This window comes from Polynucleobacter sp. AP-Titi-500A-B4 (assembly GCF_018688095.1).
Taxonomy (GTDB): domain Bacteria; phylum Pseudomonadota; class Gammaproteobacteria; order Burkholderiales; family Burkholderiaceae; genus Polynucleobacter.
Genome location: NZ_CP061311.1, coordinates 2,012,730 through 2,066,101, shown reverse-complemented (window position 1 = coordinate 2,066,101; position 53,372 = coordinate 2,012,730). Strand labels below are relative to the sequence as shown.

Here is a 53,372-nt window from a genome sequence, read left to right as displayed (position 1 = left end):
TTCGCGAACAAATGCGTCCTGATCTTGTGCTGCTAGATATTTGGATGCCAGATACTGACGGCATTACTTTATTAAAAGAGTGGTCAAAGACTGGGCAGTTAACAATGCCAGTGGTCATGATGTCGGGCCATGCCACTATTGATACTGCTGTTGAAGCTACGCGCATTGGCGCCCTGAACTTCTTAGAAAAGCCGATTGCTCTACAAAAGCTTCTCAAGACTGTTAGTAAAGCTTTAGAGAGTTCCCCAAAATATGTTGAGCCAGCTGAAGAGAAAGCAGTACAGTCTGGTGTGCCTGCTGGTGCAGTTCCAAAACCCCTTAATACTGAGGTTGCTCCGACGCCGGCAGAAGGAGCGTACATCAGCGGTATTGCAAAAACTTATTTTGATTTACCACTAAGAGAAGCCAGAGATCTTTTTGAGAAGGCTTACTTTGAGCATCAAATGCAAATCATGGGTGGCAGTATGACCAAGATTTCAGAGTACACCGGTCTAGAGAGAACGCATCTATATCGCAAGCTTAAAGCCCTGGGTATTGATACATCACGCAATAAGGGCGAGCAATAGACCCTCAAGTTATTTGTCAAATTCTTGGGCAAATAATTTTCATGGGCATTGTTTGAAACGATTACGGTGTTCATCTCAGCGATACATCTAATTCGGAATTATTCCTATGGAAATTAAGGTCAACTTTCTCGATAAGCTTCGTCTTGAAGCTAAGTTCGATGACTTCACTGTGATTGCTGACCAGCCTATTCGCTATAAGGGTGATGGCTCAGCGCCGGGCCCTTTTGATTATTTTTTAGCTTCCTCTGCCTTGTGTGCAGCCTACTTTGTAAAGTTGTATTGCGAGACTCGCAATATCTCCACAGAAAATATTCGCCTTTCACAAAATAATATTGTTGATCCAGAAAATCGCTACCAACAGATTTTTAAGATTCAGGTTGAGTTGCCAGAAGAGATCTCCGCTACAGATCGCCAGGGAATTTTGCGCTCTATCGAGCGTTGTAGCGTTAAGAAAGTCGTTCAGGCGGGGCCGGAGTTTGTCATTGAAGAGGTCAAGAGCTTAGATGCCGATGCACAAACCCTATTGACCTTAAAGCCAGATGCTGATACCAGCACGTATATTGCTGGCAAAGATCTGCCGCTAGAGCAAACCATTGCGAATATGTCCGGTGTGTTGGCAAACCTCGGGATCAAGATAGAGATTGCCTCCTGGCGGAACCTCATCCCAAATGTGTGGTCCTTACATATCCGCGATGCACACTCACCAATGTGTTTTACCAATGGCAAAGGATCTACGAAGGAAAGCGCCCTTGCTTCAGCGTTGGGCGAATATATTGAACGACTGAGCAACAACCATTTCTACGCAGGAACATACTGGGGCGAAGATATCGCCAATAAAGAATTTGTGCATTATCCAAATGAGCGTTGGTTTAAGCCAAGCAGTAAGAATTCGCTACCAACGGAAATTCTCGATGAATATTGCCTCAAGATTTTTAATCCCGATGGCGAGTTACGTGGCTCACATTTGATTGATACGAATTCTGGGAATGTGGAGCGTGGTATTTGTTCTTTGCCGTATGTACGTCAATCCGATGGCAAGACGGTTTATTTTCCATCTAACCTCATTGAAAATTTATACGTCAGCAATGGCATGAGTGCCGGCAATACCCTTGCCGAAGCTCAAGTGCAGTGTCTCTCGGAGATTTTTGAGAGGGCGGTCAAGCGAGAAATTCTGGAGGGTGAAATTGCTCTGCCTGATGTGCCGCAAGAGGTGCTTGAGAAGTATCCAAGCATTTTGGCGGGCATTCGGGGGTTAGAAGAGCAAGGCTTTCCAGTTTTAGTAAAAGATGCCTCACTTGGCGGGGTATATCCAGTGATGTGCGTTACTTTAATGAACCCACGAACTGGCGGCGTCTTCGCTTCTTTTGGCGCTCATCCAAGCCTAGAGGTCGCACTTGAGCGCAGCTTAACGGAATTGCTTCAAGGCCGCAGCCTAGAGGGCCTTAATGATTTGCCTCCGCCTACCTTTGCAAGTGAGGCGGTGACTGAGCCCAATAACTTTGTTGAACACTTCATTGATTCCAGCGGTATTGTGTCATGGCGTTTCTTTAGCGCTAAGGCTGATTACGAATTTGTTGAATGGGATTTTTCAGGTGAGGGTGAGAACTCAAATGCGCAAGAGGCCGAAACTTTATTTGGCATTCTCAAAGATTTGGGTAAAGAAGTTTACGTTGCAGTCTATGACCAGTTGGGTGCTACCGCTTGCCGAATTCTAGTGCCAGGCTACTCTGAAATATATCCAGTAGAAGATCTCGTCTGGGACAACACTAACAAAGCTTTGCTATTCCGACATGACATTTTGAATTTACATACATTAGGCGATGCAAAACTTAGCGCCTTGCTTAATCGTTTGGAGAATAACGAGCTTGATGAGTATGGCGACATTGCTACATTGATTGGTGTAGAGTTTGATGAGAATACGCCTTGGGGCCAGCTAACAGTATTGGAGTTGAAGTTGCTGATTCATCTTGCGTTAAAGCAATTTGATGAGGCAAATGAACTAGTGGGCGCTTTCCTGCAATATAACGACAACACTGTCGAGCGTAAATTGTTTTATCAAGCGCTAAGTGCTGTTCTTGAGATTTTGTTAGATGATGATTTGAAGATTGACGACTACATATCCAATTTGCATCGAATGTTTGGTAATGAGCGCATGGACGCGGTAATGGGCTCAGTAGAGGGAACACTGAGTTTTTACGGCCTGACCCCAACAAGCTCAAAACTAGAGGGCCTAGACCGGCATCACCGTTTGATTGATAGCTATAGAAAATTGCATGCGGCTCGCTCAAAAGCTTGAACTACAGGCAGTTAGAGACAGGCAGCCCATTTTCTAGGCTAAAACACAGTTTCATTTATAATTCGATGTCTTGGCCTGGTAGCTCAGTCGGTAGAGCAGAGGATTGAAAATCCTTGTGTCGGTGGTTCGATTCCGCCCCGGGCCACCAAGAATCTGAATAGCCCACTTGTTGGGCTATTTTCTTTTATGGCTTAGCAGGGCTTGCTTCTTCTAATTAATGTATGTACAATGTACATATGAATTCATTGCGATTTCAGTGGGAGCCCCGAAAAGCTTCAGCTAATCTGAAGAAACACGGCATTTCTTTTGAAGAAGCTAAATCAGTGTTTTATGATGAAAGTGCTAAGTTAATTTCCGACCCCGATCATTCGGAGGATGAAGACAGATTTATCTTGCTGGGAGTAAGCCATTCTCTTCGTGTAATTTTGGTTTGCCATTGTTATCGAAGCGAGGGTAATGTTGTTCGTATTATTTCGGCTCGTAAGGCAACCCCTAAAGAGTCAAAAGCTTATTAAAGGTGATGAAGATGCGTAAAGAATATGATTTCTCAAAAGCTCGTAAAAATCCATATGCTTCTATGCTCAAGAAACCTATAACCATTAGATTGGATGAGGATTCAGTGAGCTACTTCAAATCTGTATCAGAAGAGGTAGGCATTCCTTATCAAAGCCTCATTAATCTCTATTTAAGAGATTGCGCCGCTACGCATAAGAAATTGAACCTTAGCTGGAAATAGTCTAGAGGTAGGATGAGAGTATCCTGAGACCCTGGTCGATTCCGCCCCGGGCCACCAAGAACTCAAACAGTCGCCTTTCGGCGGCTGTTTTTGTTTTCTAAGTATCAATCAACCCAGTTATCTGTTTCGAAGGTGGTTGATGGCTCATTCATCTTGCGCCAACGTTGCTTGTCTGAGTCTAGAGCTTAAAATCTAAAGGCGCTGAAAATTGTGAATGGCTCAAAACAGCCAAAATCATTCATCTGGAGCCGGCTCCTTCGCCCACTTCTAAGCATGCCACATTAATATCCCAGGGGGAGTATATTGGTACAAGAAACTAGAAGTTAAATTAAAAGTAACGGCACACTAAGTACCTTTTTAAAAATGACTGCGACCCTCATCTACTCGATATTCCTTTTTTTTGGAATGTTTTCACTTGCAGGCGCCGGTTTGCTATTCATTCAGTTTAAAAATCAAAAAAGACCCTATATATCAAGCTGGATTATAGGTACGCTCTTGATGGGCATCGCAACATCCTTAATTGCCATTAGAGACTTAGTGCCAGAATTTGTTTCATACAAACTTGGCAATAGTTTAAGTATTGCATCGTATATCTACTTTTATTACTCCGGCATTAGTTTATTAGGTAAGAAGATTCATTTCGATAGGATTGCACTCAAAGCCTTTTTGGCTGCAATCAGTTTTGTTATCGCCTTGATGCTGATTGGCAATAACTTTGGCGCTGGATATCAACCAGCCCTCGTTGCTCTGTGTGGCACGGTATTGAACTTGCTCACTGCATCATTGATTTTCAAGTTTTATAAGCAAAGACAGAATAGCTTGGCTTTTGTGCTAGCAGCCATCTTGTTTCTAACTAGCATAGTATGGGGCGTTCGTTGCTTAATGATTCTTTATGGCGATCTTGGATTTGCGTTTCAGGGTGGACAAGCTAACGTTATATCTTTTGTGCTCCTATTGATTTTTGGCTTGGCAAAATACCTGTCTTTGGCTGGCTTAGTAGTTTCAATGGAGTGGGATGAGAGGGAGCGGCTTCTTTCCCAAATTCACTCAATGAATATAGATATTGCCAATAAAGATGCCGAACTCGCTAATAAAAAAGTCGAGCAAACGGAGACGCAATTATTAAACTCCCTAAATGCGCTTGCTATGGCTCGTGACAACGAGACAGGAAACCACATTATTCGCACGCAAAACTATGTAAAAGCACTCGCTCTGCGCCTGAAGAATGATGGGCATTACACCGAAAGCCTCTCGGATCAATCTATTGAGCTCCTGTTTAAGGCGGCCCCACTGCATGACATTGGAAAAATTGGCATACCCGATCATATTTTGCTCAAGAAGGGTGCTTTGACAGATCAAGAGTGGGAAATTATGAAAACCCATACGCTGATTGGCGAATCTGTATTAAAGGCTCCTAATATTGATATGGAATCCGATCAAGATATAGTTGTTCATGCGATCAAAATTGCAGGCGGTCATCATGAAAAATGGGATGGTACTGGCTACCCCCGTGGATTAGCTGGACAGGAAATACCGTTATCTGCTCGAATTATGGCATTAGCGGATATGTATGATGCCTTGGTGAGTGAGCGTGTTTATAAGAAGGCATGGACAACCGATCAGGCAACCGAAGAGATTATTTCTAAGCGGGGAAGTCACTTCGACCCATTAATAGTTGATGCATTTATTGCAGAGCAGAGTAGCTTTAATGAAATTGCTCAAAAGTATCGAGATAACTAGAAGCCTGTCTTGGGGCATTGGCGGAATTTCACAAAAAAATGAAGCGTCCTTTTAAAAGACGCTTCATGCTCAGGTTGTCCAACTAAAAGTCTGAAAATAAAATAGCTGTATGACAACAGCAATCCACCCAAAAAGTGACTAAGGTAATCAAAGTACCTGAAAGCCACCTAGAAGTAATCCCCTCACCCCAGCAAGAATCCCAACCCACAGCCCTAAGCCAGCTCAAATACGCCGAACCCACAGAGCTTTATCTGCGTGATGGCGAAGTCGTTATCCACCGCAGACCCGGAAGTCCACTTTGGCATTGCCGCTTTAGACTGCAAGATGGCTCATGGCATCGTCAGACTACCCGCCAAGCCAGTATTGAGCACGCAGTACGAATGGCATGCGATCTTTACGATGAAACCAGATTTCGCCAAAGACTGGGGCTTGCACAAAAGTCACCCACGTTTGAAGAAATTGCACACGCCACTCTCTACTCAATGCGGCAGGACTTGGATGTGGGTATAGGTAAGAGTGTGTACGGTAGCTACATCACTTGTATTGAGAAGTATTTCTTGCCTTACTTTGGTGACAAAAGACTAGAAGAAATAACTTATACAGACGTGCATGAGTTTGAAGTTTGGCGAAATCGGCAAATGAATCGGATGCCTAGAGCCAGCACCTTAATGAACTTTGCCAGTGCTTGGACTAAGTTACAGCTCGTAGCCATAAGCAAAGGTTGGATCAGTGAGCGAGTGGCTATTCCAAAACTCACAGCTAGAGGGCGGAAAGGTAAAACCCGCCCAGCATTCACAAGAGAAGAGATTGATCGCTTATTGGAGTTTATGGAGCCATGGATCAAGCAAGGCAGACTAGAGATTGAGCATGAGACACGCCCCTTATTGCGCGACTATGTAGAGATGCTTTTATACACAGGCATGCGGCATGGCACTGAGGCACTGAATATCTGCTGGAACAATATTGAGTGGCATACGCAGGGTGATAAGAAGTATCTACGTATATGGGTAAGTGGCAAAACAGGCGGACGTTGGCTGATTGCTAAACATAAGGCGGTAGATGTGCTCAAGCGATTACATAATAGGCAAAAGGCAGTCTATGACATTCCTTTTGATCGCCTATTTGAAACTCGTTCGCCAGAACGTATCTTCGTATTTGCTAATGGTCATCAACCTATGCGGATTGATGGGGCTTTCAAGCGTTTGATGCGAGATAGTGGTTTGGGGTTAAGTCACGACGGACAGATGCGCACCCTTTACTCACTGCGTCATACCTACGCTACCCTAGAGCTACTGGAGAACAAGACTGATATTCACACGCTATCCAAGCAGATGGGAAATAGTGCCGCCATGATTGATCGTCATTACAGCAAGTTGACGGCAACGATGGCGGCAGATAGGTTAGCTTGAACATGATGTGTCCTTTAAAAGGACAAATAAAAAAGCCCACTCGAAAGTGGGCTTGAAACTAATACTCTTCAAGAGTACAGTTTTTGACTTCTGTGATTAAAAACTTCTGAACCATGCCTACTTGAGTGAGGCGCTCTTCGGAGTGTTGTTTGGCTAGAGCAGATAAAGCATCCCTTACATCATCAGCTTCAATGTCAATGCTATCTTCAATGACAACCTTATACTTTATATTAAAATTTGCCATATATATCTCCTTAGTAAATTACATTTGGCGGCGGCTGTTGACCTTTGCGTCTAGCCAAGCGCCCCACGTTATGAAACAAGTTTCTAAACGATCCATTGGCAGCTTTAATTGTCGGCATGAGCTCATCATCAGATAGAGTCGCATTACTGGCTTTGACAATAGCTCTTGCCGTCTCTAAGTAAGCAGTGGGCTCTGCGGCATTCATTTCCACCAAGACGCACCGATCTAGCAGCCCTTTATCAAGCTCCGAGACATTATTGGTTGTCAGTACAAAAAGTCCTCGCGGCGTATTGAGTGCTGACTTCAAACTCTGCTGTGCTAGTTTAGTAAGGTTGTCCACCTCATCCAAAATGATATATTGCAAGCCACTTACATTCAGTGAGTTTTTTGAAAGAATGGCATCAATTTTTCCCATCACTTGTGGACCATTAAGCCCTTGCTGACACGGAATAAACTCCTCAGGAAAAATCAATTCCTCTTTAGTTTTTCCATATTCAATGTGGTTAGGTAGCATTTTTGCGAGTGTGGTTTTGCCTGTGCCAAAGACTCCGTAAAGAAGGATGGCTGATTTGCCGCAGTCAGGTAATGCTTCGGCACCCGAGACAATATCGTCAATGCGCAATTTGCTCTCGGGATTACCGAAAATGATGTCGTCAATAGTTTGAGGTGCATGGTTGGTTCCTTTGCTATTCATGTGATTTCCTTATTAAGTTGAGTTGGGGGCGCTCATAACACCCCCGATTGATTAATTACGCTTGCTTAGGAATGGCGCCGTCAGCGTCATTCTGTGCGTTTACTTCCTTTTGTATGCGTACAGTAGCTTCACGTTGCATCGCATACAAATTGGCATAGGCAGCATTAACAAGCCCTTGTTGACGCAATACTGCGAATACCCCAAAGCTCCCGTCGGGCTGTTGCTCGGCTAATAACACACATGCTTCCCCCATAAAATCAGCATCAGCGTGCATCGACAGCAAATCGGATTTGGCAAACCCAATCGGTGTTTTGCCCTGCATAACTTGCTTAGCTGCCCCTGCTTTAGCAGACGGACTCATGTAACTAGCACTACGAGCAAGCGTGATTTCTTGTATGCCGCCGCGTTCTTCGATCCAAGTGGCAAGACTGCTATAGGCAATGCCCTCTTTTTGCGCTTGACGTAGTACAAGTGCGTACGTGCTGACACGGCGGCGGTTGACATCGCCAAATACAGCACGTACTACGCGATTGGCTAATGGCAGTTCTTTTTTGTACTTATAGCCCCGTTCTTTATAAAAGGCTTCTAAGGCAGAACTGCGCTGTTTAGCTTCGGCGATGGTAAGTTCACCGCAAAATGCCAAGCACTGCCCGAGAACGGCATACAAAGACTGATTGCTGGTGCGATAAGCCCCCTGTTCCCAGCTAATACGATTTGCTTCCATATTAGTAAGTGACAGCGTGGCGCCAACCACGATATTGCTTGTTTCGGCAGCGTCTTTTAAAAAGACAGTGTCGGCTACGGGGGTTGGATTTACTGCTACTGGATTTAATAACATATTTGACTCACTTTCTTTATTAAGTAATGGATGCTTGCTAAGAAATTTAACCGCTCGTCCATGCTTAAAATATAAGGCGAAATCAATTCTTCTCTGATACTATTAGAATATCCTGCAATTTACTTGCCAAGAAAATGCCAAGACGATTCCTTGCCCCGTACCCCATTTTTGGAACAAAAAATAAGCGCCTTCCACTGGGCTATCAAAAACGTAGCCCGTACTACTGGTGGTGGCAGTTTTTGAGGCGAAACGCTGAATATCTAGAGTGTTGTGAGCGTGGCGGCAAAGGCAAGCATGCGGCGCTGTATAACGATTTTGGTGATGTGAGGGATGATGACTTTCACAAGTGGTGGACAAAAGATCAGCGTGGACCGAATTTGTTTGCCGAAAACTATGGCGCAATGAAATTAACAGAGCTTGAGGAAAAGTCACAGTGGCAAGATGATTGGAGTAGCGATGAGGTAATGATTCTTGCTGTGCCACTCAGCTCAAGTAAGCGGTATTTGCAGAGTAGGTTTGCACGCTTGCTAAAAGAACGGCATACATCTTCTAGGGGTAGACCCACGAAGGGATCAATCAAAAGTAATGCAAAGTACAAAATTGCGAGAAATTACACCATTCAGAATTTAGAAAAAACTCTCGATGTATATGATGAATATATGAAGCACAAGGGGAATAAACCAAAAGTGCCCTTATGGCAAATTGGAGAAAATTTGACATTAATACCCAAAGCTATGACATCGCCTAAAAACTTTCCAGCAATGAATGCCGCAAAGCGAAATACGATGGGCTCTTGCGTTAAGCGATACCTAAATAGTGCCGATAAGATAATTGCGGGTGTTTTGAAAGGTTCTTTCCCAGCCATTTAATGTCTTTTTAAAAGACAGTTGTAATACTTATTGGTATCCTTATAACAACTTATAAGCAACTATGAGGGGTTATATGGATTTCTATCTAAAAGCACCAGTCTGGGAAAGAAAGAATCAGTGCCCCAACTCCACCAAACTAGCAATGCCTACAGAACCTCAGTCGGTTAAAAAAGCTAGAGTAATCACACTTAAGAACGCCAAGTTTAGAGGGTCCGTTTTTAGCGGCACCTTCTTATTGGGTAATCAGATGCTCATTCTTGACGGCAAAAATAGATCAACACGTGTAGAAGTCCTATGTAGGTGGTTTGATCACAGACTAAAAACACGCGGACTTGCCTTCACAGTGAACCTTAAGACTGCCACAGTTAATGACAACTATACTGGCACCGTGTTTACCAACTTCGCCAAAAGCTAAATCAGCTCTACTGCCGCTTTAAGTTGATCTGGACTGCTATAGAGATATGCGGCAGTGGTGCTGATGTTGCGATGCCCTGCGAGCGACTTGAGTATGTGAATTGCTGTGCCTTTATTAGCAAGTCCCGTTAAGAATGAGCGTCTACCACTATGGCTGCTGGCGCCTTCTAGTCCCACAGCACGATATAGATAAAAGAAGTATTGGGTAAGTGAGTTAGCTGAGAACCCTGCTTGCTTCTGTGTATAAAACAGAGGATTACTGATATCTTTAATTTTGAGTACTTTAAGATACTGAGCTAATTCCTTTTGCATCCGTTCATTTAGGTAAACAGTGCGGGCATGTTTGCCCTTAGTTTGCTCGGGCATCAAGCGTACTTCGCCCTTAATAGTGCTGTCGCCGTTTAAAACGTCGTTTATGCGTAGGGCAGCTACTTCAGCTACTCGCATACCTGCGTAGTGCGTTAACAGCAACATAGCGCGATTACGTGCTGAATGCCTGCGTGTAGCAACGTGATCTAAAACTCGGCGTAATTCTTGTGGGTTTAAAACTCTAGCTTGTGACATACGTTCTCCCTTAAATGTATTAAATACAGGGTTACAGTATGTTTTCTTAGATTCGGTTTGGGCAACCGAAATCAGCCAATAAAGATCTTTCCAAAAATCAATGGGTTACGTAAAAACATAAGAGTTCTCTAGTTCTCTTATATTTATCGTGGCGCAAATGCCACGATATTTTGATGACTGTTTAAAACGACCTACAAGCGTTTAAAGTTTCGGATCAGCCACCCAATTCAGCAAAGTAAAGCATTCGCGTTATATAAGAAAGATTTAACTTAATATAGAAAACTTCAGTAATATGGATGTAAAAACATGGAGTAGAAAATGGCTAACTTTGTTAAGTGTAAGTTTACTTTTATTGGCAACAAATTAATTGACGATTTGGTAATTGAAATGAACAAACGCATAACTGACGATATACAAATTCACAGTGATTATGCTGATACCTCAAGAGTGGGGCGTATTTTTTATGGTCTAACTGGTCAGGATGCCATCTTAGGCTTTGATGAATTAGGGTCAAAGTGGATACACGATGATCAAGATTATGTTGGGCTAGGGTTTGTTGGGGGATGGGATCCAGTAAGGGGGTTTCAGGATCATCTGTTGAGGCATGCATCAAAGCTAGATCCAAAGCTTATTATTCTTATGGAGTATGAGGATGAATCCCCGAATTTTGTTGGCGCAAGATATGTCTTGATGAAAAACGGGGAAATTGCAGAGTATGAATATGAATTAGATATGACTGATACCTTGGTCGCATACGATAGCGATTATGATGAGGCGACATCCAATAATAATGAAACGAAGGAATATAGAGAAGTAATTCTCTGGGAAGATGTATCTGATAAAATAGCAGTCTGCAAAGAAATTGCCTTCAGAGAAATTAAGGAAGATAACCCCTGGATTCCTAAGAAGTACTTAGAGAGAAATCCAAATGAGCATTGTTTTTTCTGAATATAAAAGCCAACTACGTTAGCTTGTGATTTCGCTTATCGCTCATCACATTTTTCTTTTCTTTTATGATTTTCGCTAGATTCAACCTACACTGAGCCTTAAGCAACAGGCTCAGTAGTAGAAAAGGACTTTCGCTGAGTTCTTTACTAAACCACTTATAGGCACAACCAGTTTGGGAAGGGCGGTTTCGCTGTCTCCTTTTACGTGCGGCTTAAAACGCAACAATGACAAAAGCAATAAGTGGCTACCTTCGTCTTGTTTGAAAGTTACTGTGTAAGCAGGGCTTTCTCGTGATCCATAGAACTACGCTCTATAATCTTTGTGCTAATTCATATACTTGATTCATATTAGTCAGCAAGGCTAATGGCGTCCTGTAAAGGATAGTGAATAAAGTCTCTGCTACCGCCCAGAATTTCCATGACTGCGACTCTAAGTCCAGCTTTAGGGTGACATAACGACTGAGTGTCACTGCTCTTGTTTCGGTAGTAATCAATGGCATCACAGAACTTTTATTTACTCTGCTGTCATAGTTATTTAGTGAAACCTAATAAAAGGAGAGCAGATCTGGGTCAAATCATTAGATCTCTGTGGCTTTTGGCAAAAAGAGGTTGTCCAACCAAAAACTCTGACAATAAATTAAGTGTGCCCATTAACTTATAGGAGAAAAAGATGAGCACATTAAACAGTTTGAAAATGGTTAATTCAAAAAAGCCAACAGCAATCCCACCAGTACTGCATCGCCGTAATAAATTAGCCAACAAAGTCTGGGAGCAGATCCAGTTAGCCAAAGCTAGCAAAGAAGGCGGCACGTTTACTGTTAAGAAATTCAAAACAGTGAAAGACATCACTGGTGCACGCAAAACCATTGAGCATGAAAAGCGCATTCGTCAGTGGTGGTTTGTAGCTATGGATGGAAAGGTTTGCTTGAATATTCGTTACGGCGCAAAGATCATTGAGTTTGCTAAAGGCAAGACTGCTGTAGAAGTTAACTCCGCAGATGAGCTGATTAAAGCCCTAGAGATTATTAAGGTCGCTGTAGAAGCCGGTGAACTTGACGCTCAAATAGAAGCGGCAAGCGGCGCAGTACGTGCGGGGTTCGGTAAATGAGTAAGTTCATTCTATGGGTTCGCATAAGTCAAACTCAAACAGCAAACACCGTAGTATTTGCCGATAGTCAAATACAAGCAAAGTTAATTGGTGAATTACAGTTTGGGCTAGGCAATGTTCTAGGCTATACAGAAGTATGGGAGTAATACTTTAGTAGGGCGAAAGTTAGGCTTAAATACTTGATGCGCTTTTATGAAATCAAAACCATCAAACCAATTAAGCCCCTTTCACCTGCGCAGGCAAGAGTAGCTTCTCTTAAGCGAAATGTGGATTCTGCCAAACAACAACTAAAGCTGGAAAAGGATCGCCAGCATTATCAACAGGCTATCAAGCCGATCAGTAGTAAGCCCTAAAAATTTACCGCGCAATTTTCAAAGTCAGCGGAGATCTCGGCCCCTGGTGATTTAAATCTAACCCTACCTCGTATTCGTAATAATTCTTATTCTGAAAATCAGACGATTTGAACCAAATTCAGGGGCTTTTTGGCGGTTTTTGTTTAAAAAAGAAAACTCTTATTGGTGGGGATGAGAGGTATAGCGAGTGCAACTTAAAATTTATTCACCCCTTGAAGGGGCATCCTTTGGATGCTTCGGCAACGAATTAACTAATTAATACCATTATTGATCAGTGATCCATGTTAAATTATTTTGAAAATTAGAATTAAATCTTAAAACGCACAATAACATTTGCTAATCAGTTTTAAAGGAAAAACAATGAAAATCTTAATCCAAAAATTTGTCGCCATTGTCTTTATGGCCAATGCATCAATAGGGTTTTGCCAAACTAGTGGAATGTCTCAAATGGATAAGCTAAAAGAGTTTGCCAACCAAACTTGTAAATCAGGCACTAAAAATATGTCTGATAATTCTACAAACCCAACTGTCGCAATGTGGCGAACGAAGTCTTGGGGTAAGGGCTATTCTTATTGCACAGGTTTTGATTTTTCGCGCGCTGTTTTATCTAAAGAAATGGATGTAGATTTAAATACACAGATGAAATATCTAACCGTTTTTGCTGCTTGTGATGGTATACAGTATGGCTCTTCACAAGAGGCATTTAAAGCCGGATGGATGCGATTACTTGAAATTAATAGGGCGAATAATTCCAAGGAATTTACAGAAGTTATGGAATTATGTCGTCCACTATCCCCTGATTTAAATAAGATGCTGACTTACGAACAAAAGTATCTTGTAAATAAGTAACTTTTTTAAAATTGACTATTAATCGGGATTAATTATTATGGCGCTGCATTTAACTAGGCTCACAATTGCTTTTCTTGTAGTTCTTTTAGGCTTATCTGCATGCGGAAAGTCTGAACCAAGCCAAAAAGCCCAAGAAAATATACCAGACGCTCCGGCTAAAGCCCCGCCTTTGCCTGAAAATCCTTCGGCTTCTTCACAAGACGCAGTTCCCGAAATTAAGTTTGCACTAGTTTGTCTTCCTGGCAATGGGAAGGGAAATCGCTACTATATGGTCTCTATGGGTAGAGCCGCCAGCTTGCTTACAAGCTCGCCAAGTGATCGACCAGAGATGTATACAGAATATGCCTTAATTCTTGAGCAAGAATCTACTGAGGAGTATCGGTATGGAAGCGTTGGCGCTAGTGATGAGGCAAAAGCATATGGATCAAATCCATATATTCTGAACAGGCAAGATCTTGTGCTGACTTCAGTTGGTGTTGGTAGTCTTAATGGTTTGAAATGGACCTTTAACTGCCAAATGGCTCAAGATAAAGTAGCTATACTAGAAATGATAAAAACAAAAAGAAATGAGTATCGCGCTTACAAAAAGCAACAAGATTTGCAAAGCCAGCAGGAAGAAGAGCAGAAGAAGCGTAATACAAAAATATGAAAATCAATTAAAGTTTGGTTATTTTCCATTCCATAATGCCGTTGCAGAATTAAGCTTGTTATTGCACGGAATTAATGCATCTAAGGCTTGATCGCCAGTATTAATCGTTGGTCTATAGGCTTTAATAAATTGACCTAGGTATGCATCGGTAAACCCACTTCGAAGATAGTATTGCCGAATTTCTCCAAGCAGTACCCCAATTCCCTGATTTTGCTTGGCCAATTTGGGGGGTAATGGGCTATTTGTAGCCGACAAATCTAAAACCGTATGCGCCACCATGCATTTACCCCAGCCCTCAGGCCCCCCTATTTCATTTGCGGCTAGCTCAATAACTTGGGCTTTATTTAATTGGTTGTTTGCAGGCTTAGCCCCTTGTGCCGTAGGGGTGGGTGTTTGAACTGCTGGAACTGGTGATTGGGGTTGCACTGGTTGATTAGGTATTGCTACTGGCGCTGAAGATTGTGAAGCTAATGCATCCAATTTCTTTTGTGCTGCTGGTAATCCACCATTGGCAGCAGTCTTATAAAGCTCCATTGCCTTATTAATATCTTTGGGCACTATTTCGCCCCGTTCATACATTAATCCTAAATTAAAATATCCTGCAGCATATCCTTTTTTTGCAGCCGCTTCATACCACTTTTTTGCTTCATATAGGTTCTTATCGACCCCTGATCCATTAGCATAAAAATTGCCAACCATATTCATGGCCCCAGCATCTCCAGTATTCGCTTTATCAATTTGCGATTGGAGTGCTGGAGAATTGGTTTGACTAAGCGCTATTGATAGATTAAACATCAAGAAAAAAGCTATGCATTGTTTTATGAAGCTTTTCATTAAGACTTTCCTTTTTTATGGATCGGCAATCAAGGGTAGATAAAACTATAGCCCCTTTTTTATTCCCTTGCCTTGATTAAATGATCACGGCTCAATTCGTCCTTTAAAAGGACATTTAATGCGCGGGGTATCCCGACTAACGCAAGGACATCATATCCTTGTGTCAGTCAAATCCCCACTACGCCACCAAACTCTCTTGCCATCCTTGCGTGGGTCAAAATAACTCAACTAAATCAGTCTCATACAATCACCCAAGAAAGTTTTGTGCACAAAGTTTGCCTATGGTGGGGCGAACCTTTTGAGATCTAGCGGGAGTTTAGTCTGGGGGACAGAGTTGAAAATCCTTGTGTCGGTGGTTCGATTCCGCCCCGGGCCACCAAGAAACACCAAAACCACCTTCGGGTGGTTTTTTCATTTGTTGGGCGTAGAATGGAATTATGAGAAGGATATGTGTCACCCTTTGCTTTAGTCTATTTGCCAGCTTGATTCATGCGGGTAGCATGCCCGTATCTGCCGACTTCATATCACAAGCTCATTCTGGGCATGTAGTTCAGCATGATTGCCATACAAAAAGTGATGTGAATGTTGAGAAGTCGCAATCAACCAACCATCAAGCACAGTATCAATGCTGTTTGGGCGTAGTAGCAAACTTATCTACCGGCCAATATATCGAGCCAGATTTCTCAAATCACTTTGTTTCTCAAGTGCCCCAACTCATTGTTGAGGCAGTTCCAAGTCATATATTCAAACCTCCAAGATTAATTAGTTAACTACGCATTAACTAATTTTTGTGGCATCTAGCCACCGTAATCTATTGGAGAAATCTTATGAACATGACTCACTACATGGAGTTATTGGCTGTTAATCAGCCCTGGAATTTAATTATTTTTATGGCCATCCCAATCGTCTTAGCAGAGACTTTAGCTATTACTGAACTATATCTACTCTTTACTCGCAAGTTCGATGGTGCTGTTTATTACCTCAATCGCTTTTCTGGAATTGCTGTAGGCGTTTACTTTGTTGGGATCATTTACTACATTGTGACTAACGCCATAATTCCCATTACACAGGCAGGCGAGTGGAGAACAGTGATTGATGTAATTGCTGTCAGCACTTATGTCATCGCAGGATTGCCGCTGATCTGGATTGCCCTACAAGAGTTGGGTTTAGTTAATCGAGCACTAGACCAAATGGGTAAGTTAAAAATTCATGCGATATGTGTTGCATTGTTCTTGGTGTTTGGACACATCGCCATGATTGCCGGCATGCTTGATCCAAGTATTCTGGGATACAAGGGCGCCAATACTCATCAAATGAGTGGTAACTCGGATCATGAGTTTTGCCATCCAGATGGGCATGGTGACATGATGAAGCAACATCAGAAAATGATGAACGATCAAAAGCCAATGAATAATAAAGGCCATAACCACTAATGCCTTAAGTATTTCTCGCTCTAGGCCCTGGTCGATTCTGCCCCGGGCCCCCATGAAACATTAAAACCACCTTAGGGTGGTTTTTTCATACCTAGCCCCTTGGTTTTACTGGCGTCATACGTTAAACATCAATTACCTGTAGAGTATTTATGTAACTTTAAAAGGAGATCTAAATGAATCGTATTAAGAGTGTATTAATTGGTTTGATCGCTACCGCTACATTAGCCGCATGTGCGTCGATGACGGGTGGAGCCATGGCGCCATATACCAAAGTAAATGATGGCATGTTAGTAGGCAGTAACAATATGACCTTATATACGTTTGCTAAAGATGCGGCCGGATCTGGAAAATCTGCGTGTAATGGTCCATGTGCCGCTAATTGGCCGCCACTATTGGTTGATGGCAGTCCAGCAATTTCTGGCGATTACTCTGTGATTACCCGTGACGATGGCAAGAAGCAATTGGCATATAAAGGCATGCCTCTGTATTTCTGGGCCAAGGATACTAAGCCAGGAGATAAAACTGGTGATGGCTTCTTAAATGGCGCTTGGAAAATTGTGAAGATGTAATCTAAGCCAAGTAGGATTAGACATCCTCGGCCCTGGTCGATTCCGCCCCGGGCCACCAAGAAACACCAAAACCACCTTTGGGTGGTTTTTTCATTTGGGGTCTGGTAGGGTTAGGCGCCATTTGCCTTGGATATCCCCATCATGAACTGTCCTTTAAAAGGACAAGTCAATTAGACATCCCTATGTTGGTCAAGCGTCGGTTTAAGTGAGCCTGATCTAGGGTCGGTGCTCGCTATGTCGTTTAAAACGACATTTTTAATGCTCGATGAGGGTAATCACCAACGCATGCCTCTTTAAAAGTAGCTATTCTTACTTAAACCAAAAATACTATGGAGGAGACATCCATGAATTCAGAAAACTTTACCAATAGACGTAAAGTCATTACAGCGGCCTTGGCTGGTGGAGCCAGTTCTTTATTGCCATCTTGGGCAATGGGGGGGGAGAAAGCGAATTTACCAATAGCCTATGGTGAACGCGAGCTCATGGCCTTTCCTGAAAAGAAGCCCATGATTGTGTTGACCTCTAGGCCTCCTCAATTAGAGACTCCATTTAGGTATTACGACAATCATGTCATTACGCCAAATGATGAATTCTTTGTGCGTTATCACATGGCCGGCATTCCAACATCCATTGACCCCAATACTTATAGACTAAAAGTTGGTGGCAATGTAGAAAAGCCTTTAGAGATTTCTCTAGAGTCGTTAAAGAAAAACTTTCCATCTCAACGTATTGTTGCTGTTAATCAATGCTCTGGTAATAGCCGCGGTTTATTTGAACCTAGAGTTAATGGTGGGCAACTCGGTAATGGTGCGATGGGTAATGCCGCTTGGGTTGGCGTTGCCTTAAAAGATATTTTGAAGGCGGCTAATCCCGGCGGCGGAGCTAAGCAAGTAACTTTCAATGGCTTGGATCAGCCAATTCTCCCAAGCGATTCTGATTTTGTAAAAGGCCTAGATATTGATCACGCCATGGACGGCAATGTGATGGTTGCCTATCAAATGAATGGCACAGATATCCCATTCTTAAACGGCTATCCAATCAAGTTAATTGTTCCCGGCTACTACGGAACATATTGGGTTAAGCACCTTAGTGAAATTAAAGTGGTTGATGATGTATACAACGGCTATTGGATGAATCCTGCTTATCGCATTCCTGATAATGACTGTAACTGTGTTGCGCCTGGAACCGCACCTTCAAAAACGATTCCAATTAATCAATTTACGATTCGCTCATTCATTACGAACTTCACAGACAGTAGCGTTGTCGCTGTTGGTAAGCCGGTTCAAGCCCGAGGCATTGCCTTTGATGCGGGCTATGGAATAAAGAAAGTTTTGTTCTCGCAGGACAATGGACAAAATTGGACAGAGGCGAGATTGGGTCAAGACCTTGGACGTTTCTCATTTAGAGAGTGGCGCATTGAATTTACGCCAAAACAAAAAGGGATATTGGACTTAAGGGTCAGGGCATTTAATCATGCTGGCCAAGTTCAGCCCATGACTGCAAGCTGGATGCCGGCTGGCTATATGCGAAATATTGTTGAGACTGTAAAAGTCACAGCGGTTTAAGGAGAAGAATATGAAAAAAACTATCCTCCTTCTATCTGCTCTTGCTTTGGCACAAATGGCACAAGCTAAAACGATTGAGTTACCAGCTGATACTGTTTTATGGCGACCATCAGATTTGCCTGGCTATCAGCTGACTTTACAGAAATGTTCTACCTGCCACTCTGCCCACTATGCAGAATATCAACCGCCCAATACGGGAGTTGGCTATTGGAATGCTCAAGTTTTAAGGATGAAAAATGTATTTAAGGCGCCCATTACTGATGAGGAGGTTCCGGCGATTGTTGATTATCTTAATAAGACCTACGGGGCCAATAGAAAATAAGGTTCGGTATCTTCAGACCCTGGTAGATTCCGCCCCGGGCCACCAAGAATCAAAAAGAGAGCTTCTAGCTCTCTTTTTTCATTTCTACCCTAGCTATTTGTGTCTAAGTTAAGCAATGGCATCTCCACCTTAGTTCTAGCATCTTTTGTCAGTGTTCAGAGTTTCTAATCTAATCATCAGGATGTCTAATCCTATTTGACCGTTTCTGCTATTCAAGTGGTCTTGTTCGGGGTACCCTTTTCATGTAACGTCCTTTTAAAGGACAAAATTAAATTAGGGGTTGTAATGAAAAAATACATATTTTTAGCCGTTGCTTTGTTATCAATGCTTACGCTCGCTGGTTGTGACAAGTTACCAAGTAGTGGGTCACAAAGATTCCAGATTGTTTTTAATCCTAATGTGCGAGCAGACACTTTCTTGATTGATACCCAAAAAGGCAAGGTCTGGCAAGTGATCAAATATACAGATTTAGAAGATCAGCCTACTGTGTGGCAACCTATGGAAATTATTGATCCTGATGGTGATATAGGAGTTAGCCCCAAAACTTATTTTGAGCGTCATCCGCCAATTAAGAAAAAATAAATGATTAAGTACTGGTGGATTCTTATTCCACTTGCCGCATTTCTTGGTTATGCATTAAAAAGCTATCGCACATATCAGTTTCAGAATATTGGCGAAGTATTGGTTCGCAAAGTTCTTACTAATAACCTTGCTAGGGGCTCGTGGCACTTATTGAACAATGTCACGCTTCAGCTTGAGAATGGAACAACTCAAATTGACCATGTTCTAGTGTCACGCTTTGGAGTTTTTGTAATAGAAACCAAGCATTACAAGGGCTGGATATTTGGTGACGAAAAGTCTAGGGAGTGGACTCAAGTTATTTGGGGGCGTAAGTATCGCTTTCAAAATCCACTTCACCAAAACTATAGGCATCTTAAGGCTGTGCAGGGTCTATTGGATTTCTTGCCAGCAGAGCAAGTATTTGGAATGGTTGTATTTACAGGCGATGCTGAATTCAAAACAAATCAGCCTAAGAATGTTCATTCCCTAAGTTCGCTCCTGTCACATCTTAGGAGCGTTGATCAAGAATTGCTTACTGAAAACAGAATGCAATTTTGCGTTGGAAGATTAGAGTGTCTACGCTTGGCATTAACTCGTGAGACTGATGTGGAGCACAGGAATAATCTTGCAAAAAGATAAGGCAAAGCCCACCCTAGACTCTTTGCTTAATGATCAACAAGTCATTACAGGCAAAGATTTAATCGAGCGTCATATAGAAGAAGAAAAACAAAGGACTCTATTACAAGAGGCTATTGACTTTGAACAGAGGAATCGTAGGCAAAAGGGATGAGTATCTCTACCAACCTTTAACGCTTGGCGCTTGAGGCACTTGCCGCGGTACGTTAATAGTTGTATTTGGTTGTGTCTGAATCGGTAATGTACTGGTTCCCTGATAAGCCCCCTGTGGACTATAGAAATTAGTCTGCCCATTATCTGTTTGAAACGACTGAGTATTTTGACCTTGGGCGTTATAGACATTTGTGACACCACTTGGGCTCGTTTGTGAGTAACCCTTATATGCCCCATTGGCATCGTAGATAGCCTGTGCTGAGCATAAGACTGCAAAGAGAAGTGAATAGCTGTATATAAAGCAGGTGATAAGAAGTTTCATGGCGCCCCTAAATCCGTGTGTATATCAACGGTAGCACACACTAACTAGATAAGCGTCCATTAAATCGACGCTTATAGACGTAAAAGCACCGTAATAAAACTGCCTTTTATTAGAAATTAATACCAATTGCTATAAGAAAAAGCCTATGTTAATGTATCAAAACTAATATATAAATTATTAGAAAGGGAAAAAATGTCCAAGAAATTTTTAATACCAGTAGGTTTGGCGGCCACCGCCCTAATGGCAAATAATGCTGGAGCAACCCAGATCAAACCTATTGAGTCTGATGAGAAGAGTAGCTCGACCCAAGCCAATTCAAATGCAGAGCGCGAAGGAACAACTACACATATAGCTCAGTACTTGAAGGGCGATGAAAAACATGAGCTGTTGGTAAAAAAATCCGATGTCGGACTAATTTTTGCCGCTCATGGGTCACACGCATCACATGGATCACATGGATCGCATAGATCTGGAAGTTAGTAATGAGGGTTGCCAATGGAAGTGTTAATAACTTTTGATGCAACCGTATATTCAGTTGATGCGATAAAAAAAGCCGCTTATAGAAGTATTAATAGGTTTGCGGTAAACATTGCTAAAGAAGGTAATGAGATTAAGTGCGGTCTGACTTTTAAAGAATCTGCAACTGAACCACAAGTAAAAATCTATTTAGATGAGTTTAAGAAGGAAGTTCTTGATCAAGATTTAAGGGAATCCATCAAGAAGGAAACTGAAGGCGTTAGGAATCTAATATTAGCTCATACCTTTTCAAAGACAGGGCTAATAAAGGATGAGTAAGTTTCAGCCAATAGAGTTCTATAAGAATAAAAAAAAAGAATACTCTCTATTGCCATTTCGCTTTGAGCCATTGAGAGGAAATAATTATGCAGTTACTAATCTAGCTGGAGAGCATTTGATCATCCCAAGGGATGCATTAGAGAATCTAGTAAGGCATAAGTTAGATAGTGGTTCAGCTCATTATGTAAATTTGAGAGCCAAACATTTCTTAACAGATGATAAGACTCAAATTGCCAAAGATCTCTTATCAATTAAATTAAGAACTAAGTACAGCGTATTAAGTGAATTTACTGGCCTTCACATCTTTGTTGTATCTCTTCGGTGCGAGCATAGTTGCCCGTATTGCCAAGTATCTAGGCAGTCTGACGATAAAGTTAAATTTGATATGTCTACAGAGGTAGCAGACAGGTCAATTGATTTGGCTCTACGCTCGCCATCTAAAAATATCAAAATTGAGTTCCAAGGCGGAGAGCCCCTGCTTAACTTTCCATTAATAAAGTATATCGTTGTAGCGGCAAAAAGTAGGGCAGGCAATAAGAATCTTAGCTTTGTTATAGCAACGAACCTAGCCTTGATAAATGAAGAGATTCTCAGTTTTTGCAAAGAACATGAAATCATAATATCCACATCATTGGATGGCCCTAAAGAAATTCATAATGCCAACAGACCACGTCCAGGTGGCAATAGCTATGAAAAGGCGGTAGCGGGCATTCAATTAGTTAGAGAGCATCTTGGAATAGATGCGGTCTCTGCATTGATGACAACTACCAAAAATAGCCTTGGGCATGTTAAAGAGATTATTGATGAATACTTGAAGTATTCGTTTACGGGAATATTTCTCCGCCCTCTTTCGCCTTATGGGTTTGCTCTCAAAACCAAGACATACGCCGCCTATGATGCTGAGAGGTGGCATGACTTTTACTTAGAGGGGTTGGAATACATCATTAACCTAAATAGAAGAGGCGTTAAGTTTCGCGAATACTACACCTCAACAATTTTGACAAAGATGTTTACAAGTCAAGAGCCTGGTTATGTTGATTTAATGAGTCCATCAGGCATCGGCATTGGTGCTGTTGTCTACAACTACGACGGCTTAGTTTATGCATCTGACGAGAGTCGAATGCTTGCGGAAATGGGTGACACTTCGTTTGAGCTAGGAAATGTCTTAACTAATTCATATGAAGATATTTTTTTAAATCCAAAGCTACTAGATCCCATTGAGGAGTCATTTGCTTATAGTGTGCCCATGTGCAATGACTGTGCGTTTGAATCATATTGTGGTGCTGACCCAGTATTTCATCATGGTGTGTACAAAGACTTTATAGGCAGGAAACCAGAATCTGAGTTTTGCAATAGGAATATGAAAATATTCAAATATGTAATCGAGCGTATGGAAGCCGATCCGTATGTAAAAAGATTGTTTATGAGTTGGGCACAACCAAATGCTTAAGCTTCATGGAAACGCTATTTCGCATGATGCAAATCTCAGCGAACGAGGTTTGTTTATCGTCACCAAGAGATCTGGTTTGCCCGCAATAATTAGAGCAAAGTATGCCCTCTTGATGGATGACCGCCTAAATTATGAAGAGGGATATGGGGCGTATATTAGTTTTGATAAAGTGCAAGACTCTGGAATCTCAAACCACTTTCATTTGCCAGTAGAAATGAATTACTTGGCTGAGGGCGATGTAATCAGAATTGAGCCAAGCGGGCGCATTAATTCATTATTTCGCAAGAACTCTTCGCACAACACAATATTGCTCACTGAGCAATGTAACCATTATTGTTTAATGTGCTCTCAGCCACCCAAAAATATTGATGACTCATGGTTGATGGATGATGCTATGGCATTACTAGAGTTGATTCCAAGAGAAACTGTAAATATTGGATTTTCTGGTGGAGAGCCGACTTTATATGGCGATCGCTTTGTTGAGCTAATCAACAAAGCAAAGCTAATGCTACCCAATACATCAGTTGATGTTCTGTCTAATGGGCGTGCCTTTAGTGATCCAGTTTTTACTGCAAAGTACGGTGCGATTAATCATCCAGATTGCGTTATTGGAATTCCTATCTATTCTGATGATCCAGCAAGGCATGATTATGTAGTGCAGGCAGAAGGAGCGTTTGATGAAACGATACAGGGAATTCTTAACCTTAAAAAGCATCAACAGAAGGTAGAGATACGTATTGTTATACACAAACAAACAATAGAACGGCTTGTTCAGACATGTGAGTTTATTGCTAGAAACTTATTATTCGTAGACCATGTGGCGCTTATGGGGCTTGAGATGATGGGCTTTACTAGGGCGAACTTGGATCAATTATGGCTTGACCCCTTCGAATATAAAGATATTCTCAGCGAAGCTGTAGATGTATTGAGTAGTTATGGAATTAATACTTCCGTGTATAACCACCAACTTTGCGTTATCAATGACGATGTGTTGCCCAATTACAAGAAGTCAATTAGTGACTGGAAAAATGAATATGTTGATGAATGCACTTCATGTGTAAGAAAGTCTGACTGCGGAGGATTTTTCTCATCGTCTAAATTACATAGATATAGCGACCATATAAAACCAATAATTTGATATGTTGAATGAGAAAAATACAAATTCGATCCTTGTAGGGCTAACGATCATATTTATCGTAGTTTCTGGGGTGTCGATTCAGAAAGGTTACTTAACTGAAACCAGAAGCCACATGTCGATGGATGAGGGTGATTCGGATCGAAATGAAAATAGCACACCAAGATCATTTGTATTGCCCGCTACTCCTGCCGTAGCAGAGGAGCAAGAGCGAAAAAAGGCTGAAATATTAAAAGGTATACATGCTGATAAATGTATGTCTAAACTCAAAGATCTGGGCTATCCAATTGATGATTTTGATACTTCATTTAATGCAAAGTTAGTGGAGGCAATTTTGAGTTATCAATCGAAATCAAAATTAAGTAAAACAGGTTTATTGGATTTAGAGACAAGAAAAAAATTAGGGTGTAACTAGATAATGAAAAAATTACTTATTACCTTGAATGTAATAGCTTCAATTTCCTGTATTGGATTAGCAACTAAGTTCATTGCTTTGCCATTTATTGGCACCCAGATCTATAAAGAGGATTACAAAACTTTAGTGTTTCAATGCGATAACGTCATGCAGAACCACTTAATTGCCAAAAATAAGGTGAATGTAGATAAATCAGATGAATCTATTAAGCAACTACACGCCGCTGAGATTGGGCTTTTAACTTGTAATGACTACGATACTATGAGAAAAAAGCTAATTAGCTGGGGCTTAACTGAAAATGACCTTGCTCAAATTGGATTGGAAGCAATAGAAGAAAAAGCAAACGATGTTAGAACTTTTGTTAAAACTCATGAAATTAAATATTAAGACAACCACCCTGATAGCTCTCTTGCTGGTAACAGCCCATGTTGCCAGAGCAGAAAATGCGGAAGTGAGAATTATTAAACAGCAGATTAAGTCTGCGGGGTTTGTGCCTTCTGGTGATTTATATAGAAATCCAGATGAGAAGTTGGCTGATGTTGGTAAAGTAATATTTGAAAGTAAGCGATTGAGTTTGAATGGCAATATTTCATGTCAAACATGCCATTTGGACAGATTTGGTTCTACGGATGGTATTCCTATTGCGGCGGCTGTTGGTGGTGAGGGCGATGGCCCAAAAAGACTACTAAGTGGTGCAAAGTTACTCCCAAGAAATGCCCTGGCTTTTTGGGGGCGAGGAGCCAAAGGATTTGATGTTTTCTTTTGGGATGGCAGGGTTGATTTTTCAGGTAACAAAAAGATTACTCAGTTTGGGTCAAATCTCCCATCAAATGATTCGTTAGTAACAGCCGATCATTTGCCGGTAGTAGAAATACGCGAAATGTTGCAAGAAGACGAGTTCATTGAAAAAAACAAAACAGAATCTGTAGAAAAATCTAAAGAAGTCTATAAAGCCATTGTCCAAAACTTAGTAAAGACTGAGCCAGAAGCAAGTAAGAAGTTGGCAAAAGCATTAGGGAAAGACGAGAGCAAGCTTGAGTACATAGACTATGCAAGAAGCTTGGCGGCATTCATTCGCTCTGAATTTAGGCTAAAGCCATCAAAACTTGAGAATGTTATGGCTGGTAAGGAGTCATTTACTCCAGCAGAGTTTAAAGGAGCTAGGATTTTCTACGGCAAGGGCGCATGTGTTACTTGTCATTCAGGACCTCATTTTTCTGACTTTAAATTTTATTCAGTCCCCTTTCCTCAATTAGGTTTTGGAAGAAATGGGTTTGGTGTTGACCATGGAAGATATAACGTTACTTTCAATACAAAAGATTTATATAAATTTAGAACAGCCCCCCTATATAACGTAGAGAAGACTGGTCCATATGGGCACTCTGGTTCTGTTAGAACTATGGAAGAGGCGGTAACGGCACACTATGATCCGTTGTCGCTTATTGCTGTAGATAAGATGAAGCAATTTGACAGATTTGAACTATCTAAACGACTGACTTATAGCGACAGTACTACCAGAGTTAATTACCTAAGCTCGGAAGAAGTTAACCAAGTAGTTAGCTTTTTAAAAACCCTATCTTTTTAAATGAGGTGTCTAAGATACCTTCCGCTTATAGTTGTTATTAGCCTTGTACTGTCTGGATGTGCACACCACTATGCACCCGAAGAAATTGGTGATCCATATGGCTTCTTTTCAGGCTTATGGCATGGATACATAATTGTTTTCTCATTTTTTGGCTGGCTCTTTGTAGACGGTGTTTTTATTATTGGACAGCCAAATACTGGACTCTTTTATTACATTGGATTTGGTTTAGGAGTAATGAGCTTTTTTGGATCGGCAAATAGATAAACGTCCTTTTAAAGGACGTTTCATATTAATGGCTTCCCAAGTGTCGATTTAATCGACGCTCATCGGTTGCCCAAGCAAAAGTCTGAAAATAAAATAGCTGTATGACAACAGCACGCCGCCCACAAAGTGACTAAGGTAATCAAAGTACCTGAAAGTCATCTAGAGGTAATCTCCTCACCACTCCAAGAATCCCAACCCACAGCATTAAGCCAGCTCAAATACGCCGAACCCACAGAGCTTTATCTGCGTGATGGCGAAGTGGTTATCCACCGCAGACCCGGAAGCCCGCTATGGCATTGCCGCTTTAGACTGCAAGATGGCTCATGGCATCGTCAGACCACCCGCCAAGCCAGTATTGAGCATGCAGTACGAATGGCTTGCGATCTTTACGATGAAACCAGATTTCGCCAAAGACTAGGGCTTGCACAAAAGTCACCCACGTTTGCAGAAATTGCACACGCCACTCTCTACTCAATGCGGCAAGACTTGGATGTGGGAATAGGCAAGAGCGTATACGGTAGCTACATCACCTGTATTGAGAAATACTTCTTGCCTTACTTTGGTGACAAAAGACTAGAAGAAATAACTTATACAGACGTGCATGAGTTTGAAGTTTGGCGAAATAGACAAATGAACAAGGTGCCCAGAGCCAGCACCCTAATGAACTTTGCCAGTGCTTGGACGAAGTTACAGCTCGTAGCTATTAGCAAAGGTTGGATCAGCGAGAGAGTAGCCATTCCCAAACTCACAGCTAGAGGGCAGAAGGGTAAAACTCGCCCAGCATTTACTCGTGAAGAAATTGATCGCCTATTGAAATTTATGGAGCCGTGGATCAAGCAAGGCAGATTAGAGATTGAGCATGAGACTCGCCCTTTACTGCGCGACTATATTGAAATGCTTTTATACACAGGCATGCGCCATGGCACTGAGGCACTGAATATCTGCTGGAACAACATAGAGTGGCACACGCAGGGCGAGAAGAAATATTTAAGGATTTGGGTAGATGGCAAGACTGGTGGGCGCTGGCTCATTGCCAAACATAGAGCAATTGATGTTCTCAAGCGTTTACACAGTCGTCAAAAAGCCGTATATGACATTCCATTTGATAGATTATTTGAGACAAGAGCACCAGAGCGCATCTTTGTATTTGCCAATGGTCATCAGCCCATGCGGATTGATGGTGCTTTTAAGCGATTGATGCGAGATAGTGGTTTGGGGTTAAGTCACGATGGACAGATGCGAACACTCTATTCATTACGTCATACCTACGCTACGTTAGAGTTACTAGAGAACAAGACGGATATTCATACGCTGTCTAAGCAGATGGGAAATAGTGCCGCCATGATTGATCGTCATTACAGCAAGTTGACGGCAACGATGGCGGCGGATAGGTTGGCTTGAAATTATTACGAACTACTAATCTCTTCAATATCACAATCTTCGCAGAAATATGGGCCGGATCCCTCATCACATGCTTTGATCATTTGATCAATTGAGTATTCAAGAAATTTATTTGGAACATCAATTTTTGAATTTGCCATTACTAATAATGAACCCTTTTGATGAAGTTCATAATTAACTTTATATAGCTTCATATTGCCCTCTAATAAATGACATTGGGTGGTAGCTGTTGACTTTTGCGTCTAGCCAATCTACCAACGTTATGAAACAAGTTTCTAAATGATCCATTGGCGGCTTGAATCGTCGGCAGTAGTTCATCATTAGAGAAAACAATGCCTACCTCTCCAGCGATGGCTTTGGCAATATCCAGATACGCATTTGGATTTGCCGCATTCATTTCAACTAAAACACAGCGATCAAGCAACCCTTTATCTAATTGAGACACATTGTTTGTTGTGAGTATGAACACCCCACGAGTTGTATTTAGGGCAGTCTTTAGACTTTTATGTGCCAGATTAGATAGATGGTCTACTTCATCAATAATGATGTAGTGAAGCCCGCTTTTATTGAAAGTGGACTTACCCATAATATTTTGGATAAATGTCATTACTTGAGGGCCATTAAATCCTTGCTGACAGCCAATATATTCAGCATCCCAAGCTAGCTCATACCCACTTTTGTTTTTTTCAATTGCGTTAGGTAGCAAGTTTGCCAGCGTGGTTTTTCCTGTTCCAGGCACTCCGTAAAGAAGGACGCCTGATTTACCGCAGTAAGGTAATGCTTCGGCACCACTGACAATATCCTCAATCCGCAATTTAGATTCATTGTTTCCAAAGATGATGTCATCAATCGTTTGAGGCTCATGATTATTTCCTTTCGTTAACATTTGTATTCCTTTCAAATATGAATGGGGAATGCTCATAGCACCCCCCCTTGATTGGTTAAGCAGATTTAGCAATAGCGCCATCTGCATCATTAGCCGCATCTAATTCAACCTTTGCTTTATCTTCAATCTCTTTGCTAACTGCATACAAAGAGGTAAAAGCAGACTTGACTAATCCATCTTGACGCAGAACGGCATAGATACCAAAACTGCCATCAGCTTGTTGCTCTGCTAAAAGTACGCACATATCACCTAGGTATTGAGCATCAGCAACATGTGACAGCAATTCAGATTTGGCATAACCAATCGGTGTTTTGCCTTTTAGATTGTTTTTAGCAATCTCAGCTTTGTCCGCAGGCTTGATGTAAGTAGCGCTCTTGCCAAGACTGATCTCTTGAACGCCGCCACGCTCTTCCACCCATGCTGAAAAGTCAGCTATCAAAACTTTCTCTTTCATTGCCTGACGAATAACCAAAGAGTAGGTGCTGATACGGCGGCGATCTCTAGATCCAAAAACAGCACGCACTACACGTGTCGCTAATGGGAGATCCTTTTTATATGTGTAGCCGCGATCTTTATAGAAAGACTCTAAAGATTCGCTACGTTGTTTGGCTTCTGGAAGGGTCAGGTCACCACAAAAAGCCAAGCAATCGCCCAATACTGCATATAAGGCTTGATTACTTGTTCTGTAGGCGCCTTGTTCCCAGCTAATACGATTTGCTTCCATATTAGTAAGGGCAATGGTGGTACCAACAGCAACGTTAGCTACTTTGGTTGTGTCCTTTAAAAGGACGTTTGTTGTAACAGGGGTTGTATCTACTGCGTTTAATAATGCGTTCATTTTTAACTCTCTTTCTGTATTAAGAAATATGACTGCTTGTTAAGAAATTTAACCGCTTGGCCATGTAATAACTTTATTCTTTTGGGTTAAAATTCTCTAACCCATACAAAAATGATCTATTTAGGATGTTAATAAAATGGTAAAGTTTTTTGAGCCTACACCTACATTTGGAACAAAACACAAACGACTTGCGCCTTCAAAGCAAGAGGAAAGTCCTTATTACTGGTGGTGGGCGTACTTGCGCCGCAATAAAGACTATCTGGCGACTTGTGAAAAAGGTGGCAAGGGAAAATACGCCAAGCTATATGCAGACTTTGGTGATGTGCGTGGAGATGAGTTCAGGCTGTGGTGGCGAGCTGAGGGAGTTAAATTATTTGCTGAGCAAATGTCTATCTACAAATTTAAAGAGATAGATGGCAAAGACGAAGTGCCTGATCAATGGAGCAAGGATGAATTCATCTTTTTACAAGTGCCGCTAACTTACGATAAGAAGTCTCTTAAGAAGTATTTCAATGAGTTGCTGATGGATAGACATAAGCGGGGCAGAGGTCGCCCCACCCAAAAAACTAGAGCCACTTCTGCCAAGTATCCACTTAATGGCACATATACGATTGCCAATTTAAGACTCTGTTTACAGATATATGACCGCTATATGGAAACTAGATCAGGGCCTAACAAACTAAAGCATTGGGAATTAGGGGTTGAGATGCGGCTTTTACCTAAAGACTCTATGCCAAACCCCAAAGATGACTCTGTTGATAGATTGATAAAGCGAAATCGTCTCCAAGCAACAGTTGGGCGATATATCAAGCAAGCAAAAGCACGAATTGATAATGCCGTTATTGGTCAGTTTCCTGTTGCTTAAGATGTCCTTTTAACGGACATTTTGATATCCTAATAACAACTTGTAAGCAAATATGAGGGTTATATGGATTTTTACCGCAAAGCACCTGTGTGGGAACAAAAAAATGACTGTCCCAATACAACAAAATTTGCTAAACCTATAAAGCCTGTAAAGGTTAAGAATGCTCGTGTGATAGAAGTTACTGATGCCAAGTACAGAGGATCCATTTTTAGTGGCACCTTCTTACTAGGCGACCAAGTTCTTATTCTGGATGGTAAAAATAGATCCACACGAGTTGAAGTGCTTTGCAAGTGGTTTGGTCACAGACTTGCCACAAGAGGACTTGCATTTACAGTCAACCTTAAGAAAACAAGAGTGAACGACAAATACACTGGAGAAGTGTTTACTGACTTCTCCAAGTAATTAGATTAACTCAACAGCGGCCTTAAGCTGATCTGGACTGCTATAGAGATAAGTTGCTGTGGTGCTTATGTTGCGGTGCCCAGCCAAGCTCTTCAATATATGAATCGCTGTGCCTTTGTTGGCAAGTCCAGTTAAGAATGAGCGTCTGCCACTATGGCTACTGGCTCCAGCGAGAGCACAGGCGCGATAAAGGTAAAAGAAGTACTGGGTAAGTGAATTAGCTGAGAACCCTGCTTGCTTCTGTGTGTAAAACAGGGGCTTGGATACGTCTTTTATTTTGATTACTTTGATGTACTGCGCCAGCTCCTTTTGCATCCGTTCATTTAAGTAAACAGTACGGGCGTGTTTGCCCTTGGTTTGATCGGGCATTAAGCGTACTTCACCCTTAATAGTGCTGTCGCCGTTTAAAACGTCGTTTATGCGTAGCGCGGCTACTTCAGCTACTCGCATACCCGCGTAGTGTGTAAGTAGCAACATAGCGCGATTACGTGCTGAATGCCTGCGTGTAGCAACGTGATCTAAAACTCTGCGCAGTTCTTGTGGATTTAAAACTCTAGCTTGTGACATACGTTCTCCCTGAAATGTATTAAATACAGAGTTACAGTATGTTTTCTTAGATTCGGTTTGGGCAACTGAAAATGGCTGAAAAAGAACCGCTTTTTTATCAATGAGTTAGGCAAAAATATAAGAGTAGTACTGTTCTCTTATATTTATCGTGGCATTTTCGCCACGATATTTGATGATTGTTTAAAACGACCTACAAGCGTTTTAAATTTGGGTTCAGCTACCCAAGCCAGCGAAATGAATAGATCGTTCAATAAATGAAGTATTCAAGGTGGCAAAATAAAAACCTACTTGATATGATTTATCAAAACATATGGGAGATATCGTGCTTTACTCAATTGAAATCCATGGAAATGGCGCCGAAGTGGGCATTCATAAATTAACAAAAGCCCAATATGACTTCTGGACTAATCCAGAATATCAGCCGTATCTCAAAGAGGTTCTTGTTGAAGACTACGATTCAGTTGGTCATGATCATCCAGATGAGATTTATTTTCCAGATAGCTATTCAGGTTTATGTAATGTGGATTATTTAGGTGGAGGCTATCTTGGCGGCCTCTGGATTGAGATTACTCCAATTGAATTCGATAACGAAGAAGATGCAGAGGATGAGAATATCTATAGCTATGACGATGAGCTAAATGATTTCATGGAAAGTCTTACTCCAGCTCAATACAAGAAAATAGTCAACATTGAAGAGTTTGAGCTTCCCGCTAAAAAACCTAAAACTCCAGGGTATCTAGTTTGGAAGGCTGAAGAAACTGGTATGTTCCTCGAAGGAGAAATCGATGTGGGCAAGAAGTTTGACTTAAAAAAGTTACAGTTAAATTTCCGCAAAGTTCTTGGAGATATTTTCCTTGAGAGTGTGACTTATGAGGACTATCAACTTGAGCCGACAGATAGCTGGGAAACTGGTGCACTTATTGAGGCTGACATTATTAAGGCATAGGCTTTTATGAATAAGTGAACTAACGTTCACTTGTGATTTCGCTTGTCGCTCATCACATTTTTCTTTTCTTTGATGATTTTCGCTAGATTCAACCTACACTGAGCCTTAAGCAACAGGCTCAGTAATAGAAAAGGACTTTCGCTGAGTTCTTTACTACACCACTATAGGCACAACCCGATTGGGTAAGGGCGGTTTCGCTGTCTCCTTTTATGTGCGGCCGTAAAACGCAACATGTACAAAAGCAATAAGTGGCTACCTTTGTCTTGTTTGAAAGTTGCTGTGTAAGCAGGGCTTTCTCGTGATCCATAAAACTAGGTTTTACGATCTTTGTGCTGAATTACATTCTTGAGTCAGTTGGTTAGCAACATCCAACGGCATCCAATTGGTTAGTGACTGCAAGTCTCTGCTACCGCCCAGAATTTCCATGACTGTGACTCTAAGTCCAGCTTTAGGGTGACATAACGACTGAGTGTCACTGCTCTTGTTTCGGTAGTAATCAATGGCATCACAGAACTTTCATTTGCTCTGCTGTCATAGTTATTTAGTGAAACCTAATAAAAGGAGACAAGATCTGGTTCAGATCATTAGATCTTTGTGGCTTTTGGCAAAAAGAGGTTGTCCATCCAAAAACTCTGACAATAAATTAAGTGTGCCCATTAACTTATAGGAGAAAAAGATGAGCACATTAAATGCATTGAAGATGGTTAATTCAAAAAAGCCAACAGCAATACCGCCAGTACTGCATCGCCGCAATAAATTAGCGAACAAAGTCTGGGAGCAGATCCAGTTAGCTAAAGCCAGTAAAGAAGGCGGCACATTTACTGTTAAGAAATTTAAAACAGTTAAAGACATCACCGGCGCACGTAAAACCATTGAACATGAAAAGCGTATTCGTCAATGGTGGTTCGTAGCTATGGATGGCAAGGTTTGCTTAAACATCCGCTATGGTGCAAAGATCATTGAGTTTGCTAAAGGCAAGACTGCTGTAGAGGTGAATTCAGCAGAAGAGCTGATTAAAGCTCTAGAGATTATTAAGGTTGCCGTAGAAGCAGGAGAACTTGATACTCAAATTGAAGCCGCAAGTGGGGCTGTACGTGCGGGGTTCGGTAAATGAAAAAGTTCATTCTATGGGTACGCTTAAATTCACTGCAAACAACCAACACCTTTATCTTTGCATCTAATGAACTAGAAGCTAAGTGGTTAGGTGAAAGGCAGTTTGGACTTGGTAATGTTCTAAATTACTCAGAAGTAATTGAATGAAGAGTTAGGGGCTTAAATACTTGATGCGCTTTTACGAAATCAAAACCATCAAACCAATTAAGCCCCTTTCGCCCTCGCAGGCAAGAGTAGCTTCGCTTAAGCGAAATGTGGATTCTGCCAAGCAACAATTAAAGCTAGAAAAGGATCGCCAGCATCATCAACAGGCTATCAAGCCGATCAGTAGTAAGCCCTAAAAATTTACCGCGCAATTTTCAAAGCCAGCGGAGATCTCGGCCCCTGGTGATCTAATCTAACCCCACCTCGTATTCGTAATAATTCTTATTCTGACAATCAGGCGATTTGAGCCGATTTCAGGGATTTTTTGGCGGTTTTTGTTTAAAAAAGAAAACTCTTGTCTGTGGGGATGAGGGGTATAGCGAGGATGGTTTTGATTCGTCCTTTTAAAGGACAAATTTGGTAATCGGGTATAGAATCTAAACAATGTTGCTCCGCAAAAAAACGCTGGTTTTATTCATATGCTTCTTCATGATTGCATTTAAGGCGGCCGCTGGAAGTATTTTTATTCAAGCCGCAATTGAGCGGGCAGAGCTTGCTAATAGTTACGCCAACGGTTCAATAGTGATGCAAGCACAAAACATTGCAGAATCAGCAGATGACAAAGAGCCGGTTCACACTATGTACCTCATGAGCCATGTAACTGCAAATATTACCGAAATTGGGATTACTGTTTTTTCTCCACCGATTTCAGTATCTATGTTTTCTATTGCAAATGAAGTTTTGTTTACGCAAAACTTTCCTGACTCAGCCTTTAAACCACCCAAAGTAATAGCCTAATCTTCTTAGGCCGGACGTGCTCTATAGGCATACCCCTTCGTTTTTTGGCGACCGATGTGTAGCCATATTTGGGAAATATCATCATGTATAAATTTGTAAAAGTATTGCCATTGGCATTATTGGTTTTGTTTGTATCCGCATGTAGTAGCGTGAAGTTAGATGACGCTAATGGTGTGGCTGAGGTTAATGCTGGCGGCTCAATGACTTACGATCCCATTAGTGATCCCAAGTCTAGTGTATATGGCAAGCGTTCAATCTATTTTGAGTTTGATAGCTATACCGTAGATCCAAAATATGTTTCAACCATTTCTGCCCATGCCTCTTACTTAAAATCGTTTCAAAAGCAAAAAGCCTCCGTGATCATTCAAGGCAATACCGACGATCGTGGAACTGCAGAGTACAACCTAGCCTTAGGTCAAAAGCGATCCGAAGCTGTTAAGAAAGCTCTAGTTGCTCAAGGTGTTAGCGAATCTCAGTTGGAAGCGGTGAGTTTTGGAAAAGAAAAGCCAGCTGACCCAGCTCAGACAGAAGCGGCATTTAAAGAAAACCGCCGTGCTGATTTTGTGTATCGCTAAACATCTAAGGCTATTTAATGAAAAACATATTCAAACTCAGTTTGATGGGGATTGCTTTCCTAAGTGGATGCGCGACAAACGTTGCACCCAATAACCCAGTGCAAGTTGCTAAAGTTCCGTCGCCAATGACAGCTCCGGCTCCTGATCACTCGGGATCTGTAGCTAAACGACTGAATGATTGCATCATCCGTAGCAATCAAAGTGCTGATGCATTGTTGGTAGACAGTCAAATTATCGCTGTTACAAGAAATAATCCTCATGCCAAAGCCCTCTTTAGTTCGCCAGATAAATTGACGGATCAGCAAGCTGTGGCATTGAAGAATTATTTGGCTGAAGCTAATTCGTGTCGGCCAATTGCTTTGGAGGGTTTAAGCCCCGAAAAGAAAGTGGTCTATGAGGATTTCTTTAAAAAGATTGATGGCGTCTATGCCGATCTTATCGCCAAAAAGATCACTATTGGCGTTGCCAATCAAGAAAGGCAACTACTCACTCAAGATGCCCATATGAAGAAACTGGCACTTCAACCTAAGAAGAATTAGTGCGATAGATTTATGGCTAGATATAAATTTATTTGTGGCTCTTGTAAGTTTGATTGCATCAGTGGCATAGGTAGGGAGATCGGGCTTCACTCTTCAAAAGTGGTTATGGCTTGTAAATCTTGTTCAACCATTGATGTATATATGGTTGCTCATCCAGGCAGTATTAATACAGAAATTAGTATTGCACCTGCTTGTACAAGTTGCCACTCTACCAAACATTTGGCAGAGTGGGATGGGCTTACTTGCCCACATTGTCAGATGAAGATGCGAGCTATAGGTGGGGATGTTGATGTTGAGAGATCCCGCTTTAAATACTGGTAATCAAGGGTAAATGCCAATACAGAGCCTATTAATAGATGTTACATTTGTGCCATTAATTCTATGCCCAGATTGTTATTGGCTGGAGGAGACACCAAAACCACCTGCGGGTGGTTTTTCATTAGTGAGGTTGTGATGTTTAATCCCTTATTTGCTGGACATGAAGAAGCAATCAAATTACTTAGGCAATTTACTCAAACTGATTTTGGCCCTGTCATTGAAATCGGCTTAGGCCAAAAGACTTTTCTTGACCATCTTTTAAATGAGGGCTGTCTTAATTTAACGGCCCTTGATATGTCAGAAGAGGCTGTTGAATTGGCTAAGAAGAGATATGCTAATTTCAGTTCGCTAATTCGCTGGGTTTGCGCCGATGTTTTAACTGCGCCTCTAAAGCAGGGCTACTATGCCTTATGGCATGACGGAGCTGTGTTTGAGCGCTTGGTTTCAGAAGAGCAAAGACAAGGGTACATTGAGCTTTTAGAGTCTAGTCTTCGCCCTGGTGGATATGCAGTCATTTATGCCACTACCGCACTAGAAGAAGTAATCGCTAAATTACATGAATCTAGCCTTGAGATTGTGAGCAACAATTGGAATCCTCTCTACGCTCTATATTTTGGATCTAGTGATAATAAGAGTGAGGCCTCCAATAAAGAGTTTCGAGTGATTAAGAAGGGTAAAGCATCGCAAGTCTAGCTCTCATCTTAAAATGAAATGAGCATGATGGGCTTTAGCGGTCATTTTGAGATGGTGCGCTTCAAATACTGGTGAAAGAGAATTCTGATGAGTATGAATAATAGAACCTTGGAAGAACTTTTTGAGCAGTTAGGTTTGTCATCCCAAAAGATTCATATGGAGAGATACATAGAAAGACATCAACTTAAGCCTGGGTCTAATCTTCCCGATGCCATTTACTGGGCGCCAGATCAAAAAGCATTTTTAATTGAAGCTAAGGCCGAAGACTCAGAGTGGTCAGAAGTAGTAGATCAATTGGCTAATTTATTAATACAAAAATAAAACTTTTATTACGGTAACCGTCGCGTTAATAGACGTTCACTGAGATGTTCTTTAAAAGGACTTCTCATATATACGTATATATGCATATATAGTTACTCGAACTAAAAGCCATGCCTACTTATTGGCTGATGCATGTATACATACGTATATGCGTATGTAAGGAATCTATCATTCACTTACAGTATTAATGAGCAACGTCCTTTAAAAGGACACTTCATGCGTGGGGTACCCCGATCACAACAAGGAGTCGTCATCCCTGTGTCAGTCAAATCCCCACTACGCCACCAAACTCACCCGCACTCCTTGCGTGGGTCAAAATAACTCAACCAAATCAATCCCATACAAACACCTAATAAAGTTTTGTGCACAAAGTTTGTCTATGGTGGGGTAAACCTTTTGAGATCTAGCGGGAGTTTAGTCTGGGGGACAGAGTTGAAAATCCTTGTGTCGGTGGTTCGATTCCGCCCCGGGCCACCAAGAATTGCAATAGCCCACTTGTTGGGCTATTTTCTTTTAAGGCTTAGCAGGTGTATATGCCATTAGAGCCAGATATTGCTATATAGAACTGTCCTTTAAAAGGACAAACCAATAATTCATCCCTGCGTCAGTCGATGTCGTTTTAAACGACAAAACAAGAGTAAATTGAGCTTGTAATGATTAAAACAATTCTCGCTCTTCCTCGCACCGTTTGGCTTATTGGCCTTATTAGCTTGGTCAATGATTCTGCCAGCGAGATGCTTTATCCATTGATGCCTTTGTACCTAGCATCAGTCTTAATGGCGGGGCCAAAAGCACTTGGCATTATTGAAGGTATTGCGGAAGCCACCTCTAGTATTTTTAAGTTAGTTTCAGGCGTGATTGTTGATCGTACTAAGAAAGCCAAGCCTTGGATTATTTTAGGTTACACGCTTGCCGGCATTGGTAGACCTCTTATTGTGATAGCTAATTCATGGGTGTGGGTGTTAGCAATTCGCTTCACTGATCGTATGGGTAAGGGTTTGCGAAGTTCTCCTCGTGATGCTCTGTTGGCTGAGAGCGTAAATGAGAATCAACGAGGCGTTACTTTTGGATTACATCGCTCGATGGACAATGCGGGTGCAGTCATTGGCCCACTGTTGGCGGCGATGTTTTTATCTATGGGCGTGCCCCTCAAAGATATCTTTTTATGGGCCATTGTTCCAGCTGTAATCACCATCACTCTTGCTTTGTGTATCAACGAACCAAAGCGAGAAGCGGCTCCACAAGCAAGTAAATTTAGCTGGTCGCTTGAAGGTATGCCAGATCAATTTAAAAGGTATCTTGTGGTGGCGGGCATCTTTGCTTTAGCTAATTCATCCGACATGTTTTTGTTATTAAGGGCAAGAGAAGCGGGAGTTCCACAAGAACAAATTCCACTCCTATGGGCGGCAATTTCTTTAATTACCACATTGTTTGGCACCCCCTTATCGGCACTATCAGACACCTTTGGCCGTAAGCGATTTATTTTGATCGCATGGATTGCTTTTGCGTTCTTTTATATTGCGATGGGTTTGCCGGGAATTTCTACTTATCAAATATTTGCACTCTTTGGAATCTACGGATTATTCAAGGCCGCAACAGAAGGGGTAGAAAAAGCCTTGGTGGCAGATATGGCCCCCAAAGGGTTGGCTGGCACCGCATTTGGCTGGTTCAATTTAATTACTGGCCTCATGCTGTTTCCAGCTTCATTTATTTTTGGCTGGGTATACGAATCTATCGCACCACTGTACGCATTCTTATTTTCAGGTGGCTGTGCGTTGGTTGCTTTTATGCTGATGGCGTTTTGGGTCTATAGGAAAAAGGCACCCTAGCTTCTGGTCGATTCCATCCCGAGCCACCAAGAAACATCAAAACCACCTTCGGGTAGTTTTTTATTGCCCCTTTTTATTAACTGTCCTTTAAAAGGACGCACCAACTTCCTGCCCTTATGCTTGTAGATGTCGTTTAAAACGACAAATTATTGGTTATATAAGTGATTTGACATTAGTCCATATATGGACTATATTAGTACGCATATGAACTTTTTACCTATCATTAAACAGTTGGCTAGGGCCTATCAAGAATTTGAGGGCTACTCTTCTACACATATCCGAGGGCTAGGGCTATTGCCAGTCCAGTTTGATGTGATTGCCACGCTGGCCAATCAGCCGCCAATGAGCTTTAAGCAGTTGGGAGAGAAAACTTTGATTTCTAAGAGCTCTCTCACTGGTGTAGTTGGGCGGATGGTCCAGAAAGGCTTGATTGCTACTCAAGAAAATCCTGATGATGCTCGCAGTCATTTGCTCAAGCTGACTGCTAAGGGACAAAAGATTTTTGAACAAGTCTTTCCAGAACACCTTAAGCATCTTGAGGCGGCTTTTCAAAAGCTGTCAAAAAAACAAATGAAAGAGATAGAAGAGTCTCTTAAAACACTTAAATCTATTTTTATTAGTTAAAGGAAACACTATGAATCCACATATCGCTCAAAAAGCCCCTTACGCAGTGGAAGTCACTGCTGGCCAGACTTACTACTGGTGTTCTTGTGGTCTAAGTAAGAATCAGCCATTTTGTGATGGTAGCCACAAAACCACCGAATTTACGCCGGTTGCGTTTACTGCTGAAAAGACCGAAACCGTCTATCTGTGTGGCTGTAAACATAGTGGTAATGGTGCGTTTTGCGATGGCAGTCATAACAAGCTCTAAGAGCTCTGGATAATTTTTAATAAGGAAAAAAATGAAAAACTTTGAAAATGTATTAAACCTACTAGGTCGTATTGCTATTGCCGCATTGTTCTTGCCGGCAGGACTGAATAAGTTAATGGGCGTTGAGGGCACAACAGGCTATTTCACATCACTTGGATTACCAGCAGTAGCTGTAATCGTTTGGGTGGTCATTGCTATTGAAATCTTAGGTGGCCTTGCTCTAATTCTTGGCTATCACACTCGTTTTGTAGCAATTGGTTTGGCAATCTTTACAGTATTGGCAAGCATTGTTGGTCATGCCTTCTGGGCCGCTCCAGTAGATGCCGCATTCATTGCTCAGCTCTTGTTCTTTAAGAATATTGCTGTCACTGGCGGTTTATTGGTATTGGCTTCAACAGGTGCTGGTTCAATTAGCATTGATAGCCGCAAGGCAAAAGCGGAGTAATTACTTCTATTGAGCTAGCGTTAGACATCCTAGGCCCTGGTCGATTCCGCCCCGGGCCACCAAGAAACACCAAAACCACCTTCGGGTGGTTTTTTCATTTGCTCTGGGCAAACTCGTTAGTATTGCCTTATGCCCAACTTATCTAATTTCTTTGGCCCAATTTCTTTTATTGGACTACTAATGCTCTCTAATGTCTTTATGACATTTGCCTGGTATGCCCACTTAAAGAATTTATCTTCAAAGCCTTGGTGGGTTGCGGTGTTCGCAAGCTGGGCAATTGCTTTGCTCGAATATGCTTTTCAAGTTCCAGCAAATCGAATTGGGTTTGAATACTTTTCACTTGGACAGCTTAAGATTACCCAAGAAGTTGTTACATTGGCCGTTTTTGTGCCCTTTGCTGTTTTCTATATGGGTGAGCCATTTAAGACGGATTACATTTGGGCTGGCCTATGCCTATTGGGTGCGGTCTACTTTATGTTTAGAGCATAAGGATCGAATATCCTAGATTTCGGTCGATTCCGCCCCGGGGGACCAAGAGATACCAAAACCACCTTCGGGTGGTTTTTTCATTTACGGGACATGACATTCCATATCATTGGTCTTGAATACACTCGGAATGAAATGTCCTTGAAAAGGACAAATCAATTTAATGTTCCTGCGTCAGTTGATGTCGTTTAAAACGACAAAAAATTACTTCACAAGCAGTACTGGTTGTTTCGCTGAGCTACTTATGCGCTGTGCAACTGAGCCCATCAGAATATCTACAAAGCCACTACGCCCTTTAGCGCCCATCACAATTAAATCCACTTTATCTTTATTGGCAAGAGCGATAATTTGGTCTGCAATATGACCGCGCTTAATAACCATATTATGTTTAATGCGAGCGGTATCCAAAACTTTTTGTGCAGCCTTCAACTCTTTTTCACTTACTTCTCTCAAGTATTCATCTACAACACTTTTGGACACAAATTGTTTTACATGCCCAAGCCCAGCATCATCATGGACGCTGATCAGGGTAACGGTGGTCGAACTTCGAGAATTTTTTGCCATCTTTACCACATACTTTGCAGCATTCAGAGATGATTTGGATCCATCAATCGGTAATAGTACTTTCATGGTCATGCCCCTTTTGTATAAAACGATATAGGTTATTTCTAACTCCAGTCTAGGCTTATAAGTACTCATTGGCAAATACTTAATTTGTAGACTGTTGTTGACGACTTTTTATTTTCGGATCAGTAAATATAGTCGGGTATCCTGGGCCCTGGTCGATTCCGCTCCGGGCCACCAAGAAACACTAAAACCACCTTCAGGTAGTTTTTTCATTTGATCCATGTTTGAGCGGGCGTTTAATAATCGGTATATAAAAGACATGTACTCAACTAAAGGCCCCAAATGAAAAAATTAATCCTAACAGCTGCATTACTCTTCTCTATTATTGGCTTATCTCAAGCAGCTGACACCGCCCCTGCAAAACAAGATCCGGCATGGCTAACCCAAGCAAGAGCGAGTATTAAAGCTGAAAAATATGATCAGGCAATACAGCAGCTTCAGTCTGCCAATGAAACAAGTTCGGCCGATTGGAATAACTTGCTTGGATATAGCCTTCGAAAAAAACAGCCGCCTGATTTGGTGGGGGCAGAAAAATACTATCAAGCTGCATTGAAAATAGACCCAGATCATCGCGGGGCTCTGGAGTATTACGGAAAGCTTAAATTGATCAATAATGACTTGCCTGGCGCTGAGGCTCTATTGGCTAGATTGGACAAAGCCTGCACTTTTGGCTGCGAGGAATACTCCGATTTAAAAGAAGCCATAAAAAAATATAAGTCTAGAAAGTAGGGCAAGGCACTCTAAGCCCTGATCGATTCCACCCTGAGCCTCCGAGAAACACCAAAACCACCCATGGGCGGTTTTGTTTTGCCCTTCTCCTATATGTGGACTTTCGTTTTGTATAGAATTTATTCATGACAAATCTAAATCAGCTCCCCACAGATCTTCCGATTCCTCAAGATGATGGTTCAACCAATCATTTAAGGGGAATGAAACTGCCGAATGTTGCTTTAAATGCTACCAATGGCAAGACCATTAATTTTGGCGATATCAAAGGTAAATTGGTTATTTACTGTTATCCAATGACAGGGCAGCCTAATGTTGCTTTGCCAGATGGTTGGGATCAAATTCCTGGGGCAAGAGGCTGCACTCCTCAGAGCTGTTCATTTAGAGACCACTATCAAGAGCTCCAAGCTTTGGGCGCAGAAGTTGTAGGCTTGAGTGTTCAAACTACGGACTATCAAAAAGAGATGGCCGATAGACTTCATCTCCCATTTCCAGTAGTCAGCGATGTGAACTATCAATTTCAAAAGGCATTGAATATGCCAACCTTTGTAGCCGCTGGCATGACATTATTAAAGCGAGTCACACTCATTGCGAATAATGGCGTGATTGAGGCGGTTCACTACCCCATCTTCCCAAGCGATAGTGATCCAGCCTGGGTAATTGATTATTTGAAGACTCATTAGAATTCGGCAGCCTAGGCTCGCTAAAATTGATCAATAGCCCGCTTGTTGGGCTATTTTCCTGATAACTATTGACCGAACTTAGGCTCAGATGTAATGTCTAGTCTGTTGTGATCTCTCAAGTTATAGGGCCGGCGTTAATAGAGCCTTCTTATTATTGAAAGGATGGATGATATGTTTTTGCCTACACCTCATGATGCTAAAGATGCAATCTCAAAATATGCCGGCTTCTTTGGAATGGTGATCAGCATTGCATTTGCGCTTAATTTAATTCTCCCTACGGGTGAGACGCTGTCTCAGACTCCAAAGTTGATAGTGTCAATTTTGATCGGTATTTTTCTTGGCTGGCTTTCTTTTGCCATTAAGCCCAATAAATAAAAGATAAGATTTTTTGGGCTTCAGCTCCTAATGGCGACGAAAACCACCTTCGGGTGGTTTTTTATTTTCTGATTATGATTTAGGGAATCCTCTTGGAGCCCCCAATGCTAATAGTTACCTCAATCATTGCTTCCGCATTAACCATCATTTTTATCAGACTCTCTTTTGCTGTGATTAGCCTTAGAAGAAAGAATAAGATTGGCTTGGGAAGTGGTGGCCATGATGATCTTGAGAGAGCGATTCGTGCCCAAGGTAACTTTGCTGAGTACGTACCCTTTGGGATCATCTTGATTGCCTGTCTCGAATTAAATGGCGCACCATGGTGGTTGGTCGCTATTCCAGGCATCACGCTTATTATTGGCCGACTAATACATGCCGTCGGAATCAATCAGCCTCCGCCAGATTTCAGTAAGCGTGTGTTGGGAATGAAATTCACATTCAATACATTAATTTCTTTAGTTATTTTGAATTTAGGCTGGTCACTATATAAGTTGGTTTAAGCAATCAAGGCTATGCTCGTGTGAGATCTTGAATGAGTTGAATACTCTCAGTTGATTTCCCAAATTCTTTTAAAAGTTGATCGCGACTTGCAATTTCAAAGTCAGAAAATTCAAATCCTGGGGCTACTGCACAGCTAACCAGGCAGAAGTCATTTTTACTGACTGGTTTTGCTGCAAACCATGTATTAGCAGGGACGGTAGCTTGAAATATATTGGAATCCATCCCCAGTTGGATGGTTTGAAGCAATGCATTTTCATCAAAAAAATAAATCTGCACGTCACAACCTAAGTGAAAGTACCAAGTTTCTTCTGACTTAATACGATGCCAGGAGGAAAAATCTTTGCCTGAAAGTAAATAATAAATGCTGGTGTAGGCACTTTTATCTTGACCACCATTGGACTCTCTAATGACATTCTTCGATCTGTGTACTTCTTGATAGTGTCCGCCCTCTGGATGCGGCAGAAGGCCTAGAGCGTCAATGATTGAATTAATCTCTGCCATGAGTAGTCTCTGTCTTTTGTTGTTGTGTCAATCTGCTTGCCTTAAGCTAACTCAGGGTTATTCTATAGAGGTATGTCAGCTAAGGATGGGTTTGATGATCATGTTTTTAATTTCTCTAGCGGCCGCAGCATTTTCACTTTCTATATTTACGCAGTCAGCGAATGTACGGGCGCCTTTGGGCCAATAAGACTACTCATAAAGAGGTCTTTATTTTTCCTTGGGCGCCTGCCTGAGAATCAGGCAAGATCTATTCTGTAGCTATGTCAACTAACGGAGATGGATCGTGATTAAAAAAATATCATTGGCAATGGGAGCGATTGCTGTTATTGGATTGACGGCTTGTCAGTCAATGGAACATGGAACGGGACAAAAAGCATCCGCAACTTTAGATTCACGCTCAGGATCGAATGCAAAAGGTACAGTTAATTTTGTATGGCAAGGACATGATGTTTTGGTGACCGGAAACTTTTCTGGCTTGAAGCCAAATGCCGAACAAGGCTTTCATGTTCATGAAAAAGGAGATTGTTCTGCTCCTGATGCAACCAGTGCAGGCGGGCACTTTAATCCAGATACAAAAGCACACGGGATGCCAGGCAGTGGCTCAAACCATGCTGGAGATATGCCCAACATCAAATCAGATGCAAATGGCAATGCAGTGTACTCAGCCAAGTTAAGTGGCTTTGCTGTAAACACTGGGCCTAATGGCATCTTGGGTCGATCAGTAGTGGTCCATCGCGATCCGGATGATTACAAATCACAGCCAGCAGGTAACTCTGGACCCAGAATTGCATGCGGTTTAATTAAGTAGCAAAAAGCCACCTTCGGGTGGTTTTTAATTTATGGGCTGCACAGAACACTATGGGAGAATGAGCCCATCAAACCTGTTGAGCTCGCTATGAAAAAATTAATCTGGATTTGTTTATCTATTGTGGCCCCCTTTATTTTGACTGGCTGTCTTGCGAGCACAACCTCGCCAGATGGGGTGAATTGTGATTTCAGCCAGGACAAGCCCTTATGGGAAATGCCCGTAGCCTGTCAGGGTCGATAACAAAGATCTCATCTAGGACCTCTATGTATAAGTTAATCGCATTTGATGCCTACGGGACATTATTTGATGTCTACTCCATGGGTGAGTTGGCAGAAAAATTATTTCCTGGACATGGCCAAGCCTTGTCTTTGATGTGGCGCGATCGTCAAATTGAATACACCCGCCTTGTCACCATGAGCGACCCAAGTCCTGGCGGGAGTAAGCATTACCTGCCTTTTTGGGAATTAACTATTCGCTCTTTACGCTATGTCTGCAAGCGTATGGGATTGGAATTGAATGCGGCAAGCGAAAAGCAGTTGATGGATCAATACGCAAAGCTCACAGGCTTTGGGGATAGTTTGGCTGTGCTTCAAGAAATTAAAAAACGTGGAATCTCGACGGCAATTTTGTCTAACGGCAGTAGAGAGATGCTTTCTACGGTGGTCGATAGCAATGGCCTAAAACCATATCTAGATAAAGTCGTCACGATTGAGGATGTGCGTCTATTTAAGACGGCACCTCAAGCATATGAATTGCTTCTTAAGGCCTTCTCTGTAAAAAGAGAGGAGGTCCTATTTGTCTCTAGTAATGCTTGGGATGCATTGGCGGCTAAGTGGTATGGATATGATGTGTTTTGGGTTAATCGCTTAGGCCATCCCTTTGAGGAGATCGGCGAGAAACCCAATTTTGAAGGTAATTCATTAAGCAAAGTATTGGAAGTTATATAAATAAGTTAGCCAGGCCATTAAACAATGAAAATGATTCGCAACCTTAAAAGCTCAAGCTTTATTTTTCTTGCAACTCTATTTTTTGCGGGCCCTATATTTTCTGCAGAGATTCACGTGATCACATCAGGTGCTTTTGCTGATGCTCTTAAGGTTCTGGCTCCCGAGTATGAAAAACAATCGCCTAACAAAGTCATTATTTCTTACGGCTCTTCAATGGGGGCCGCCCATGATTCGATTCCATCCAGGCTTGCCCGAGATGAAAAATTTGATGTACTGATTCTGGCAGGACCTGCATTGGAAGGCTTTATTAAGAGCGGAGCTGTCCAGCCAGGGACTAGAGTGGATTTAGTTGCCTCTGTCATTGGGGCTGCAGTTAAAGCTGGTGCACCTAAGCCGGATATCAGCACTGTTCCCGCACTGAAGCAGGCGCTCCTAAATGCAAAATCGGTAGCGTATTCTGCTAGCGCAAGCGGCACATATTTATCTACCGAGCTATTTCCAAAGCTGGGTATTGCCGAAGAGATGAGCAAAACCGCTATCAAGATTTATAGCGAGCGCGTGGGAACAGCGGTTGCTAGGGGCGATGCTGAGTTAGGCTTTCAGCAGGTTAGTGAATTAATTTCGATACCAGGAATTGATTTCATCGGCGAGATTCCACCAGAAGTTCAAAAAACAGTTCTGTTTTCGGCCGGCATCACCAGCAATGTCAATCACCTGGGAGCATCAAGGGACTTGATTGCGTATTTAGCTTCACCCAAAGCTGCCCCAACCATTCAAAAGGCTGGCCTAAAGCCTCTTCTCCCCTCACTGCCTTGGTAGTATCCCGCCTTAGGTTTTCATCATGAATTTATCGGACCTGATTGTTCAAGGAATAGTCCTTGGCTCATTAGGCCTAGGAGCCGGAGTTTTGGGCGGTGTCATTGGTTTTGGGACCACGATTATTTTGATGCCAGCGCTGGTGTATTTCTATGGACCTATTCAGGCCATTCCTATCATTGCATTGGTCGCAACTGTTGCTAATCTCTCGCGTATTTTTTTGTGGTGGAGCGTGATTAATTGGCGAGTATGTTTTGTCTATAGCCTCACTGGAGTTCCAGCAGTGGTATTGGGCGTCAATACTTTAGTCGCGCTGAACGAGAGAATGGTAGAGATGACCTTGGGCTTTTTCTTGATTGCGCTTATCCCAATTCGCAGATGGATGCGTAAAAAGAATTTCTATTTAAAGCTCTGGCAAATGAGCTTGGTTGGTGCTCTGATTGGTTATCTCACTGGTATTGTTGCAACAACGGGAGCGATCAATACCCCATTCTTTCTGGCATACGGACTTACTAAAGGCGCTTTTTTGGGGACGGAAGCAGCTAGCACCTTATCGATCTTATTCACTAAGGGCATCACATTTCACCAACTTGGTTTTTTGAATGCGACCGCCATTATTCAAGGCTTACTGATTGGTATATTTGTATTGATTGGCGCTATTTTTTCCAAAAAAATTGTCTTGGCCCTGCCTGAGGAAAAGTTCTTGATGCTGATGGAGTTGGTGATGTTCATATCGGGTACTTCAATACTTTTCATGATGCTTTGACTAGGGGCGTATTGGTATAAGCCATTAGTCAAATATTAAAAGTAACAAGATATAATGTATTCAAGCAGGAGAGTGAGGGGCAGCCCTCCACCGAAGGCGCAAACTCCCATGAACGCTCAGGTATCCGACAGGAAGGTACTGCTTATCCTAAATAGCCGTCTGGAGAGTCACCATTTTTATGGTGCACCGAAGGAGCAAGCCCTAAGACAAGCTTAGGGTGAATCTCTCAGGTATCAGGGACAGGGGGAGCGGCATCCATCCACATAAATTATGTGTCTGATGGGCTGCTATTGGGAGTCTTGTATGCAAAATTCTTCTTGAATATTTCAGTGCTGCCATTTCATGGTCTACCGAGGTAGATCTTTTCTATGAGATGCTCAATTGAGTTTGAGCGATTGCTGAATAAGGTAAATATATGACCAACAAATTTGTTGAAGAGGCTCCATACCATCCTGGATATGAGGATGTTGGATTTAAGGGCGATGTTTCTGAAGTTGCCGTAGAGATTGATCGTTTTAGAAAAAGCAATTCTCGGTATTTAAGTTTTGCAGATGTGATCATCGATTTTTGTATCTCCGATCAGAATCGACTGCACCCTGCAAAATAAGCAACTCTCTTAACAGGCCACCTTAGGGTGGCTTTTTGTTGCTGCTTGTTCTATAGGTCGAGGTTGTCGAGAGCTAGGCTTTGTAAATGGCTAGTATCTGCCCAACGATCAACTTTCCAACAAGATCCATCATGGCTAATCCAATTGAGTGAAGCATTGGGCACAGCAACTACCTTCTCGGCCTCTAAGGCTTGATTGCTTGCTAGCCGATACATCATATCTAGAGCGCCGCCGTGACTGACGAGCAAAATAGTTTTGCCTAAGTTTTGTAGGCGAATTTTTTCTAGCGCCCCATGAATGCGCTGCGCAAATTGTTTGATGCTTTCTCCACCGCGCATGTCATGCTCAAGATCTCTTTGTAAATGGATGGCCCATAACTCAGGCTCACGATTTGGCGCGTCCATCATTGTGAGTCCTTGAAGCGCTCCTAGGTGGCGCTCTCTGAGTGCTTGGTCGGTGATTGAGCTTGTTCCAAAAAGGTCTTCAATCGCTTTAGCAGTTTTCGCAGCTCGCAAAAGATCGCTTGTATAAAGAACATCAAACTGCAGGTTGATTTTTTTCAGAGCTTTTGCCATCTGCTCTGCTTGAGCCACACCATGCTGATTTAGGCCAATGTCAGTGTGGCCTTGGAGTCGGCGTTCAACATTCCAGTCGGTTTCACCATGGCGTACTAAGCAGAATCGAGTGATTGTCATATAGCAATGATAAAGGCGCGATGCTTTTCTGATTACTTCTTCAGCGTCCAAGCTCGCGGATTATGCTCGAATCCAATATGCCCATAGTATTCATTGGCTTTGGGCGCAGCCAAAAGAACGATCATGCAATCAGGACCAAGGCGAGATTGCGTTTCTGCAATGAGCTGTTTGCCAATGCCTGCACGCTGATAGTCTTGATCTACTGCTAGGTCGGCTAGGTAAGCAACATAGGCGATATCCGTTAAGGTTCTCGAAATGCCAACAAGTTTCTCACCATCCCATGCGGTGATTATGAGATTAGCATTCTTGAGCATGGCCTCAAAAGTTTCTTTATTGTGAATGGGGCGACGCTCACCTAGGCTTGAGCGAATATAAAGATCAATCGCTTGTTCGGCAGAGACATGAGTATCATCGCGGTACTGAATCATCAAGCTTCCTTGCTATTTAGTTGCAATACATCTCCTACCGAGATTGTGCCAACTTGCAGTATTTCTGCGCGCAAGCCGCCGCGTCCTTCGAACGCTTCCATGAAGTTGGGTTTGTTTTGAAGTTGAGCCGGCCTTTGACAAGGAGTACATAGTTCCACCCCTTTTAGCAAGAGCTCACCCAGATAAAAAGTTTGACCTACAAGTTGATTAAGCTCATCAGCGCTCATGTTGGCTAGTACAACATTTCTGCGTGTTTCAGCACCGCTAAAGATGGGCTCATTGTCTGCCATAAGCCATTCATTGGCCGTCTCAATCCCGGCTGCTGTAATCAGACTAATGTGGCGTATCTTGCTTGGGCTGGTATCGGAGTAGGCACCTTTGTTGCTTGCATAGCGATCTCCTTGTATGCCAGAAGCAACTAACTCTACATCCATCACAGACTCCATGGGCGCTCCTGCCATAGGAGCAATATAGATAGCTTGGATATATGCAGACGCTTTCATTAGAATTTGTATATTACAGCCCTCAAGCCCTGCTTTATTAATACAATGGATTGAATAGTGAATAAAGGGCAATAGTGAATAAAGAAAGCAAGGGGATGCTGATTGGATTTATCGGCATTTTGATCTTCAGTCTTACCTTACCAGTCAGCAAGATTGCAGTCTTAAGTTTTGATCCGTACTTTATTGCCTTTGGTCGAGCCTGCTTAGCAGGCCTGGTCGCATTGGGATATCTTTTATATACAAAATCCCCAATGCCCAGCAGGGCTGATTTAGCAAAGTTTGTTGTGATCGCTTTGGGTGTGGTATTTGGCTTTCCTATTTTTACTACGGTTGCGATGAAGGAGGGATCTTCCTCTCATGGCGCTGTTATTTTGGGCATGATGCCATTGGCTACTACGGTGATCGGAGTTCTCCGCTTTAAAGAGCGCCCTTCCTTAGGCTTTTGGCTTGTCTCTCTACTGGGCGCCGCCTTAGTGATCATTTATGCGTTACTCAAAAGTGCTGGCAGCTTCACTTATATAGATGGTCTGTTGGTGCTGGGCGGGATATGTGCTTGCATCGGCTATGTTGAGGGTGGTGAGTTATCTCGAAAAATGAATCCCCGTGCTGTCATTTCTTGGGCTTTAGTGATTTCATTGCCAATCAATATCGTGATGTCTTATCTCTTATTTGATTCCGCATATTGGAATGCTGACGTGATTGCTTGGACCACTTTCGTCTACTTAAGCTTATTTCCAATGTTCCTAGGGTTTTTCTTTTGGTATGAAGGGCTCGCTGTTGGCGGCATTGCCAGAGTGAGTCAGGTGCAATTAATTCAGCCATTCTGCACCTTGATAGCCGCAAGCATTTTCTTGGGCGATCATTTGACCTTAATGAATATGGTGTTTGCTTTCTTAGTGGTATCGACCGTCATCTTGAGCAAAAAAATGTTGGTCAAGCGTAATTAAATTCAGGCCAGAAAAAAGCCCCGTTTAACGGGGCTTGGTATTTATGCTGCAACCACTTGAATCTTATTGAGCGCTCGCAAAATTTTGCTTTTCTCTTTTGGTTTAGTGCTCGACTCCATGAGCTTAGTGAGCTGTGCTGGGTTAAGAGGCCCTAGGCGTGTTTTGCCTGTTTTTGTGAGCATGGGGTCGTTTTTTCTGTTTTTTTGATTTTGGCCTACAGCCATTCTGATTCCTAGATTGAAGGAGTGATGAATCTAAGATGTTGCTCAAAAGATTCCCCTATGTAGGGCGCGAGATAGTGACCACAATTCAGAATAACAGTTAACAAGATCAAGCGCTATGATTGAGGGATGATCAATCTAGCTAGCCTTATCTTTTCCTTGGTGATGGGACTTTTAATGTCATCAAGCATTACGTTTGCAACGACTTTTGCTCGTATCGGCCTTGTAGAGAATTTCTATGCATCGTGGTTTGATGCTTGGTCTGTTGCCTACCCTGTGGCGATCATTTGCATATTAATTTATAGGCCCTTTGCAACCAAGGTCACAGTGCTAATTATTGAGAAACTAAAAGACTCAAAGTGAAGACATCTTTTTTGCTTGTGCTATGCGGTTTAGGATTGCTTGGGTGTGCGGCCGTATACACTGACGCCTCTGATTCGAATCACGTGACCTTTTTAAATAGTAGCGGTGAATCGATTGAGCAGCTTACTCAAAAAGCAAATGCGTATTGCGCGCAGTATGGAAAAACAGCATCTTTTAAAAACACAGACTCATCTTTGGTAACAGTCTTTAACTGCAACTTCACTCGTCAATAAAGTTTGACTACCCAGCAAGGTCTGATTGATAAATCAGACCAGCATGCTCTCTGAGGGCGTGGAACTGTATTGATTCCCAACGCTGTTGAGCAACATCCAGTTCAGATTTATGAGAAGCAAGAAACACCGAGGCGCCTACTACGTCTTCAGCCATCCGATGAATATTTTCTTGGGTAAATTTTTTCAGGGCGACAGGATCATCTGAGCTCACCCAACGAGCAAGGCTATAGCGGGCTGGTAGTAGGCGTACTTCAGCGCCATATTCTGTTTGCAGGCGATGGCTAACCACTTCAAACTGCAATTGCCCAAAAGCGCCTAGCAACATAGTTCCACCAGCCATGGGCCTAAACACCTGAATAGCACCCTCTTCGCCCAGTTGCATGAGACCTGTTCTTAATTGTTTTGAGCGCAGCGGATCGGCAGATTCAACCATGCGGAATATTTCAGGGGCAAAAAATGGAAGACCAGTAAATTGCAGTTGCTCACCTTCGGTCAGCGTATCGCCTAGTCGTAGCAAGCCGTGATTTGGCAAGCCAATAATATCGCCAGGAAATGCTTCATCCAGAATGTCGCGCCGTTGAGATAAGAATGACAGCGCGTTGTTGGTACGAACTTCTTTACCATTGCGACAAATCTTTAGTTTCATACCACGTTGAAAGTGACCAGAGCAGATGCGTAAAAATGCCACGCGATCACGGTGGGCTGGGTCCATATTCGCTTGTATTTTGAATACGACTGCAGAAAATTTATTTTCTGCTGGACTTACTTCGCGCTGTAGTGCTTTGCGTGAACCTGGAGATGGGGCTAATTCAACCAGGGTATTCAGAATTTCACGGACACCAAAGTTATTAATAGCAGAGCCAAAAAATACAGGTGACTGGTGGCCAGCTAAAAATGCCTCGCGATCGAATGCTGGCATTGCTTCTTTAATAAGCTCAACTTCAGCCAATGCATTTTCTAAATCTGTTCCAAGACGCTCTTTTAAAGCCGGATCATTGACATCAACAACAGCATGAGAATCTTCGGTTACACGATCTTCACCAGCTTTAAACATGCGCATCCGCATATTGGCAATATCAATCACACCAGCAAAAGATTTACCCATGCCTACCGGCCAGGTAAATGGCACGACTTCAATGCCAAGCGCGGATTCAATTTCATCCATCAGCTCCATGGGTGGTTTTACTTCGCGATCCATCTTGTTGATAAAGGTCACAATCGGCGTGTTGCGTGCGCAGCAGACTTCCAATAAGCGCAGGGTTTGTGATTCAACACCGTTGGCTGCATCGATCACCATTAAGGCAGAGTCGACTGCAGTTAATACGCGATAAGTGTCTTCAGAAAAGTCTTGGTGTCCTGGGGTATCGAGCAAATTAATAATGCAGTCTCGATATTCCATCTGCATTACAGAGCTGGCTACAGAAATGCCGCGTTGTTTTTCAATTTCCATCCAGTCAGAGGTTGCATGTCTACTGGCTTTGCGTGCCTTAACGCTACCAGCAATCTGAATTGCGCCTGCATAAAGCAATAGCTTTTCGGTCAGCGTCGTTTTACCCGCATCTGGGTGAGAGATGATGGCAAAGCTGCGACGTCTAAGTACTTCTGCGGCTGGAGTGCTGGAGATGGAGGTATCGATGGTAATTCTGCGCTGGTTAATCTAGGTACGGACGCAATTATAAGCGCCAGAGCCTTTCAGAACTGCTCTTCAGGTCTTACAAATCGCCATTGTCCGGGCGGTAGCGGCCCCAAAGAGATGCGACCCATTCTGACGCGTTTTAAGCCGAGTACTTTTAGCCCTACCATTTCGCACATGCGACGAATTTGACGCTTGCGACCTTCGCGCAGAACAAACCGCAATTGATCTTCGTTTTGCCAGCTCACTTGGGCTGGTTTGAGTGCAACCCCATCTAATGAAAGGCCATGTTTGAGGCGATCTAAATCCTCAAAAGAGAGTGCACCTTCGACTCGCACTAAATATTCTTTTTCAATTGGGCTGTTTTCGCCAATGAGTAGTTTAGCAATGCGACCGTCTTGAGTGAGAACCAGCATGCCTGTGGAGTCAATGTCTAACCTCCCAGCAGGAGCAAGACCCTTAGTGTTAAAGCGGGGATTTCTGCCTTTATCTAGCGGGCTGCCAAAGTAATTGTCAGGGGTGATTAAAGATGCCGCAGGTTGATATTCTTGTTCATCATCATAATGAGAGATGTAGCCAACGGGCTTATTGAGAATCACAGTAATACGCGATGCTTGTTGTGCTTTCGCACCAGATTGCA

The 53,372-nt window shown here is 42.4% G+C and carries 71 protein-coding genes, 1 tRNA gene and 2 riboswitches (2 of these 74 cut by a window edge); of the genes, 54 read left to right on the top strand and 18 right to left on the bottom strand.

The window, feature by feature from the left end:
- The 7 genes from FD968_RS10460 to FD968_RS10430 all read left to right on the top strand — a co-directional run.
- Positions 1-566 carry the 3' portion of a response regulator gene (locus tag FD968_RS10460; protein WP_215366314.1) on the top strand. It extends 118 nt beyond the left edge of the window, so the window shows 566 of its 684 coding nt (coding positions 119-684); its start codon lies off the left edge, out of view; its stop codon occupies positions 564-566.
- Positions 567-672: 106 nt separating this feature from the next.
- On the top strand, positions 673-2,862 hold the full coding sequence (locus FD968_RS10455; RefSeq protein ID WP_215366311.1) for an OsmC domain/YcaO domain-containing protein: 2,190 nt from the start codon (positions 673-675) through the stop codon (positions 2,860-2,862).
- 72 nt (positions 2,863-2,934) lie between these two features.
- Positions 2,935-3,010 (top strand) — tRNA-Phe (locus tag FD968_RS10450).
- An 88-nt stretch (positions 3,011-3,098) separates the two neighbouring features.
- The gene (locus tag FD968_RS10445; protein ID WP_215366309.1) at positions 3,099-3,377 is read left to right on the top strand and encodes a BrnT family toxin; all 279 of its coding nucleotides are present in this window, start codon (positions 3,099-3,101) and stop codon (positions 3,375-3,377) included.
- 11 nt (positions 3,378-3,388) lie between these two features.
- Positions 3,389-3,598 carry a BrnA antitoxin family protein gene (locus tag FD968_RS10440; protein WP_028818794.1) on the top strand — a complete coding sequence of 70 codons (210 nt, stop codon included), beginning with the start codon at positions 3,389-3,391 and terminating at the stop codon, positions 3,596-3,598.
- A gap of 498 nt (positions 3,599-4,096) precedes the next feature.
- Positions 4,097-5,338, top strand: a complete 1,242-nt coding sequence (locus FD968_RS10435; RefSeq protein WP_215366306.1) for an HD domain-containing phosphohydrolase — start codon at positions 4,097-4,099, stop codon at positions 5,336-5,338.
- Positions 5,339-5,472: 134 nt separating this feature from the next.
- Positions 5,473-6,747 (top strand): tyrosine-type recombinase/integrase, encoded by a 1,275-nt coding sequence (locus FD968_RS10430; RefSeq protein ID WP_215366302.1) that lies wholly within the window; start codon positions 5,473-5,475, stop codon positions 6,745-6,747.
- 58 nt (positions 6,748-6,805) lie between these two features.
- Here FD968_RS10430 and FD968_RS10425 read toward each other — a convergent pair whose 3' ends face one another.
- Genes FD968_RS10425 through FD968_RS10415 form a run of 3 tightly spaced genes read right to left on the bottom strand, consistent with a single transcriptional unit; the run spans position 6,806 to position 8,523 of the window.
- Positions 6,806-6,991 carry a hypothetical protein gene (locus tag FD968_RS10425; protein ID WP_215366299.1) on the bottom strand — a complete coding sequence of 62 codons (186 nt, stop codon included), beginning with the start codon at positions 6,989-6,991 and terminating at the stop codon, positions 6,806-6,808.
- 10 nt (positions 6,992-7,001) lie between these two features.
- Positions 7,002-7,685, bottom strand: coding sequence for an AAA family ATPase (locus FD968_RS10420; RefSeq protein ID WP_215366296.1), 684 nt, complete (start codon positions 7,683-7,685; stop codon positions 7,002-7,004).
- A gap of 55 nt (positions 7,686-7,740) precedes the next feature.
- A complete protein-coding gene (locus tag FD968_RS10415) occupies positions 7,741-8,523 on the bottom strand; it encodes a hypothetical protein (RefSeq protein WP_215366293.1) in 783 nt (260 codons plus the stop codon).
- A gap of 134 nt (positions 8,524-8,657) precedes the next feature.
- Here FD968_RS10415 and FD968_RS10410 point away from each other — a divergent pair, with 134 nt between their 5' ends.
- Positions 8,658-9,392, top strand: a complete 735-nt coding sequence (locus FD968_RS10410; protein ID WP_215366290.1) for a hypothetical protein — start codon at positions 8,658-8,660, stop codon at positions 9,390-9,392.
- A 411-nt stretch (positions 9,393-9,803) separates the two neighbouring features.
- Here FD968_RS10410 and FD968_RS10405 read toward each other — a convergent pair whose 3' ends face one another.
- Positions 9,804-10,370: a site-specific integrase gene (locus tag FD968_RS10405; RefSeq protein WP_215366286.1), complete on the bottom strand. Its 567-nt coding sequence runs from the start codon at positions 10,368-10,370 to the stop codon at positions 9,804-9,806.
- Positions 10,371-10,688: 318 nt separating this feature from the next.
- Between FD968_RS10405 and FD968_RS10400 the strand changes: the two genes are divergently transcribed.
- From FD968_RS10400 to FD968_RS10380, 5 genes are all read left to right on the top strand, one after another.
- Positions 10,689-11,318: a hypothetical protein gene (locus tag FD968_RS10400; RefSeq protein WP_215366283.1), complete on the top strand. Its 630-nt coding sequence runs from the start codon at positions 10,689-10,691 to the stop codon at positions 11,316-11,318.
- Between the two features lie 669 nt (positions 11,319-11,987).
- Positions 11,988-12,425: a DUF6641 family protein gene (locus FD968_RS10395; RefSeq protein ID WP_215366280.1), complete on the top strand. Its 438-nt coding sequence runs from the start codon at positions 11,988-11,990 to the stop codon at positions 12,423-12,425.
- Positions 12,422-12,571, top strand: coding sequence for a hypothetical protein (locus FD968_RS10390; RefSeq protein WP_215366277.1), 150 nt, complete (start codon positions 12,422-12,424; stop codon positions 12,569-12,571). The genes FD968_RS10395 and FD968_RS10390 overlap by 4 nt, the downstream gene beginning before the upstream one ends.
- Positions 12,572-13,138: 567 nt before the next feature.
- Positions 13,139-13,627 carry a hypothetical protein gene (locus tag FD968_RS10385; RefSeq protein WP_215366275.1) on the top strand — a complete coding sequence of 163 codons (489 nt, stop codon included), beginning with the start codon at positions 13,139-13,141 and terminating at the stop codon, positions 13,625-13,627.
- A 37-nt stretch (positions 13,628-13,664) separates the two neighbouring features.
- Positions 13,665-14,276, top strand: coding sequence for a hypothetical protein (locus FD968_RS10380; protein WP_215366273.1), 612 nt, complete (start codon positions 13,665-13,667; stop codon positions 14,274-14,276).
- Between the two features lie 18 nt (positions 14,277-14,294).
- Here the strand turns inward: FD968_RS10380 and FD968_RS10375 are convergent, their stop codons facing one another.
- Complete coding sequence (locus tag FD968_RS10375) at positions 14,295-15,110, bottom strand: tetratricopeptide repeat protein (protein ID WP_215366271.1); 816 nt, start codon at positions 15,108-15,110, stop codon at positions 14,295-14,297.
- Between the two features lie 437 nt (positions 15,111-15,547).
- On the opposite strand from FD968_RS10375, the gene FD968_RS10370 reads away from it, so the two are divergent.
- From FD968_RS10370 to FD968_RS10340, 7 genes are all read left to right on the top strand, one after another.
- Positions 15,548-15,880, top strand: coding sequence for a hypothetical protein (locus FD968_RS10370; RefSeq protein WP_215366269.1), 333 nt, complete (start codon positions 15,548-15,550; stop codon positions 15,878-15,880).
- A gap of 57 nt (positions 15,881-15,937) precedes the next feature.
- On the top strand, positions 15,938-16,543 hold the full coding sequence (locus tag FD968_RS10365) for a DUF6803 family protein (RefSeq protein ID WP_215366266.1): 606 nt from the start codon (positions 15,938-15,940) through the stop codon (positions 16,541-16,543).
- Between the two features lie 173 nt (positions 16,544-16,716).
- Entirely contained in the window at positions 16,717-17,112 is a 396-nt protein-coding gene (locus FD968_RS10360) for a hypothetical protein (RefSeq protein ID WP_215366262.1), read from the top strand.
- A 344-nt stretch (positions 17,113-17,456) separates the two neighbouring features.
- Positions 17,457-18,677, top strand: a complete 1,221-nt coding sequence (locus tag FD968_RS10355) for a molybdopterin-dependent oxidoreductase (protein ID WP_215366259.1) — start codon at positions 17,457-17,459, stop codon at positions 18,675-18,677.
- Between the two features lie 10 nt (positions 18,678-18,687).
- Positions 18,688-18,999, top strand: a complete 312-nt coding sequence (locus FD968_RS10350) for a cytochrome c, class I (protein WP_215366256.1) — start codon at positions 18,688-18,690, stop codon at positions 18,997-18,999.
- A gap of 285 nt (positions 19,000-19,284) precedes the next feature.
- On the top strand, positions 19,285-19,581 hold the full coding sequence (locus tag FD968_RS10345; protein ID WP_215366253.1) for a membrane lipoprotein lipid attachment site-containing protein: 297 nt from the start codon (positions 19,285-19,287) through the stop codon (positions 19,579-19,581).
- A complete protein-coding gene (locus tag FD968_RS10340) occupies positions 19,582-20,199 on the top strand; it encodes a nuclease-related domain-containing protein (protein WP_215366250.1) in 618 nt (205 codons plus the stop codon). It abuts the gene before it with no gap.
- Positions 20,200-20,356: 157 nt separating this feature from the next.
- Here the strand turns inward: FD968_RS10340 and FD968_RS10335 are convergent, their stop codons facing one another.
- The gene (locus tag FD968_RS10335; RefSeq protein ID WP_215366246.1) at positions 20,357-20,671 is read right to left on the bottom strand and encodes a hypothetical protein; all 315 of its coding nucleotides are present in this window, start codon (positions 20,669-20,671) and stop codon (positions 20,357-20,359) included.
- Between the two features lie 192 nt (positions 20,672-20,863).
- Between FD968_RS10335 and hxsA2 the strand changes: the two genes are divergently transcribed.
- The 8 genes from hxsA2 (at position 20,864) to FD968_RS10295 (ending at position 27,716) form a co-directional block, all read left to right on the top strand.
- Entirely contained in the window at positions 20,864-21,151 is a 288-nt protein-coding gene (gene hxsA2 / locus FD968_RS10330) for a His-Xaa-Ser repeat protein HxsA2 (RefSeq protein WP_215366243.1), read from the top strand.
- A gap of 15 nt (positions 21,152-21,166) precedes the next feature.
- A complete protein-coding gene (hxsD, locus tag FD968_RS10325) occupies positions 21,167-21,466 on the top strand; it encodes a His-Xaa-Ser system protein HxsD (protein ID WP_215281123.1) in 300 nt (99 codons plus the stop codon).
- Positions 21,459-22,916, top strand: coding sequence for a His-Xaa-Ser system radical SAM maturase HxsB (gene hxsB / locus FD968_RS10320; RefSeq protein WP_215366240.1), 1,458 nt, complete (start codon positions 21,459-21,461; stop codon positions 22,914-22,916). Before hxsD ends, hxsB begins: the two co-directional genes overlap by 8 nt.
- The gene (gene hxsC, locus FD968_RS10315; protein WP_215366237.1) at positions 22,909-24,054 is read left to right on the top strand and encodes a His-Xaa-Ser system radical SAM maturase HxsC; all 1,146 of its coding nucleotides are present in this window, start codon (positions 22,909-22,911) and stop codon (positions 24,052-24,054) included. Before hxsB ends, hxsC begins: the two co-directional genes overlap by 8 nt.
- A 1-nt stretch (position 24,055) precedes the next feature.
- Positions 24,056-24,466, top strand: coding sequence for a peptidoglycan-binding domain-containing protein (locus FD968_RS10310; RefSeq protein ID WP_215319361.1), 411 nt, complete (start codon positions 24,056-24,058; stop codon positions 24,464-24,466).
- A 3-nt stretch (positions 24,467-24,469) separates the two neighbouring features.
- On the top strand, positions 24,470-24,853 hold the full coding sequence (locus tag FD968_RS10305) for a TIGR03982 family His-Xaa-Ser system protein (RefSeq protein WP_215319359.1): 384 nt from the start codon (positions 24,470-24,472) through the stop codon (positions 24,851-24,853).
- Positions 24,813-26,051, top strand: a complete 1,239-nt coding sequence (locus FD968_RS10300; protein WP_215366232.1) for a His-Xaa-Ser system-associated MauG-like protein — start codon at positions 24,813-24,815, stop codon at positions 26,049-26,051. Before FD968_RS10305 ends, FD968_RS10300 begins: the two co-directional genes overlap by 41 nt.
- A 390-nt stretch (positions 26,052-26,441) precedes the next feature.
- Positions 26,442-27,716: a tyrosine-type recombinase/integrase gene (locus tag FD968_RS10295; protein WP_215366229.1), complete on the top strand. Its 1,275-nt coding sequence runs from the start codon at positions 26,442-26,444 to the stop codon at positions 27,714-27,716.
- A 5-nt stretch (positions 27,717-27,721) separates the two neighbouring features.
- Here the strand turns inward: FD968_RS10295 and FD968_RS10290 are convergent, their stop codons facing one another.
- Genes FD968_RS10290 through FD968_RS10280 form a run of 3 tightly spaced genes read right to left on the bottom strand, consistent with a single transcriptional unit; the run spans position 27,722 to position 29,440 of the window.
- Positions 27,722-27,910: a hypothetical protein gene (locus FD968_RS10290; RefSeq protein WP_215366226.1), complete on the bottom strand. Its 189-nt coding sequence runs from the start codon at positions 27,908-27,910 to the stop codon at positions 27,722-27,724.
- Between the two features lie 8 nt (positions 27,911-27,918).
- Positions 27,919-28,638, bottom strand: a complete 720-nt coding sequence (locus tag FD968_RS10285) for an AAA family ATPase (protein ID WP_215366223.1) — start codon at positions 28,636-28,638, stop codon at positions 27,919-27,921.
- 19 nt (positions 28,639-28,657) lie between these two features.
- Positions 28,658-29,440 (bottom strand): hypothetical protein, encoded by a 783-nt coding sequence (locus FD968_RS10280; protein WP_215366220.1) that lies wholly within the window; start codon positions 29,438-29,440, stop codon positions 28,658-28,660.
- Between the two features lie 136 nt (positions 29,441-29,576).
- Between FD968_RS10280 and FD968_RS10275 the strand changes: the two genes are divergently transcribed.
- Positions 29,577-30,305, top strand: coding sequence for a hypothetical protein (locus FD968_RS10275; RefSeq protein ID WP_215366217.1), 729 nt, complete (start codon positions 29,577-29,579; stop codon positions 30,303-30,305).
- A 63-nt stretch (positions 30,306-30,368) separates the two neighbouring features.
- Entirely contained in the window at positions 30,369-30,707 is a 339-nt protein-coding gene (locus FD968_RS10270; protein ID WP_215366214.1) for a hypothetical protein, read from the top strand.
- Here the strand turns inward: FD968_RS10270 and FD968_RS10265 are convergent, their stop codons facing one another.
- Positions 30,708-31,274 carry a site-specific integrase gene (locus tag FD968_RS10265; RefSeq protein WP_215366211.1) on the bottom strand — a complete coding sequence of 189 codons (567 nt, stop codon included), beginning with the start codon at positions 31,272-31,274 and terminating at the stop codon, positions 30,708-30,710.
- A 322-nt stretch (positions 31,275-31,596) separates the two neighbouring features.
- Here FD968_RS10265 and FD968_RS10260 point away from each other — a divergent pair, with 322 nt between their 5' ends.
- The 13 genes from FD968_RS10260 (at position 31,597) to FD968_RS10200 (ending at position 40,355) form a co-directional block, all read left to right on the top strand.
- Complete coding sequence (locus FD968_RS10260) at positions 31,597-32,220, top strand: hypothetical protein (protein WP_215366208.1); 624 nt, start codon at positions 31,597-31,599, stop codon at positions 32,218-32,220.
- Between the two features lie 676 nt (positions 32,221-32,896).
- Positions 32,897-33,334, top strand: coding sequence for a DUF6641 family protein (locus FD968_RS10255; protein ID WP_215366205.1), 438 nt, complete (start codon positions 32,897-32,899; stop codon positions 33,332-33,334).
- Between the two features lie 587 nt (positions 33,335-33,921).
- Complete coding sequence (locus tag FD968_RS10250; RefSeq protein ID WP_215366202.1) at positions 33,922-34,275, top strand: hypothetical protein; 354 nt, start codon at positions 33,922-33,924, stop codon at positions 34,273-34,275.
- An 83-nt stretch (positions 34,276-34,358) separates the two neighbouring features.
- Entirely contained in the window at positions 34,359-34,850 is a 492-nt protein-coding gene (pal, locus tag FD968_RS10245) for a peptidoglycan-associated lipoprotein Pal (protein ID WP_215295657.1), read from the top strand.
- 17 nt (positions 34,851-34,867) lie between these two features.
- Positions 34,868-35,389, top strand: a complete 522-nt coding sequence (locus FD968_RS10240) for a hypothetical protein (RefSeq protein ID WP_215366199.1) — start codon at positions 34,868-34,870, stop codon at positions 35,387-35,389.
- A gap of 105 nt (positions 35,390-35,494) precedes the next feature.
- Entirely contained in the window at positions 35,495-35,710 is a 216-nt protein-coding gene (locus FD968_RS10235; RefSeq protein WP_215366196.1) for a hypothetical protein, read from the top strand.
- 60 nt (positions 35,711-35,770) lie between these two features.
- Positions 35,771-36,400, top strand: coding sequence for a class I SAM-dependent methyltransferase (locus FD968_RS10230; protein WP_215366193.1), 630 nt, complete (start codon positions 35,771-35,773; stop codon positions 36,398-36,400).
- Between the two features lie 87 nt (positions 36,401-36,487).
- A complete protein-coding gene (locus FD968_RS10225; protein ID WP_215366190.1) occupies positions 36,488-36,721 on the top strand; it encodes a DUF2789 family protein in 234 nt (77 codons plus the stop codon).
- 653 nt (positions 36,722-37,374) lie between these two features.
- Positions 37,375-38,550: an MFS transporter gene (locus FD968_RS10220; RefSeq protein ID WP_215366187.1), complete on the top strand. Its 1,176-nt coding sequence runs from the start codon at positions 37,375-37,377 to the stop codon at positions 38,548-38,550.
- 204 nt (positions 38,551-38,754) lie between these two features.
- The gene (locus tag FD968_RS10215; protein ID WP_215366183.1) at positions 38,755-39,174 is read left to right on the top strand and encodes a MarR family winged helix-turn-helix transcriptional regulator; all 420 of its coding nucleotides are present in this window, start codon (positions 38,755-38,757) and stop codon (positions 39,172-39,174) included.
- A gap of 10 nt (positions 39,175-39,184) precedes the next feature.
- A complete protein-coding gene (locus FD968_RS10210; RefSeq protein WP_215366180.1) occupies positions 39,185-39,421 on the top strand; it encodes a CDGSH iron-sulfur domain-containing protein in 237 nt (78 codons plus the stop codon).
- A 31-nt stretch (positions 39,422-39,452) separates the two neighbouring features.
- Positions 39,453-39,866 (top strand): DoxX family protein, encoded by a 414-nt coding sequence (locus FD968_RS10205; protein WP_215366177.1) that lies wholly within the window; start codon positions 39,453-39,455, stop codon positions 39,864-39,866.
- A gap of 129 nt (positions 39,867-39,995) precedes the next feature.
- Complete coding sequence (locus FD968_RS10200; protein ID WP_215366174.1) at positions 39,996-40,355, top strand: DMT family protein; 360 nt, start codon at positions 39,996-39,998, stop codon at positions 40,353-40,355.
- Between the two features lie 201 nt (positions 40,356-40,556).
- Here the strand turns inward: FD968_RS10200 and FD968_RS10195 are convergent, their stop codons facing one another.
- Positions 40,557-40,988, bottom strand: coding sequence for a universal stress protein (locus FD968_RS10195; RefSeq protein WP_251367579.1), 432 nt, complete (start codon positions 40,986-40,988; stop codon positions 40,557-40,559).
- Positions 40,989-41,261: 273 nt separating this feature from the next.
- Between FD968_RS10195 and FD968_RS10190 the strand changes: the two genes are divergently transcribed.
- The 4 genes from FD968_RS10190 to FD968_RS10175 all read left to right on the top strand — a co-directional run bounded on the left by FD968_RS10190 (position 41,262) and on the right by FD968_RS10175 (position 43,263).
- On the top strand, positions 41,262-41,708 hold the full coding sequence (locus FD968_RS10190) for a tetratricopeptide repeat protein (RefSeq protein WP_215366171.1): 447 nt from the start codon (positions 41,262-41,264) through the stop codon (positions 41,706-41,708).
- Between the two features lie 125 nt (positions 41,709-41,833).
- On the top strand, positions 41,834-42,388 hold the full coding sequence (locus FD968_RS10185; RefSeq protein WP_215366168.1) for a peroxiredoxin: 555 nt from the start codon (positions 41,834-41,836) through the stop codon (positions 42,386-42,388).
- 171 nt (positions 42,389-42,559) lie between these two features.
- Positions 42,560-42,763: a hypothetical protein gene (locus FD968_RS10180; RefSeq protein ID WP_215366165.1), complete on the top strand. Its 204-nt coding sequence runs from the start codon at positions 42,560-42,562 to the stop codon at positions 42,761-42,763.
- Positions 42,764-42,867: 104 nt separating this feature from the next.
- Entirely contained in the window at positions 42,868-43,263 is a 396-nt protein-coding gene (locus FD968_RS10175) for an MAPEG family protein (RefSeq protein WP_215366162.1), read from the top strand.
- Positions 43,264-43,273: 10 nt separating this feature from the next.
- Here the strand turns inward: FD968_RS10175 and FD968_RS10170 are convergent, their stop codons facing one another.
- The gene (locus FD968_RS10170; protein WP_215366159.1) at positions 43,274-43,765 is read right to left on the bottom strand and encodes a cupin domain-containing protein; all 492 of its coding nucleotides are present in this window, start codon (positions 43,763-43,765) and stop codon (positions 43,274-43,276) included.
- Between the two features lie 283 nt (positions 43,766-44,048).
- On the opposite strand from FD968_RS10170, the gene FD968_RS10165 reads away from it, so the two are divergent.
- The 5 genes from FD968_RS10165 (at position 44,049) to FD968_RS10145 (ending at position 47,709) form a co-directional block, all read left to right on the top strand.
- Complete coding sequence (locus FD968_RS10165) at positions 44,049-44,573, top strand: superoxide dismutase family protein (protein ID WP_251367578.1); 525 nt, start codon at positions 44,049-44,051, stop codon at positions 44,571-44,573.
- A gap of 263 nt (positions 44,574-44,836) precedes the next feature.
- On the top strand, positions 44,837-45,520 hold the full coding sequence (locus FD968_RS10160) for a haloacid dehalogenase type II (protein ID WP_215366158.1): 684 nt from the start codon (positions 44,837-44,839) through the stop codon (positions 45,518-45,520).
- A 30-nt stretch (positions 45,521-45,550) separates the two neighbouring features.
- The gene (locus FD968_RS10155) at positions 45,551-46,339 is read left to right on the top strand and encodes a substrate-binding domain-containing protein (protein WP_251367577.1); all 789 of its coding nucleotides are present in this window, start codon (positions 45,551-45,553) and stop codon (positions 46,337-46,339) included.
- Between the two features lie 22 nt (positions 46,340-46,361).
- Complete coding sequence (locus FD968_RS10150) at positions 46,362-47,102, top strand: sulfite exporter TauE/SafE family protein (RefSeq protein ID WP_215366152.1); 741 nt, start codon at positions 46,362-46,364, stop codon at positions 47,100-47,102.
- Positions 47,103-47,157: 55 nt separating this feature from the next.
- Positions 47,158-47,243: riboswitch (glycine riboswitch) on the top strand.
- A gap of 8 nt (positions 47,244-47,251) precedes the next feature.
- A riboswitch (glycine riboswitch) is annotated at positions 47,252-47,355 on the top strand.
- Between the two features lie 162 nt (positions 47,356-47,517).
- On the top strand, positions 47,518-47,709 hold the full coding sequence (locus FD968_RS10145) for a hypothetical protein (RefSeq protein WP_215366149.1): 192 nt from the start codon (positions 47,518-47,520) through the stop codon (positions 47,707-47,709).
- A 50-nt stretch (positions 47,710-47,759) separates the two neighbouring features.
- On the opposite strand, the gene FD968_RS10140 is transcribed toward FD968_RS10145, so the two are convergent.
- From FD968_RS10140 to FD968_RS10130, 3 genes are read right to left on the bottom strand one after another with little or no spacing between them, the layout of a single operon-like run.
- A complete protein-coding gene (locus FD968_RS10140) occupies positions 47,760-48,404 on the bottom strand; it encodes a histidine phosphatase family protein (protein ID WP_215366144.1) in 645 nt (214 codons plus the stop codon).
- Positions 48,405-48,436: 32 nt separating this feature from the next.
- On the bottom strand, positions 48,437-48,832 hold the full coding sequence (locus FD968_RS10135; RefSeq protein WP_215366141.1) for a GNAT family N-acetyltransferase: 396 nt from the start codon (positions 48,830-48,832) through the stop codon (positions 48,437-48,439).
- Positions 48,832-49,335, bottom strand: a complete 504-nt coding sequence (locus FD968_RS10130; protein ID WP_251367575.1) for an MOSC domain-containing protein — start codon at positions 49,333-49,335, stop codon at positions 48,832-48,834. Before FD968_RS10130 ends, FD968_RS10135 begins: the two co-directional genes overlap by 1 nt.
- Positions 49,336-49,409: 74 nt before the next feature.
- Here FD968_RS10130 and FD968_RS10125 point away from each other — a divergent pair, with 74 nt between their 5' ends.
- Positions 49,410-50,282, top strand: coding sequence for a DMT family transporter (locus FD968_RS10125; protein ID WP_215366125.1), 873 nt, complete (start codon positions 49,410-49,412; stop codon positions 50,280-50,282).
- A 41-nt stretch (positions 50,283-50,323) separates the two neighbouring features.
- Here the strand turns inward: FD968_RS10125 and FD968_RS10120 are convergent, their stop codons facing one another.
- Positions 50,324-50,464, bottom strand: coding sequence for a hypothetical protein (locus FD968_RS10120; protein ID WP_215366122.1), 141 nt, complete (start codon positions 50,462-50,464; stop codon positions 50,324-50,326).
- A 168-nt stretch (positions 50,465-50,632) separates the two neighbouring features.
- On the opposite strand from FD968_RS10120, the gene FD968_RS10115 reads away from it, so the two are divergent.
- The gene (locus FD968_RS10115) at positions 50,633-50,866 is read left to right on the top strand and encodes a DUF2798 domain-containing protein (protein ID WP_215366120.1); all 234 of its coding nucleotides are present in this window, start codon (positions 50,633-50,635) and stop codon (positions 50,864-50,866) included.
- A gap of 240 nt (positions 50,867-51,106) precedes the next feature.
- Here the strand turns inward: FD968_RS10115 and FD968_RS10110 are convergent, their stop codons facing one another.
- Both FD968_RS10110 and FD968_RS10105 read right to left on the bottom strand, forming a co-directional pair.
- Positions 51,107-52,735 carry a peptide chain release factor 3 gene (locus tag FD968_RS10110; RefSeq protein ID WP_371817764.1) on the bottom strand — a complete coding sequence of 543 codons (1,629 nt, stop codon included), beginning with the start codon at positions 52,733-52,735 and terminating at the stop codon, positions 51,107-51,109.
- Positions 52,736-52,791: 56 nt separating this feature from the next.
- Positions 52,792-53,372 carry the 3' portion of a pseudouridine synthase gene (locus FD968_RS10105; protein WP_215366119.1) on the bottom strand. 157 nt of this gene lie beyond the right edge of the window, so the window shows 581 of its 738 coding nt (coding positions 158-738); the start codon falls outside the window, past its right edge; its stop codon occupies positions 52,792-52,794.

What these genes read in the sequence shown, in the direction of transcription:
- FD968_RS10155 (WP_251367577.1), top strand. Translation starts at nt 45,551, where the DNA reads ATGATTCGCAACCTTAAAAGCTCAAGCTTTATTTTTCTTGCAACTCTA.
- hxsB (WP_215366240.1), top strand. Translation starts at nt 21,459, where the DNA reads ATGAGTAAGTTTCAGCCAATAGAGTTCTATAAGAATAAAAAAAAAGAA.
- FD968_RS10265 (WP_215366211.1), bottom strand. Translation starts at nt 31,274, where the DNA reads ATGTCACAAGCTAGAGTTTTAAATCCACAAGAACTGCGCAGAGTTTTA.
- FD968_RS10135 (WP_215366141.1), bottom strand. Translation starts at nt 48,832, where the DNA reads ATGATTCAGTACCGCGATGATACTCATGTCTCTGCCGAACAAGCGATT.
- hxsD (WP_215281123.1), top strand. Translation starts at nt 21,167, where the DNA reads ATGGAAGTGTTAATAACTTTTGATGCAACCGTATATTCAGTTGATGCG.
- FD968_RS10200 (WP_215366174.1), top strand. Translation starts at nt 39,996, where the DNA reads ATGCCCAACTTATCTAATTTCTTTGGCCCAATTTCTTTTATTGGACTA.
- FD968_RS10395 (WP_215366280.1), top strand. Translation starts at nt 11,988, where the DNA reads ATGAGCACATTAAACAGTTTGAAAATGGTTAATTCAAAAAAGCCAACA.
- FD968_RS10400 (WP_215366283.1), top strand. Translation starts at nt 10,689, where the DNA reads ATGGCTAACTTTGTTAAGTGTAAGTTTACTTTTATTGGCAACAAATTA.
- FD968_RS10435 (WP_215366306.1), top strand. Translation starts at nt 4,097, where the DNA reads ATGGGCATCGCAACATCCTTAATTGCCATTAGAGACTTAGTGCCAGAA.
- FD968_RS10190 (WP_215366171.1), top strand. Translation starts at nt 41,262, where the DNA reads ATGAAAAAATTAATCCTAACAGCTGCATTACTCTTCTCTATTATTGGC.
- FD968_RS10270 (WP_215366214.1), top strand. Translation starts at nt 30,369, where the DNA reads ATGGATTTTTACCGCAAAGCACCTGTGTGGGAACAAAAAAATGACTGT.
- FD968_RS10150 (WP_215366152.1), top strand. Translation starts at nt 46,362, where the DNA reads ATGAATTTATCGGACCTGATTGTTCAAGGAATAGTCCTTGGCTCATTA.
- FD968_RS10120 (WP_215366122.1), bottom strand. Translation starts at nt 50,464, where the DNA reads ATGCTCACAAAAACAGGCAAAACACGCCTAGGGCCTCTTAACCCAGCA.
- FD968_RS10275 (WP_215366217.1), top strand. Translation starts at nt 29,577, where the DNA reads ATGGTAAAGTTTTTTGAGCCTACACCTACATTTGGAACAAAACACAAA.
- FD968_RS10355 (WP_215366259.1), top strand. Translation starts at nt 17,457, where the DNA reads ATGAATTCAGAAAACTTTACCAATAGACGTAAAGTCATTACAGCGGCC.
- FD968_RS10335 (WP_215366246.1), bottom strand. Translation starts at nt 20,671, where the DNA reads ATGAAACTTCTTATCACCTGCTTTATATACAGCTATTCACTTCTCTTT.
- FD968_RS10220 (WP_215366187.1), top strand. Translation starts at nt 37,375, where the DNA reads ATGATTAAAACAATTCTCGCTCTTCCTCGCACCGTTTGGCTTATTGGC.
- FD968_RS10250 (WP_215366202.1), top strand. Translation starts at nt 33,922, where the DNA reads ATGTTGCTCCGCAAAAAAACGCTGGTTTTATTCATATGCTTCTTCATG.
- FD968_RS10240 (WP_215366199.1), top strand. Translation starts at nt 34,868, where the DNA reads ATGAAAAACATATTCAAACTCAGTTTGATGGGGATTGCTTTCCTAAGT.
- FD968_RS10175 (WP_215366162.1), top strand. Translation starts at nt 42,868, where the DNA reads ATGCTAATAGTTACCTCAATCATTGCTTCCGCATTAACCATCATTTTT.
- FD968_RS10390 (WP_215366277.1), top strand. Translation starts at nt 12,422, where the DNA reads ATGAGTAAGTTCATTCTATGGGTTCGCATAAGTCAAACTCAAACAGCA.
- FD968_RS10225 (WP_215366190.1), top strand. Translation starts at nt 36,488, where the DNA reads ATGAGTATGAATAATAGAACCTTGGAAGAACTTTTTGAGCAGTTAGGT.
- FD968_RS10350 (WP_215366256.1), top strand. Translation starts at nt 18,688, where the DNA reads ATGAAAAAAACTATCCTCCTTCTATCTGCTCTTGCTTTGGCACAAATG.
- hxsC (WP_215366237.1), top strand. Translation starts at nt 22,909, where the DNA reads ATGCTTAAGCTTCATGGAAACGCTATTTCGCATGATGCAAATCTCAGC.
- FD968_RS10300 (WP_215366232.1), top strand. Translation starts at nt 24,813, where the DNA reads ATGTTAGAACTTTTGTTAAAACTCATGAAATTAAATATTAAGACAACC.
- FD968_RS10365 (WP_215366266.1), top strand. Translation starts at nt 15,938, where the DNA reads ATGAACATGACTCACTACATGGAGTTATTGGCTGTTAATCAGCCCTGG.
- FD968_RS10210 (WP_215366180.1), top strand. Translation starts at nt 39,185, where the DNA reads ATGAATCCACATATCGCTCAAAAAGCCCCTTACGCAGTGGAAGTCACT.
- FD968_RS10370 (WP_215366269.1), top strand. Translation starts at nt 15,548, where the DNA reads ATGAGAAGGATATGTGTCACCCTTTGCTTTAGTCTATTTGCCAGCTTG.
- FD968_RS10380 (WP_215366273.1), top strand. Translation starts at nt 13,665, where the DNA reads ATGGCGCTGCATTTAACTAGGCTCACAATTGCTTTTCTTGTAGTTCTT.
- FD968_RS10410 (WP_215366290.1), top strand. Translation starts at nt 8,658, where the DNA reads ATGCCAAGACGATTCCTTGCCCCGTACCCCATTTTTGGAACAAAAAAT.
- FD968_RS10215 (WP_215366183.1), top strand. Translation starts at nt 38,755, where the DNA reads ATGAACTTTTTACCTATCATTAAACAGTTGGCTAGGGCCTATCAAGAA.
- FD968_RS10235 (WP_215366196.1), top strand. Translation starts at nt 35,495, where the DNA reads ATGGCTTGTAAATCTTGTTCAACCATTGATGTATATATGGTTGCTCAT.
- hxsA2 (WP_215366243.1), top strand. Translation starts at nt 20,864, where the DNA reads ATGTCCAAGAAATTTTTAATACCAGTAGGTTTGGCGGCCACCGCCCTA.
- FD968_RS10420 (WP_215366296.1), bottom strand. Translation starts at nt 7,685, where the DNA reads ATGAATAGCAAAGGAACCAACCATGCACCTCAAACTATTGACGACATC.
- FD968_RS10115 (WP_215366120.1), top strand. Translation starts at nt 50,633, where the DNA reads ATGATCAATCTAGCTAGCCTTATCTTTTCCTTGGTGATGGGACTTTTA.
- FD968_RS10385 (WP_215366275.1), top strand. Translation starts at nt 13,139, where the DNA reads ATGAAAATCTTAATCCAAAAATTTGTCGCCATTGTCTTTATGGCCAAT.
- FD968_RS10415 (WP_215366293.1), bottom strand. Translation starts at nt 8,523, where the DNA reads ATGTTATTAAATCCAGTAGCAGTAAATCCAACCCCCGTAGCCGACACT.
- FD968_RS10425 (WP_215366299.1), bottom strand. Translation starts at nt 6,991, where the DNA reads ATGGCAAATTTTAATATAAAGTATAAGGTTGTCATTGAAGATAGCATT.
- FD968_RS10405 (WP_215366286.1), bottom strand. Translation starts at nt 10,370, where the DNA reads ATGTCACAAGCTAGAGTTTTAAACCCACAAGAATTACGCCGAGTTTTA.
- FD968_RS10195 (WP_251367579.1), bottom strand. Translation starts at nt 40,988, where the DNA reads ATGACCATGAAAGTACTATTACCGATTGATGGATCCAAATCATCTCTG.
- FD968_RS10130 (WP_251367575.1), bottom strand. Translation starts at nt 49,335, where the DNA reads ATGAAAGCGTCTGCATATATCCAAGCTATCTATATTGCTCCTATGGCA.
- FD968_RS10445 (WP_215366309.1), top strand. Translation starts at nt 3,099, where the DNA reads ATGAATTCATTGCGATTTCAGTGGGAGCCCCGAAAAGCTTCAGCTAAT.
- pal (WP_215295657.1), top strand. Translation starts at nt 34,359, where the DNA reads ATGTATAAATTTGTAAAAGTATTGCCATTGGCATTATTGGTTTTGTTT.
- FD968_RS10140 (WP_215366144.1), bottom strand. Translation starts at nt 48,404, where the DNA reads ATGACAATCACTCGATTCTGCTTAGTACGCCATGGTGAAACCGACTGG.
- FD968_RS10340 (WP_215366250.1), top strand. Translation starts at nt 19,582, where the DNA reads ATGATTAAGTACTGGTGGATTCTTATTCCACTTGCCGCATTTCTTGGT.
- FD968_RS10180 (WP_215366165.1), top strand. Translation starts at nt 42,560, where the DNA reads ATGTTTTTGCCTACACCTCATGATGCTAAAGATGCAATCTCAAAATAT.
- FD968_RS10230 (WP_215366193.1), top strand. Translation starts at nt 35,771, where the DNA reads ATGCCCAGATTGTTATTGGCTGGAGGAGACACCAAAACCACCTGCGGG.
- FD968_RS10345 (WP_215366253.1), top strand. Translation starts at nt 19,285, where the DNA reads ATGAAAAAATACATATTTTTAGCCGTTGCTTTGTTATCAATGCTTACG.
- FD968_RS10375 (WP_215366271.1), bottom strand. Translation starts at nt 15,110, where the DNA reads ATGAAAAGCTTCATAAAACAATGCATAGCTTTTTTCTTGATGTTTAAT.
- FD968_RS10170 (WP_215366159.1), bottom strand. Translation starts at nt 43,765, where the DNA reads ATGGCAGAGATTAATTCAATCATTGACGCTCTAGGCCTTCTGCCGCAT.
- FD968_RS10290 (WP_215366226.1), bottom strand. Translation starts at nt 27,910, where the DNA reads ATGAAGCTATATAAAGTTAATTATGAACTTCATCAAAAGGGTTCATTA.
- FD968_RS10280 (WP_215366220.1), bottom strand. Translation starts at nt 29,440, where the DNA reads ATGAACGCATTATTAAACGCAGTAGATACAACCCCTGTTACAACAAAC.
- FD968_RS10185 (WP_215366168.1), top strand. Translation starts at nt 41,834, where the DNA reads ATGACAAATCTAAATCAGCTCCCCACAGATCTTCCGATTCCTCAAGAT.
- FD968_RS10255 (WP_215366205.1), top strand. Translation starts at nt 32,897, where the DNA reads ATGAGCACATTAAATGCATTGAAGATGGTTAATTCAAAAAAGCCAACA.
- FD968_RS10305 (WP_215319359.1), top strand. Translation starts at nt 24,470, where the DNA reads ATGAAAAAATTACTTATTACCTTGAATGTAATAGCTTCAATTTCCTGT.
- FD968_RS10285 (WP_215366223.1), bottom strand. Translation starts at nt 28,638, where the DNA reads ATGAGCATTCCCCATTCATATTTGAAAGGAATACAAATGTTAACGAAA.
- FD968_RS10455 (WP_215366311.1), top strand. Translation starts at nt 673, where the DNA reads ATGGAAATTAAGGTCAACTTTCTCGATAAGCTTCGTCTTGAAGCTAAG.
- FD968_RS10205 (WP_215366177.1), top strand. Translation starts at nt 39,453, where the DNA reads ATGAAAAACTTTGAAAATGTATTAAACCTACTAGGTCGTATTGCTATT.
- FD968_RS10360 (WP_215366262.1), top strand. Translation starts at nt 16,717, where the DNA reads ATGAATCGTATTAAGAGTGTATTAATTGGTTTGATCGCTACCGCTACA.
- FD968_RS10160 (WP_215366158.1), top strand. Translation starts at nt 44,837, where the DNA reads ATGTATAAGTTAATCGCATTTGATGCCTACGGGACATTATTTGATGTC.
- FD968_RS10310 (WP_215319361.1), top strand. Translation starts at nt 24,056, where the DNA reads ATGTTGAATGAGAAAAATACAAATTCGATCCTTGTAGGGCTAACGATC.
- FD968_RS10440 (WP_028818794.1), top strand. Translation starts at nt 3,389, where the DNA reads ATGCGTAAAGAATATGATTTCTCAAAAGCTCGTAAAAATCCATATGCT.
- FD968_RS10145 (WP_215366149.1), top strand. Translation starts at nt 47,518, where the DNA reads ATGACCAACAAATTTGTTGAAGAGGCTCCATACCATCCTGGATATGAG.